This is a genomic window from Ensifer sp. GW101-20A05 (assembly GCF_059424735.1).
Window position 1 is genome coordinate 330,458 of sequence record NZ_JBWKZT010000003.1, and the last position, 57,421, is coordinate 387,878.

At 63.3% G+C, this 57,421-nt stretch carries 51 protein-coding genes (2 of these 51 cut by a window edge); 33 read left to right on the forward strand and 18 right to left on the reverse strand.

The genetic code is table 11. The features are described from left to right. Positions 1–28: the 3' portion of a hypothetical protein gene (locus AC070A_RS10850; protein ID WP_057247999.1), read on the forward strand. 317 nt of this gene lie to the left of the window's left edge; 28 of the gene's 345 nt are visible here — the last part of the coding sequence; its start codon lies beyond the left edge, outside the window; it ends in the stop codon at positions 26–28. Between the two features lie 33 nt (positions 29–61). On the opposite strand, the gene AC070A_RS10855 is transcribed toward AC070A_RS10850, so the two are convergent. Beyond that, positions 62–520, reverse strand: coding sequence for an SRPBCC family protein (locus AC070A_RS10855; RefSeq protein WP_057248000.1), 459 nt, complete (start codon positions 518–520; stop codon positions 62–64). Between the two features lie 307 nt (positions 521–827). Between AC070A_RS10855 and AC070A_RS10860 the strand changes: the two genes are divergently transcribed. From AC070A_RS10860 to olsB, 5 genes are all read left to right on the forward strand, one after another. Next, entirely contained in the window at positions 828–1,982 is a 1,155-nt protein-coding gene (locus tag AC070A_RS10860) for a class I SAM-dependent methyltransferase (protein WP_057248249.1), read from the forward strand. Continuing rightward, positions 1,979–2,839 carry a TrmH family RNA methyltransferase gene (locus tag AC070A_RS10865; protein ID WP_057248001.1) on the forward strand — a complete coding sequence of 287 codons (861 nt, stop codon included), beginning with the start codon at positions 1,979–1,981 and terminating at the stop codon, positions 2,837–2,839. Before AC070A_RS10860 ends, AC070A_RS10865 begins: the two co-directional genes overlap by 4 nt. Continuing rightward, positions 2,836–3,327 carry a signal peptidase II gene (gene lspA, locus AC070A_RS10870; RefSeq protein ID WP_057248002.1) on the forward strand — a complete coding sequence of 164 codons (492 nt, stop codon included), beginning with the start codon at positions 2,836–2,838 and terminating at the stop codon, positions 3,325–3,327. Before AC070A_RS10865 ends, lspA begins: the two co-directional genes overlap by 4 nt. Before the next feature lie 55 nt (positions 3,328–3,382). Continuing rightward, entirely contained in the window at positions 3,383–5,659 is a 2,277-nt protein-coding gene (locus AC070A_RS10875) for a hybrid sensor histidine kinase/response regulator (RefSeq protein ID WP_057248003.1), read from the forward strand. A gap of 120 nt (positions 5,660–5,779) precedes the next feature. Beyond that, on the forward strand, positions 5,780–6,670 hold the full coding sequence (gene olsB / locus AC070A_RS10880) for a l-ornithine N(alpha)-acyltransferase (protein WP_057248004.1): 891 nt from the start codon (positions 5,780–5,782) through the stop codon (positions 6,668–6,670). A gap of 340 nt (positions 6,671–7,010) precedes the next feature. Here the strand turns inward: olsB and AC070A_RS10885 are convergent, their stop codons facing one another. After that, positions 7,011–9,296, reverse strand: coding sequence for an NADP-dependent malic enzyme (locus AC070A_RS10885; protein WP_057248005.1), 2,286 nt, complete (start codon positions 9,294–9,296; stop codon positions 7,011–7,013). A 103-nt stretch (positions 9,297–9,399) separates the two neighbouring features. Here AC070A_RS10885 and mutS point away from each other — a divergent pair, with 103 nt between their 5' ends. The 18 genes from mutS to trmB all read left to right on the forward strand — a co-directional run bounded on the left by mutS (position 9,400) and on the right by trmB (position 31,015). Further along, complete coding sequence (gene mutS, locus AC070A_RS10890; protein WP_057248006.1) at positions 9,400–12,153, forward strand: DNA mismatch repair protein MutS; 2,754 nt, start codon at positions 9,400–9,402, stop codon at positions 12,151–12,153. Between the two features lie 235 nt (positions 12,154–12,388). Beyond that, positions 12,389–15,232: a [protein-PII] uridylyltransferase gene (locus tag AC070A_RS10895; protein WP_057248007.1), complete on the forward strand. Its 2,844-nt coding sequence runs from the start codon at positions 12,389–12,391 to the stop codon at positions 15,230–15,232. Beyond that, entirely contained in the window at positions 15,229–16,833 is a 1,605-nt protein-coding gene (murJ, locus tag AC070A_RS10900) for a murein biosynthesis integral membrane protein MurJ (RefSeq protein ID WP_492384465.1), read from the forward strand. The genes AC070A_RS10895 and murJ overlap by 4 nt, the downstream gene beginning before the upstream one ends. Next, positions 16,833–17,225, forward strand: a complete 393-nt coding sequence (locus tag AC070A_RS10905; protein ID WP_057248009.1) for a VOC family protein — start codon at positions 16,833–16,835, stop codon at positions 17,223–17,225. Before murJ ends, AC070A_RS10905 begins: the two co-directional genes overlap by 1 nt. Positions 17,226–17,336: 111 nt before the next feature. Then, positions 17,337–18,401, forward strand: coding sequence for a tryptophan--tRNA ligase (gene trpS / locus AC070A_RS10910; RefSeq protein ID WP_057248010.1), 1,065 nt, complete (start codon positions 17,337–17,339; stop codon positions 18,399–18,401). A gap of 153 nt (positions 18,402–18,554) precedes the next feature. Beyond that, on the forward strand, positions 18,555–19,046 hold the full coding sequence (locus AC070A_RS10915) for a universal stress protein (RefSeq protein ID WP_057248011.1): 492 nt from the start codon (positions 18,555–18,557) through the stop codon (positions 19,044–19,046). A gap of 166 nt (positions 19,047–19,212) precedes the next feature. Next, positions 19,213–19,779 carry a NifU family protein gene (locus tag AC070A_RS10920; RefSeq protein WP_057248012.1) on the forward strand — a complete coding sequence of 189 codons (567 nt, stop codon included), beginning with the start codon at positions 19,213–19,215 and terminating at the stop codon, positions 19,777–19,779. 156 nt (positions 19,780–19,935) lie between these two features. After that, a complete protein-coding gene (tsaB, locus tag AC070A_RS10925) occupies positions 19,936–20,595 on the forward strand; it encodes a tRNA (adenosine(37)-N6)-threonylcarbamoyltransferase complex dimerization subunit type 1 TsaB (RefSeq protein WP_057248013.1) in 660 nt (219 codons plus the stop codon). Positions 20,596–20,601: 6 nt separating this feature from the next. After that, positions 20,602–21,099, forward strand: a complete 498-nt coding sequence (locus AC070A_RS10930) for a GNAT family N-acetyltransferase (RefSeq protein ID WP_057248014.1) — start codon at positions 20,602–20,604, stop codon at positions 21,097–21,099. Positions 21,100–21,199: 100 nt separating this feature from the next. Then, positions 21,200–21,991 carry a lyso-ornithine lipid O-acyltransferase gene (gene olsA, locus AC070A_RS10935; protein WP_057248015.1) on the forward strand — a complete coding sequence of 264 codons (792 nt, stop codon included), beginning with the start codon at positions 21,200–21,202 and terminating at the stop codon, positions 21,989–21,991. 70 nt (positions 21,992–22,061) lie between these two features. Next, positions 22,062–23,462 (forward strand): tRNA (N6-isopentenyl adenosine(37)-C2)-methylthiotransferase MiaB, encoded by a 1,401-nt coding sequence (gene miaB / locus AC070A_RS10940; RefSeq protein ID WP_057248016.1) that lies wholly within the window; start codon positions 22,062–22,064, stop codon positions 23,460–23,462. Positions 23,463–23,489: 27 nt separating this feature from the next. After that, positions 23,490–24,545 (forward strand): PhoH family protein, encoded by a 1,056-nt coding sequence (locus AC070A_RS10945; protein WP_057248017.1) that lies wholly within the window; start codon positions 23,490–23,492, stop codon positions 24,543–24,545. Between the two features lie 18 nt (positions 24,546–24,563). Further along, the gene (gene ybeY / locus AC070A_RS10950) at positions 24,564–25,070 is read left to right on the forward strand and encodes an rRNA maturation RNase YbeY (RefSeq protein WP_058329094.1); all 507 of its coding nucleotides are present in this window, start codon (positions 24,564–24,566) and stop codon (positions 25,068–25,070) included. Between the two features lie 12 nt (positions 25,071–25,082). Beyond that, positions 25,083–26,252 carry a hemolysin family protein gene (locus AC070A_RS10955; protein WP_057248019.1) on the forward strand — a complete coding sequence of 390 codons (1,170 nt, stop codon included), beginning with the start codon at positions 25,083–25,085 and terminating at the stop codon, positions 26,250–26,252. A 265-nt stretch (positions 26,253–26,517) separates the two neighbouring features. Further along, on the forward strand, positions 26,518–28,113 hold the full coding sequence (gene lnt / locus AC070A_RS10960) for an apolipoprotein N-acyltransferase (RefSeq protein ID WP_057248020.1): 1,596 nt from the start codon (positions 26,518–26,520) through the stop codon (positions 28,111–28,113). A gap of 145 nt (positions 28,114–28,258) precedes the next feature. Beyond that, positions 28,259–28,678 (forward strand): helix-turn-helix domain-containing protein, encoded by a 420-nt coding sequence (locus AC070A_RS10965; RefSeq protein WP_057248021.1) that lies wholly within the window; start codon positions 28,259–28,261, stop codon positions 28,676–28,678. A 200-nt stretch (positions 28,679–28,878) separates the two neighbouring features. Next, positions 28,879–30,147 (forward strand): methionine adenosyltransferase, encoded by a 1,269-nt coding sequence (metK, locus tag AC070A_RS10970; protein ID WP_057248022.1) that lies wholly within the window; start codon positions 28,879–28,881, stop codon positions 30,145–30,147. A gap of 169 nt (positions 30,148–30,316) precedes the next feature. Continuing rightward, complete coding sequence (trmB, locus tag AC070A_RS10975) at positions 30,317–31,015, forward strand: tRNA (guanine(46)-N(7))-methyltransferase TrmB (RefSeq protein ID WP_057248023.1); 699 nt, start codon at positions 30,317–30,319, stop codon at positions 31,013–31,015. 222 nt (positions 31,016–31,237) lie between these two features. Here the strand turns inward: trmB and AC070A_RS10980 are convergent, their stop codons facing one another. Both AC070A_RS10980 and AC070A_RS10985 read right to left on the reverse strand, forming a co-directional pair. Then, the gene (locus tag AC070A_RS10980; protein WP_057248024.1) at positions 31,238–31,495 is read right to left on the reverse strand and encodes a BQ00720 family protein; all 258 of its coding nucleotides are present in this window, start codon (positions 31,493–31,495) and stop codon (positions 31,238–31,240) included. Between the two features lie 47 nt (positions 31,496–31,542). Beyond that, on the reverse strand, positions 31,543–31,974 hold the full coding sequence (locus AC070A_RS10985) for an Hsp20 family protein (RefSeq protein WP_057248025.1): 432 nt from the start codon (positions 31,972–31,974) through the stop codon (positions 31,543–31,545). A gap of 265 nt (positions 31,975–32,239) precedes the next feature. Here AC070A_RS10985 and AC070A_RS10990 point away from each other — a divergent pair, with 265 nt between their 5' ends. Next, on the forward strand, positions 32,240–33,184 hold the full coding sequence (locus AC070A_RS10990; protein ID WP_113479349.1) for a nucleoside hydrolase: 945 nt from the start codon (positions 32,240–32,242) through the stop codon (positions 33,182–33,184). Positions 33,185–33,258: 74 nt separating this feature from the next. Here the strand turns inward: AC070A_RS10990 and AC070A_RS10995 are convergent, their stop codons facing one another. The 3 genes from AC070A_RS10995 to AC070A_RS11005 all read right to left on the reverse strand — a co-directional run bounded on the left by AC070A_RS10995 (position 33,259) and on the right by AC070A_RS11005 (position 38,192). Beyond that, positions 33,259–35,658, reverse strand: a complete 2,400-nt coding sequence (locus tag AC070A_RS10995; protein WP_057248027.1) for a methyl-accepting chemotaxis protein — start codon at positions 35,656–35,658, stop codon at positions 33,259–33,261. 389 nt (positions 35,659–36,047) lie between these two features. Beyond that, positions 36,048–36,947 carry a ribokinase gene (locus tag AC070A_RS11000; RefSeq protein ID WP_057248028.1) on the reverse strand — a complete coding sequence of 300 codons (900 nt, stop codon included), beginning with the start codon at positions 36,945–36,947 and terminating at the stop codon, positions 36,048–36,050. Positions 36,948–36,998: 51 nt separating this feature from the next. Then, the gene (locus tag AC070A_RS11005; RefSeq protein WP_057248029.1) at positions 36,999–38,192 is read right to left on the reverse strand and encodes a DNA recombination protein RmuC; all 1,194 of its coding nucleotides are present in this window, start codon (positions 38,190–38,192) and stop codon (positions 36,999–37,001) included. A 150-nt stretch (positions 38,193–38,342) separates the two neighbouring features. Between AC070A_RS11005 and def the strand changes: the two genes are divergently transcribed. The 3 genes from def (at position 38,343) to truA (ending at position 40,727) form a co-directional block, all read left to right on the forward strand. Continuing rightward, entirely contained in the window at positions 38,343–38,867 is a 525-nt protein-coding gene (gene def, locus AC070A_RS11010; protein ID WP_057248030.1) for a peptide deformylase, read from the forward strand. Between the two features lie 181 nt (positions 38,868–39,048). After that, entirely contained in the window at positions 39,049–39,984 is a 936-nt protein-coding gene (gene fmt / locus AC070A_RS11015) for a methionyl-tRNA formyltransferase (RefSeq protein ID WP_113479353.1), read from the forward strand. Next, complete coding sequence (truA, locus tag AC070A_RS11020; protein WP_113479354.1) at positions 39,984–40,727, forward strand: tRNA pseudouridine(38-40) synthase TruA; 744 nt, start codon at positions 39,984–39,986, stop codon at positions 40,725–40,727. The genes fmt and truA overlap by 1 nt, the downstream gene beginning before the upstream one ends. 119 nt (positions 40,728–40,846) lie before the next feature. Here truA and AC070A_RS11025 read toward each other — a convergent pair whose 3' ends face one another. The 5 genes from AC070A_RS11025 to AC070A_RS11045 form a co-directional block, all read right to left on the reverse strand. Beyond that, a complete protein-coding gene (locus tag AC070A_RS11025) occupies positions 40,847–41,443 on the reverse strand; it encodes a hypothetical protein (protein WP_057248033.1) in 597 nt (198 codons plus the stop codon). Continuing rightward, entirely contained in the window at positions 41,430–42,623 is a 1,194-nt protein-coding gene (gene dapE / locus AC070A_RS11030; protein WP_492384467.1) for a succinyl-diaminopimelate desuccinylase, read from the reverse strand. The genes AC070A_RS11025 and dapE overlap by 14 nt, the downstream gene beginning before the upstream one ends. 207 nt (positions 42,624–42,830) lie before the next feature. Further along, on the reverse strand, positions 42,831–46,016 hold the full coding sequence (locus tag AC070A_RS11035) for an efflux RND transporter permease subunit (RefSeq protein ID WP_057248035.1): 3,186 nt from the start codon (positions 46,014–46,016) through the stop codon (positions 42,831–42,833). A 130-nt stretch (positions 46,017–46,146) separates the two neighbouring features. Then, positions 46,147–47,349: an efflux RND transporter periplasmic adaptor subunit gene (locus tag AC070A_RS11040; protein WP_057248036.1), complete on the reverse strand. Its 1,203-nt coding sequence runs from the start codon at positions 47,347–47,349 to the stop codon at positions 46,147–46,149. An 84-nt stretch (positions 47,350–47,433) separates the two neighbouring features. Continuing rightward, the gene (locus AC070A_RS11045) at positions 47,434–48,258 is read right to left on the reverse strand and encodes an alpha/beta hydrolase fold domain-containing protein (RefSeq protein ID WP_057248037.1); all 825 of its coding nucleotides are present in this window, start codon (positions 48,256–48,258) and stop codon (positions 47,434–47,436) included. Between the two features lie 140 nt (positions 48,259–48,398). Between AC070A_RS11045 and AC070A_RS11050 the strand changes: the two genes are divergently transcribed. Then, positions 48,399–49,310 carry a LysR family transcriptional regulator gene (locus AC070A_RS11050; protein WP_057248038.1) on the forward strand — a complete coding sequence of 304 codons (912 nt, stop codon included), beginning with the start codon at positions 48,399–48,401 and terminating at the stop codon, positions 49,308–49,310. Positions 49,311–49,313: 3 nt separating this feature from the next. Here AC070A_RS11050 and AC070A_RS11055 read toward each other — a convergent pair whose 3' ends face one another. Further along, the gene (locus AC070A_RS11055) at positions 49,314–49,715 is read right to left on the reverse strand and encodes a winged helix-turn-helix transcriptional regulator (protein ID WP_057248039.1); all 402 of its coding nucleotides are present in this window, start codon (positions 49,713–49,715) and stop codon (positions 49,314–49,316) included. Positions 49,716–49,797: 82 nt separating this feature from the next. On the opposite strand from AC070A_RS11055, the gene AC070A_RS11060 reads away from it, so the two are divergent. Further along, a complete protein-coding gene (locus AC070A_RS11060) occupies positions 49,798–50,115 on the forward strand; it encodes a DMT family transporter (protein WP_057248250.1) in 318 nt (105 codons plus the stop codon). A 91-nt stretch (positions 50,116–50,206) separates the two neighbouring features. Here AC070A_RS11060 and AC070A_RS11065 read toward each other — a convergent pair whose 3' ends face one another. The 3 genes from AC070A_RS11065 to dapD all read right to left on the reverse strand — a co-directional run bounded on the left by AC070A_RS11065 (position 50,207) and on the right by dapD (position 53,674). Then, positions 50,207–52,177, reverse strand: a complete 1,971-nt coding sequence (locus AC070A_RS11065; protein WP_057248040.1) for a DEAD/DEAH box helicase — start codon at positions 52,175–52,177, stop codon at positions 50,207–50,209. 251 nt (positions 52,178–52,428) lie between these two features. After that, a complete protein-coding gene (locus AC070A_RS11070; protein ID WP_057248041.1) occupies positions 52,429–52,812 on the reverse strand; it encodes a DUF805 domain-containing protein in 384 nt (127 codons plus the stop codon). Between the two features lie 4 nt (positions 52,813–52,816). Beyond that, entirely contained in the window at positions 52,817–53,674 is an 858-nt protein-coding gene (gene dapD / locus AC070A_RS11075; RefSeq protein WP_057248042.1) for a 2,3,4,5-tetrahydropyridine-2,6-dicarboxylate N-succinyltransferase, read from the reverse strand. A 367-nt stretch (positions 53,675–54,041) separates the two neighbouring features. On the opposite strand from dapD, the gene AC070A_RS11080 reads away from it, so the two are divergent. Continuing rightward, positions 54,042–54,941 (forward strand): LOG family protein, encoded by a 900-nt coding sequence (locus AC070A_RS11080; protein ID WP_057248043.1) that lies wholly within the window; start codon positions 54,042–54,044, stop codon positions 54,939–54,941. Positions 54,942–55,045: 104 nt separating this feature from the next. Here the strand turns inward: AC070A_RS11080 and AC070A_RS11085 are convergent, their stop codons facing one another. Continuing rightward, entirely contained in the window at positions 55,046–55,567 is a 522-nt protein-coding gene (locus AC070A_RS11085; protein ID WP_162261268.1) for an EF-hand domain-containing protein, read from the reverse strand. A 127-nt stretch (positions 55,568–55,694) separates the two neighbouring features. After that, positions 55,695–56,408, reverse strand: coding sequence for a pyrimidine 5'-nucleotidase (locus AC070A_RS11090; RefSeq protein WP_082615700.1), 714 nt, complete (start codon positions 56,406–56,408; stop codon positions 55,695–55,697). A 156-nt stretch (positions 56,409–56,564) separates the two neighbouring features. Between AC070A_RS11090 and AC070A_RS11095 the strand changes: the two genes are divergently transcribed. Both AC070A_RS11095 and AC070A_RS11100 read left to right on the forward strand, forming a co-directional pair. Beyond that, positions 56,565–57,356 carry a sterol desaturase family protein gene (locus AC070A_RS11095; RefSeq protein ID WP_057248045.1) on the forward strand — a complete coding sequence of 264 codons (792 nt, stop codon included), beginning with the start codon at positions 56,565–56,567 and terminating at the stop codon, positions 57,354–57,356. 57 nt (positions 57,357–57,413) lie between these two features. Further along, positions 57,414–57,421, forward strand: partial view of an EamA family transporter gene (locus AC070A_RS11100; protein ID WP_057248046.1) — the 5' portion only. The gene runs 907 nt beyond the window's last position; only the first 8 of its 915 coding nucleotides appear in the window; it begins with the start codon at positions 57,414–57,416; the stop codon falls past the right edge of the window.

Here is a 57,421-nt window from a genome sequence, read left to right on the forward strand (position 1 = left end):
GGCGACGTTGGCTGCCCCTCAGAACTGAACGTTTGACTTGACGCTGCGGAGTGGCGAGCCGTCAGCTCGCCGCTTCCGCGGTACCGCTGACGGCGGCGCCGAAGTCGGTAAAGAACTGCTGGGCCAACTTCTTTGCGGTCGAATCGATGAGGCGCGAGCCGAGTTGGGCGAGCTTGCCGCCGATCTCTGCCTTGACGTCGTAACGCAGCACTGTGTCTGCGCCATCCTCCGTCAACGTGACGTCGGCGCCCCCCTTGGCAAAACCGGCGATCCCGCCCTTTCCTTCGCCCGAGATCGTGTAGCCCTCTGGCGGATTGAGATTGGAGAGCACGACATTGCCGGTGAAGGAGGCAGAGACCGGTCCGATCTTGATCTTCACAACCGCTGCAAGTTCGGTCGGCGAAGTCATCTCCAGCGACTGACAGCCGGGGATGCACCGTTTGAGGATTTCCGGATCGTTGAGGCCGCGCCACACGGCGTCGCGCCCAGCCGAAATCCGTTCTTCGCCGGTCATGTCCATGCGCTTTCCTCCCATTGCAGTGCCGCGCATCGGCATCGACGCGCCAAAGTCGTTGTAACACTTTAGGTCTGCTGCAGAATTTTGTCCTCACGCCGTTTCCGACCCGAGGAAATTTGCAGCGGGTTCTCCCGCGCCGATCTTCGCAAAACGGAAACGACTTTGCCAAGTGCATCAGCGATGCTATTTGCAGCTTCAATAGATGCTGCGGCTGAAGGCTGCGGCGACAAACCTCATGGCGTCCGCCCGCGCGCACTCGATACTGCAGCGGGCAGGCGGCACATGCACTAACAAGCCCAGGGATCTCAGCGTGAAGGAAAAGGACCGGCGGTCGAAGAATGCCTCCGTGACGATGGCCAAAGGCCGCGGCGCCGAGGCGCGTGGCGGCGGTCGCCACGATCAGAAGCGTCCGGTACCGCCGAAGGGCGGCGGCTTCAAGGAACGGCCGGCGCGCCCGGTGGCAGCGCAGGCCGCGGAGACACGCGACAGGCCCGCCAAACAGGCAGCCGTGCAGGAAGCACCTGTACGGGCGATTGCTCGGCGAACCGGCGAAAAGCCGGCCGAGCGCGTGCCGCTCATTCTCGAGACCGTGGGCGCTTCCGGCTACCATCTGATCGACAGCGGCGCCGGCGAGAAGCTCGAACAATACGGTCCCTATCGCATCGTGCGTCCCGAGGCGCAGGCGCTCTGGCCGCGCAGCCTGGCGGACGGCGTCTGGGAAAAGGCCGACGCGATTTTCACCGGCGACACCGACGAGGACGGCATGGGCCGCTGGCGCTTTCCGGGCGCCGTGCTCGGCGAAACCTGGCCGATGCAGCTTCTCGGAACCGATTTCCACGGCCGCTTCACCTCGTTCCGCCATGTCGGCGTCTTCCCCGAACAGCTCGCGCACTGGAGCTGGGTCAAGGACCAGGTGGAAGCTGCAGGGCGACCGCTCAAGGTTCTGAACCTGTTCGGCTATACCGGGGTCGCCTCGCTGATCGCCGCCAAGGCCGGCGCCGAGGTCACCCATGTCGACGCCTCGAAGAAGGCGATCGGCTGGGCACGCGAGAACCAGCTGCTGGCGCGGGCCGACAAGCTGCCGATCCGCTGGATCTGCGACGACGCAATGAAGTTCATCCAGCGCGAAGAGCGCCGCGGCAGCCGCTACGACATCATTCTGACCGACCCGCCGAAGTTCGGCCGTGGTCCGAATGGCGAGGTCTGGCAGCTTTTTGATCACCTGGCGGCGATGCTCGACATCTGCCGCGAGATCCTCTCGCCGGAGGCGCGCGGCCTGGTGCTGACCGCCTATTCCATCCGGGCGAGCTTCTATTCGATCCATGAACTGATGCGCGAGACGATGCGCGGCCGCGGCGGCCGGGTGGAATCGGGCGAGCTCATCATCCGCGAGGGCGGGCTTGACGGACGCGAGCCGGGCAGGGCGCTTTCGACCTCTCTCTTCAGCCGCTGGGTACCGCAATGACGAACGACAGAAGCGAACACGGCGCCGGTCGTGTGGGTCAGGTAAAGGAGGTCACGAGCCTCACCAACCCGATCATCAAGGATATCCGCGCGCTGGCACAGAAGAAGCATCGCGACGAGACGCGGTCCTTCATGGCCGAAGGCCTGAAGCTGGTGATCGACGCGCTCGATCTCGGCTGGAAGATCAAGACGCTGATCTATGCCAAGGCGGCCAAGGGCAAGCCGCATGTGGAGCAGGTGGCGGCGAAGACCTTCGCCAAGGGTGGTCTGGTGCTCGAGGTCAGCGAGAAGGTGCTGACGACGATCACCCGGCGCGACAATCCTCAGATGGTCGTCGGTATCTTCGAGCAGCGCTACCAGGCGCTAAAGGATCTGAAGCCGCAACTGGGAGAAACCTATGTGGCGCTGGACCGGGTGCGCGATCCCGGCAACCTCGGCACGATCATCCGCACGGCCGATGCCGCCGGTGCCTCCGGCATCATTCTCGTCGGCGAGACCACCGACCCGTTTTCGCTTGAAACCGTGCGCGCCACCATGGGCTCGGTCTTCGCGATGCCGGTGGCACGCGCCAGCGTGGACGACTTCATCCGCTGGCAGAAATCCGCCGGCGTGAAGGTGGTTGCCACCCATCTCGCCGGCGCCGTCGATTACCGCACCATCGATTACAAGTCGAAGCCCGTGGTGATCCTTATGGGCAACGAACAGGCGGGTCTGCCGGAGGAGCTTGCCCGTGAGGCAGGTGCGCTCGCACGCATCCCGCAGGCCGGACGCGCCGATTCACTCAACCTTGCGATCGCTACCGGCATCATGCTGTTCGAGGCGCGCCGTCATCTGCTGACGCTGGACGCCCGCGCATGAGCGAGAGGCAGGTTCTGTTTTCGCGGCCGCTGCCGATCGCGGTCTTCATCCTTCTCGCGCTCATCGCCGATCAGTTGATCAAGTATCTGGTCGAGATCTACCTGCCCTTTAATCAGGCGGTCCACGTCGTGCCGATGCTGGCGCTTTACCGTACCTACAACTATGGCGTCGCCTTCTCGATGCTGTCGGGCATGGAAGGCTGGTTCATCGTCGGCATGCGGCTTGCCGTCGTCGCTTTCGTGCTCTGGCTCTGGAAGCGCACGCCGAAGGACCGGTTCTTTGCGCATTTCGGCTACGCGCTGATCATCGCCGGCGCACTCGGCAACCTCGTCGACCGGCTGATCTTCGGCTACGTGATCGACTACATCCTTTTCTATACCGAAACATGGTCCTTCGCCGTCTTCAATCTGGCCGATACCTTCATCACCATCGGCGCCGGAGCCATCATCCTTGACGAACTGCTGCACGCGAAAAAGGCCGATCGTTAAGATTTTACCGGTGCATTGAAGCCATTCGGAACGCTTGTCGTGTTAGCCGGATTGCATGAGCGAACCGTCACGATTGCTGGAGCGGATCGAATCCGGCTTCCGGACAGGAAGCCGGACGGGTGACGCGCCGCCGGTGGCTCCGCTCCCTGTCGAGGTATCGCCTCCGGCTCACGAGCAGGAAGCACCCGTCAAGGGCAAGCGCCATGCGGTCAATCAGGCGTCGCTGGCATTGCTCGGCCTTGTCGCCTCCGGTCTCATTCTCGTCATCGGCATGAGCGCCGGCTTTTACCTGTTTTCCGCAGCGATTGCGGCGGCAGGCTCTGTCGGCGTGTTCCTGCTCGTCGTCGAAGCCATACGGTCGTTCGATGGCAGGCAGGCAGGCGACGAAGCGGACCGGGATCGCGATTGGCATCGCTCCGAGACGTCGGCGTTGCTCTCGACCATTCACGATGCGCTGGGTGACCTCGCGATCATGCGCGGCATGGACGGAAAGATCGTTCATGCCAACGCGGTCTTCCATCAGGTCTGCGGCCACTCCGATGTCCACGGCCTCGATTGCGCGGCGCTTGGCCTGAGCTTCGAGCCAAAGGCTGCGCCCAATCACTATCTGGTCCGGATTGCCGCATCGGACGGCGTGCGCCTTTACGACTGGCACGACGTGATCGCCCGCGATCCGGCAAGTGGCAGGCTCATGCGCCACAGCATCGCGCGCGACGTCACCGAGGAGGCCGCGGCGGCGCGTGAGCGCGAAGCGGCGCGCCGGCGGGCAGAGGAGGCGAGCAAGGCGAAGTCGAGGCTTCTCGCCACAGTCAGCCATGAGATCCGTACGCCGCTTTCCGGCATCCTCGGCGTGAGCCACCTGCTCGGCCAGACCCGGCTGTCGAGCGAGCAGAAGAACTACCTCGCCGGCATGCAGCAGTCCGGCCATGCGCTGGTCCAGCTCGTCGAGGACCTGATCGATTTCTCGTCGCTGTCGGCCGGTCGCTTCCAGTTTCGCCCGACCCGACAGGATCCGCGTGGCGTCATCGAGAGCGTGGTGGAAATGCTCTCCAACCGGGCGCATGAGAAAGGCATCGAGATCGGTGCCACGGTCGCCGTCGATGTGCCCGCTGAGATGGCCTTCGATGCGGCGCGCCTGCGCCAGGTGCTCTTCAACGTGATCGGCAATGCGGTGAAGTTCACCGAGGTCGGCGGCGTCTTTGTCGGCGCCGATACGGTCGACGAATGCGTGCGGATCCGGATCGACGACACCGGTCCGGGCATGTCGCCTGACGACCTGAAGCGCATTTTCGAGGAGTTCGAGCAGGCCGGAAACGACGAACAGCGGGCGAAGGGCACCGGCCTTGGCCTCGCCATCTCCCGCAGGATCATGCAGGCCTGCGGTGGCAGCCTTACGGCCGCAAGCGCGCCGGGACGCGGCAGCCGTTTCGAAATTCGTCTGCCATTTGCCGAGATCGAGGCGGTCGCACCGGAGCGCCGGTCGTGCCTTGCGGGCTCGCATGTCCTGGTGATGGCGCCCGATGGTCCGGCCTCGGCGGCGCTCGCCGCGACGATCGCGACACTCGGCGGGCGGTGCCATCGTGCCACCACGCTTGCCGCGGCCCAGCATGTCCTTGCGGACGTGCTCGCCGGCGGCGCGCCGCTGACGGACGTGATCGTCGACCACCGCCATGCCCAGCAATACAAGCAGCTTCTTTCCCTGCAGCCGTCCGTTGCACGGCTGGAGGTGCGGCGCACCTATCTGATCAATCCGGAGGAGCGCAACAGCCACCCCGTCAACCAGATGGACGGCTACGAGGCATGGCTGATCCGGCCGCTGCGCGAAAAGTCCCTGGTCGAGGTGCTGCTCGGTCGCCTGAAGGGTATCGAGAAACGCGACGCGATCAACGACAACCGGCCCGTTCTGCGAGAGGAGCCTGCGACCACGCCTGTTTACAACAGGGCGAATGGGATCCTGCTGGCCGAAGACGATCCGGTCAACGCGCTGATCGTTCGCACCGTGCTCCAGCGCTCGGGGTATTCGGTCCGCCTTGTCAGCGACTTCGGCGCCGTTGCTGAGGCCCTGCATGCGCCCGGCCAGCGCTCGCTTCCGGAGCTGCTGGTGACCGATCTCAACATGCCGGGTGGCGACGGCCTTTCGCTGCTGCAGCACCTGCGCGCCGATGAGGCCGCGCGATCCGCGCCCCGGCTGCCCGTCATCGTCCTGACGTCGGATGTTCGTGCCGACATGCGCGAAAGGCTGATGGGCGCCGGCGCCGACTTCGTGTTGTCGAAGCCCGCCGATCCGCAGCTGCTGACATCGGAGATCGCCCGCCTGCTGCGCGAACGGTAACTTCGGCAGTGGTAACCGTAACCATCGGGGCGTGGGGGTTGTATGCCGCTTTCATGTCACTATGTTGTTGCAGAAACGTGGTCTAAGCCCGGCAGATAGAATTGATTCGGGATGACGCGGATGGCCATCGAGCTACTGGATTCAGCGAACGTGGTTGACACTTCTCAGGCTTGCATCGGCAAGAAGGCTGCCGCCCCGACGACTGACGTTCTTGGCAGGATCGCCAATCTCGAGACGCGCCTGGCACGGACGGCATCGGAGATCGATGCCGCCCAGGCCGTACGCTACAAGGTTTTCGTCGAAGAGATGAATGCGCAGGTTGGCGCCGAAGCCGACCGCCGCAAGCGCGACATCGACAGCTGGGACGCGATCTGCGATCACCTTCTGGTTCTCGATACCTCGATCGAGGGCGATGCCGAGGATCAGATCGTCGGCACCTATCGCTTGCTCCGCCAGGACGTGGCCGAGCGCTCGGGCGGTTTCTACTCGGCTTCCGAATTTGCCATCGACCAGCTTCTCGCTCGCCATCCGACCAAGCGCTTCATGGAGCTTGGCCGTTCCTGCGTGTTGCCGGACTACCGTACCAAGCGGACGGTGGAACTGCTTTGGCAGGGAAACTGGGCCTACGCCCTCAAATACGGCATGGACGCCATGTTCGGCTGCGGTTCGTTCCCCGGCGTGGTGCCGGCCGAGCATGCGCTGGCGCTTTCCTTCCTGCATCACAACATCCGCGCCCGTGACGAATGGGCCGTGAGCGCACGTCCGGAACTGCATCGGACCATGGATTTGATGCCGGCCGAGGCGATCAATGCGAAAAAGGCGCTCGGCGCCCTGCCGCCGCTGATCAAGGGCTATATGCGTCTGGGCGCAATGGTCGGCGACGGCGCGGTGGTCGATCATGCATTCCGCACGACGGATGTTTTGATCGTGCTGCCGATCAGCAATATCTCCGGCCGTTATCTCAATTATTACGGCGCAGACGCAGGGCGGTTCGCGACCTCCGTCTCCTGACGGGCGCGCGACTGGATTAACCAAGTCTTAATGACGAGTTTGACTTTCGAGACTGAAAGAGAGACTTGTATTGTCAAGTTATTCTCTAATTTCATCACGAGAGAATAGAGAAAATAACGGAGGAATGGCCGATCATTTCCGGAGGTTGGCCGGCATGAAATCCCAAATCCTCCGTCTTTCATTACCTGAAACGTAGTTCGGTTGCCTGATTATGAGCTCGCTTCTTCTCTCCAGGGGATGCGGGCTCTTCTTTTTATAACTTGTAGCGATTTGTTACTATTTCGGCAGACCTGGCGACTTTGAGTGCCAGGCCTGCGCCAAAATAGTACATCCGTCGGTGTCACATGCCGGCGTTGTAGGCGGCAATCGCCGCCATGTTGACGATGTCGGAATCCTTGGCCGACATCGAGACGATCTGGATCGACTTGTCGAAGCCGACGAGCAGGGGACCAATCACCGTCGAGCCGCCGAGTTCCTGCAGCATCTTGGTCGAGATCGACGCCGAGTGGAACGCCGGCATGACGAGCACGTTGGCGGTGCCGGAGAGGCGGCAGAACGGATATTGCTCCATGACGCGGGCGTTGAGCGCCACGTCCGCCGCCATTTCCCCGTCATATTCGAAGTCGACGCGGCGCTTGTCGAGGATGTTGACCGCCTCGCGCACCCGCTCGGAGCGTTCGCCCGAGGGGTGGCCGAAGGTGGAATAGGCGAGCATCGCCACGCGCGGCACGTAACCGAGCCGTTTGGCGAGGCCGGCTGCCTCCTCGGCGATATCGGCAAGCTCCTCCGAAGAGGGCATGTCGTGCACTGCCGTGTCGGCGACGAGCACGGTGCGGCCGCGGCAGAGCGCGATCGAGACGCCGATGACGCGATGGCCCGGCTTCGGATCGATGCAGCGGCGCACGTCCTCGAGGGCGGTCGAATAGTTGCGGGTGAGGCCCGTCACCATCCCGTCGGCGTCACCGAGTGCCACCATGCAGGCGGCGAAGTGGTTGCGGTCGTTGTTGATCAGGCGCTGGGCGTCGCGGAAGAGGAAGCCCTTCCGCTGCAGGCGGGCATAGAGATAGTCCGTATAGGCGCCGACGCGCTTGGAAAGGCGTGCATTGACGATCTGGATGCCGGGGCGGTCTAGGTCGATGCCCTCGCGCTCCGCCGTCTCGCGCATGCGCTCCTCGCGGCCGAGCAGGATGGCGGTGCCGAGCTGCTGGTTGGCATAGGCGATCGCCGAGCGCATGACCTGCACCTCTTCGCCTTCGGCAAAGACAATGCGCTTCGGCTGGCGCCGGACGCGTTCGTAGATACGCTGCAGCGTCGAGGCGATCGGGTCGCGGCGGGCGGAAAGCTGACGGCCATAGGCTTCGAGATCGGTGATCGGCTTCTGCGCGACGCCGCTTTCCATCGCAGCCTTGGCGACCGCCATCGGGATCGACGAGATCAGCCGCGGATCGAAGGGGACCGGGATGATGTATTGCGCGCCGAAGCGTGGACGGTTGCCCTGGTAGGCGGCCGCAACATCATCAGGCACATCTTCCTTGGCAAGGCTTGCCAGCGCTTCAGCCGCCGCGATCTTCATCGCGTCGTTGATCGTCGAGGCGCGCACGTCGAGCGCGCCGCGGAAGATATAGGGGAAACCAAGCACGTTGTTGACCTGGTTCGGATAGTCCGAACGGCCGGTCGCGACGATCGCGTCGTCACGGATGCGGGCGACTTCCTCCGGCGTGATTTCCGGATCCGGGTTGGCCATGGCGAAGATGATCGGCCGCGGTGCCATCGAGCGGACCATGTCTTCCGAAAGCGCACCCTTGGCCGAAAGGCCGAAGACCACGTCTGCGCCCTCGAGCGCTTCTGCGAGGGTGCGGCGGTCGGTCTTGACCGCGTGCGCCGACTTCCACTGGTTCATGCCTTCGGTGCGACCCTCGAAGATCACGCCCTTGGTGTCGCAAAGGATGATGTTTTCCGAATTGAAGCCCATCGACTTGATGAGCTCGATGCAGGCGATGGCAGCAGCACCCGCGCCGTTGCAGACGAGCTTCGTCGTCTTGAAGTCGCGGCCGGTCAAAGCCAGCGCATTGATCAGGCCGGCAGCGGCAATGATCGCGGTGCCGTGCTGGTCGTCGTGGAACACCGGGATGTCCATGACCTCGCGCAGCTTCTGCTCGATGATGAAACAGTCCGGGGCCTTGATGTCTTCGAGGTTGATGCCACCGAAGGACGGCCCCAGGAAGCGCACGCAGTTGATGAACTCGTCGACGTTCTCGGTATCGACTTCGAGGTCGATGGAATCGACGTCGGCGAAGCGCTTGAACAGCACCGCCTTGCCTTCCATGACCGGCTTGGAGGCAAGCGCCCCGAGGTTGCCGAGGCCGAGGATGGCGGTGCCGTTCGAGATGACGGCGACCATGTTGCCGCGCGTCGTGTAGTCATAGGCGGTGCTGGGGTCCTCGGCGATCGCCTTCACCGGCACCGCGACACCCGGCGAATAGGCAAGCGACAGGTCGCGCTGGGTCGCCATGGCCTTGGTGGGGGAAATCTCCAGCTTTCCGGGACGACCCTGCGAGTGAAAATCGAGCGCTTCTTGCGCGGTGACGCTCGTCATTGTGCGATCGGTCTTGTCGGTGGCCGGCATGTTTCCTCTATCCTCCTGTGGGCGAGCCTTGCGGCGCGCCTCTTTATGGTTGTCGTCTACAATTGCTTGGGGATAGTGTGCCATCTCTTTTTTCGGAACAATCATGAATTTCGTGACAGACCAATCGAACCGCGCCGGGGAGGTGTTGTCCGCAGCCGAACTGGCGAGCGAGGAAAGCCGTTCCACGGCCACGCCGATGATGGAACAGTTCATCGAGATCAAGGCGAACAACCCGGATTCGCTGCTGTTCTACCGCATGGGCGACTTCTACGAGCTGTTCTTCCAGGACGCGGTCGAAGCGTCGCGCGCGCTCGGCATCACGCTGACGAAGCGCGGCCAGCACATGGGACAGGAAATCCCGATGTGCGGCGTACCGGTGCATGCCGCCGACGATTATCTGCAGAAGCTGATCGGCCTCGGCTTCCGCGTCGCCGTCTGCGAGCAGGTCGAAGACCCGGCGGAGGCCAAGAAGCGCGGCGGCAAGTCGGTGGTGCGCCGCGACGTCGTGCGCCTGGTGACACCGGGCACGATCACCGAAGAGAAGCTGCTGTCGCCGTCGGAGACCAACTACCTGATGGCGCTGGCGCGCATCAAGAGCGGGTCCGAACCCGCTTACGCGCTTGCCTGGATCGATATCTCCACCGGCATCTTCCGGCTGGCCGAGACCGCCGAAAGCCGGCTGCTCGCCGATATCCTGCGCATCGAGCCGCGCGAACTGATCCTTGCCGATACGGTGTTTCACGATCCGGAATTGAGGCCCGTCTTCGACGTGCTCGGCCGCGTGGCCGTGCCGCAGCCGGCGGTGCTGTTCGACAGCGCGACGGCCGAGGGCCGCATTAGCCGCTATTTCGGCGTCAAGACGCTCGACGGCTTCGGCACATTCTCGCGCGCCGAATTGGCCGCCGCTTCGGCTGCGATCTCCTATGTCGAGAAGACCCAGCTTGCCGAACGTCCGGCGCTCGGCACCCCCGAGCGCGAAAGTGCCGCCTCGACGCTGTTCATCGATCCGGCGACCCGCGCCAACCTTGAACTGGTCAAGACACTCTCCGGCGCGCGCGAGGGCACGCTGCTGAAGGCGCTCGACCGCACGGTGACGAGCGGCGGCGCCCGGCTTCTCGCCGAGCGGCTGATGTCGCCGCTGACCGATCCGGACCGTATCAACCAGCGCCTCGACTCGATCGAGATCCTTGCGGATCAGCCTTCCTTCGCAGGCGACCTGCGCGACGCGCTGCGCCGTGCGCCGGATATGCCGCGCGCCCTGTCGCGACTGGCGCTCGGCCGCGGCGGTCCCCGTGATCTCGGCGCCATCCAGGCCGGCTTGCATGCGTCGGCGTCGATTTCGCGCCGGATGGCGGCCGGCACGCTATCGGATGAGCTGAAGGAAGCACGCGCCGCGATCGATGCGCTGCCTGCGGGTCTGCTCGGCCTGCTCGACGCCACCCTTGGCGAGGAACTGCCACTGCTGAAGCGCGACGGCGGCTTCCTGCGCTCAGGTGCCAATGCCGAGCTCGACGAAGTCCGGGCGCTGCGCGACCAGTCGCGGCGGGTGATCGCCGGGCTGCAGCTGCAATATTCCGAAGAAACCGGCATCAAGTCGCTGAAGATCAAGCACAACAACGTGCTTGGTTATTTCATCGAGGTGACCGCCGGCAATGCCGGCTCGATGACCGATACGGATGCCGGCCGCGCCCGCTTCATCCATCGCCAGACCATGGCCAATGCCATGCGCTTCACCACGACGGAGCTGGCGGAACTTGAAAGCAAGATCGCCAACGCCGCCGACCGCGCCCTGTCGATCGAGCTTGAAGCCTTCGAGGCGATGACGGCCGAGGTCGTTGCGGCTGCCGAGACGCTCAAGGCGGCGGCATTGGCGCTGGCGACCGTGGACGTCTCCGTCGGCCTTGCCGTGCTTGCTGAGGAGCAGGCCTATGCACGGCCTAACGTCGACCGCTCGCGCAAGTTCGCGATCGACGGCGGCCGCCATCCTGTCGTCGAGCAGGCGCTGAAGCGCCAGGCAAGCAATGCCTTCGTCGCCAATGGCTGCGATCTCTCACCTCCTGAGGGCGAAGAAGGCGGTGCGATCTGGCTGCTCACCGGTCCCAACATGGGCGGTAAATCGACCTTCCTGCGCCAGAATGCGCTGATCGCGATCATGGCGCAGATGGGCACTTTCGTTCCCGCCGCAAGCGCCCATATCGGCATCGTCGACCGGCTCTTCTCCCGCGTCGGCGCCTCCGACGATCTGGCGCGCGGCCGCTCGACCTTCATGGTCGAGATGGTCGAGACGGCGGCAATCCTCAACCAGGCGACCGACCGCTCGCTGGTGATCCTCGACGAGATCGGTCGTGGCACCGCCACCTTCGACGGCCTGTCGATCGCCTGGGCGGCGGTCGAGCACCTGCATGAGGCAAACCGCTGCCGCGGCCTGTTTGCCACCCACTTCCATGAGCTGACGGTGCTTTCGGAAAAGCTCGGCCGTCTCTCGAACGCGACGATGCGCGTCAAGGAATGGCACGGCGACGTGATCTTCCTGCACGAGGTAGGCCCGGGCGCTGCCGACCGGTCCTATGGCATCCAGGTCGCCCGCCTTGCCGGCCTGCCGGCCTCGGTGGTGGCGCGTGCCAAGGACGTGCTCGCCAAGCTCGAGGATGCCGACCGCAAGAACCCGGCGAGCCAGCTGATCGACGATCTGCCGCTCTTCCAGGTGGCGATCCGCCGCGAAGAGGTGAAGGCCGCAGGTCCGTCCAAGGTCGAGGAGGCGTTGAAGACGCTGAACCCAGACGACATGACGCCGCGCGAAGCGCTCGACGCGCTCTATGCGCTGAAGAAGGAACTGAGCGTCGCCAAGGCGGGATGAGGAAAAGTGTGTGCGGTTTTCCGCCCGCATCCCGCCAACCGCTGGCTAAAGCGGCGCGCGCCTTTTTCCTGTGCAGCCTTCCGTAAAAAGGCTATACAGCGCCGCGCGCCTTTGCCGGCGCGGCGATTGAAATGCTGTGTGGTCTTTGTTCGGCCTCGGTCGTAAGGATCATGCAGGAGCGCTCGATCGCGAGCGAACCACGCAACCAGTCGGACAGGACGCCCCTCGGCACTACATGGGCAGACACGAAACTTTCTTTCCCGAAATCCTCGATGTCGCAGCGCTCCGGGCAAAATGCGACTTCATCGCCTCGGCCCATGCCGAGCAGCGCGAGCCGATGCGCCAGGCGCTGCTGGCCGCCTTCAAGCAGGCAAACGTCGCCGGCCGGGCCAAGGCGCGCGAACTGTTTTATGCCGACGGAGCCGGCATTCTGTGCGCCGAGCGCATTTCCTGGCTGCAGGATCAGCTGATCACCGTACTGCATGATTTCGTGCTGAACGAGATCTTCGACGCTGCCAATGCGCCGCCGGCCTCGCGCATCGCGGTGGCTGCGGTCGGCGGTTATGGCCGCGGCACGCTGGCGCCGGGCTCGGACATCGACCTTCTGTTCCTGCTGCCGGTCAAGAAGGCCGTGTGGGCGGAACCGGCGATCGAGTTCATGCTCTATATCCTCTGGGATCTGGGCTTCAAGGTCGGCCACGCCACCCGCACCATTGACGAATGCATCCGCCTGTCGCGCGCCGACATGACCATTCGCACGGCCATTCTCGAGACGCGTTACATCTGCGGCTCCGAGACGCTGAGCGCCGAGCTCGAAACGCGCTTCGATCATGAAATCGTGCGCAACACAGGCCCGGATTTTATCGCCGCCAAGCTTGCCGAGCGTGATGAGCGCCACCGCAAGGCCGGTGATACGCGCTATCTCGTCGAGCCGAACGTCAAGGAAGGCAAGGGCGGTCTTCGCGACCTGCACACGCTGTTCTGGATCGCCAAATATTTCTACCGCCTCAAGGACACCGCCGACCTCGTGAAGGTCGGGGTATTGTCGCGGCAGGAGTACCAGCTTTTCCAGAAGGCCGAGGATTTCCTCTGGGCTGTGCGCTGCCATATGCATTTCCTGACCGGCAAGGCGGAAGAGCGGCTCTCCTTCGACATCCAACGGGAGATCGCCGAAGCGCTGGGCTACCACGACCATCCGGGCCTTTCCGCCGTCGAGCGCTTCATGAAGCACTTCTTCCTGGTGGCGAAGGACGTCGGCGACCTGACCCGCATTTTCTGCGCCGCACTCGAAGACCAGCAGGCCAAGGATGCCCCCGGCATCTCCGGCATCATCGGCCGCTTCACCCATCGCAGTCGCAAGATCCCCGGCACGCTCGATTTTGTCGACGACGGCGGCCGCATCGCGCTCGCGAGCCCCGACGTCTTCAAGCGCGATCCGGTCAACCTGCTGCGCTTCTTCCACATCGCCGACATCAACGGGCTTGAGTTCCATCCGGCGGCACTGCGCCAGGTGACGCGGTCGCTGAGTTTGATCAAGCCGGCGCTGCGCGAAAACGAGGAGGCGAACCGCCTCTTCCTGTCGATCCTCACCTCGCGCCGCAAGCCGGAACTCATCCTCAGGCGCATGAACGAAGCGGGCGTGCTCGGCCGCTTTATTCCGGATTTCGGCAAGATCGTCTCGATGATGCAGTTCAACATGTATCATCACTATACGGTCGACGAGCACCTGCTGCGCACCGTCGACGTGCTCTCGCGCATCGAAGGCGGCATCGAGGAGGAGGCGCATCCGCTGGTCGCCCAGCTGATGCCGGGGATCGAGGAGCGCGAGGCGCTCTACGTCGCCGTGCTGCTGCACGACATCGCCAAGGGCAGGCCCGAGAATCACTCGACCGCCGGCGCAAAGGTGGCGCGCAAGCTCTGCCCGCGCTTCGGGCTGTCGCCAAAGCAGACCGAACTCGTCGCCTGGCTGATCGAGGAGCATCTGTTGATGTCGATGGTCGCCCAGACGCGCGACCTCAACGACCGCAAGACGATCGTCGACTTCGCCGAGCGGGTGCAGTCGCTCGACCGGCTGAAGATGCTCTTGGTTCTGACCGTTTGCGATATCCGCGCCGTCGGTCCAGGCGTCTGGAACGGCTGGAAGGGGCAACTGTTGCGCACGCTCTATTACGAGACCGAACTGTTGCTGTCGGGCGGCTTCTCGGAACTGTCGCGCAAGGAGCGCGCCGCGCATGCCGCGATGATGCTCGGCGAGGCGTTGACGGACTGGTCCGAGAAGGAGCGCGACGACTATGTGCGCCTGCATTATCAGCCCTATCTGCTGACCGTCGCGCTCGAAGATCAGGTGCGCCATGCACGCTTCATCCGCGAAGCGGACGCCGCCGACAAGGCGCTGGCGACGATGGTGCGCACGCACCAGTTCCATGCGATCACCGAAATCACCGTGCTTTCGCCCGACCATCCGCGTCTCCTGACCGTGATCGCCGGCGCCTGCGCTGCCGCCGGCGCCAACATCGTCGATGCCCAGATCTTCACGACCTCTGACGGACGGGCACTGGACACGATCCTGGTGAACCGCGAGTTCGCCGTCGACGGGGATGAGATGCGGCGAGCGGGCAGCATCGGCAAGCTGATCGAGGACGTACTTGCCGGCCGCAAACGCCTGCCCGAAGTGATTGCCAGCCGGACGAAGGTGAAGAAGCGCACCAAGGCGTTTACCGTGACGCCCGAGGTGACGATCAGCAACACATTGTCGAACAAGTTTACGGTGATCGAGGTCGAGGGCCTCGACCGTCCGGGCCTCTTGTCCGAGATCACCGCAGTGCTTTCCGATCTCTCGCTCGATATCGCCTCGGCGCACATCACCACCTTCGGTGAGAAGGTGATCGACACCTTCTATGTCACCGACCTCGTCGGTCAGAAGGTGACGAGCGAGAACCGTCAGATGAACATTGCCGCCCGCCTCAAGGCCGTCATGGCCGGTGAGGGTGACGAAGCCCGCGACCGCATGCCCTCCGGCATCATCGCGCCGCCACCGGGTGTCTCCTCCGCTCAAAGAACGACAAAAGCCGAAACATGAGTCTGGTCAAGAAATTTGCAACCGTCGGCGGCGCGACGCTTGGAAGCCGCCTGTTCGGCTTCATCCGCGAAACCTTCATGGCGGCCGCCCTCGGCACCGGCCCGGTCGCCGATGCCTTCAACACGGCCTTCCGCCTGCCGAACACCTTCCGCCGGCTGTTTGCCGAAGGGGCCTTCAACTCCGCCTTCGTGCCGCTCTTTGCCAAGGAGATCGAGGCGAACAGCATGGAGGGCGCGCGGCGCTTTTCCGAGGAAGTCTTCGGCGTTCTCTTCACCGTGCTTCTGTTCCTGACGATCGCGATGGAACTGACGATGCCCTTCATCGTCAGCAAGCTGATCGCCCCCGGTTTTGCCGACGATCCGGAAAAGCTCGGCAACACCATCGTCTTTGCAGGCATCATGTTCCCCTATCTCGCCTGCATGTCGCTGGCGGCGATGATGGGCGGCATGCTGAACTCGCTGCATCGCTTCTTTGCGGCAGCGATTGCGCCGGTGTTCCTCAATGTCATCCTGATCGCGGTGCTGGCCTACGCCTGGTATGAGGGCCAAGATCCGGTGGCCGTCGGCTATGCGCTGTCCTGGGGGGTCATGGCGGCCGGTCTGGTGCAGCTTGCGATCGTCTGGATCGCCGTGCGCGACGCCGGCATCAAGATCGGCCTCCGCCGGCCGAAGATGACCGCCAGTGTCAGGCGCCTGCTGGTGCTAGCCCTGCCGGCGGCGATCACCGGCGGCATCACCCAGATCAACCTCTTGATCAATACCAATATCGCCTCGGCGAGCGAAGGCGCGGTCTCGTCGCTGGTCTATGCGGACCGGATCTACCAGCTTCCGCTTGGCGTCGTCGGCATCGCGGTGGCAACCGTGCTGCTGCCGGAACTTGCCCGGGCGCTGCGTTCCGGCAATGTCAACGAAGCGTCGAACCTGCAGAACCGCTCGGTCGAGTTCACGTTGTTCCTGACGCTGCCGGCGGCAGCTGCGTTGCTCGTGATGTCCGAGCCGATCGTCCGGCTGCTCTTCGAGCGCGGCAAGTTCTCGCCGGAATCGACCGTCATCGTCGGTCACATCCTGGCAATTTACGGTCTCGGCCTGCCGGCTTTCGTCTTGATCAAGGCCTTCATTCCCGGCTTCTTCGCGCGCGAGGATACGCGCACGCCGATGATCTTCGCCGCCATCTCCGTCGTCGTGAACGTCTCGCTGGCGCTGACCCTGTTTCCGCGGCTCGGCGCAAGCGGCATCGCTACAGCCGAGATCGTCGCCGGCTGGGTGAACGCCGTCCTGCTCTTCGCAACACTCGTCTGGCGCGGCCATTGGGGCAGGGACATCCCGTTGCTGACCCGCATTCCGCGCCTCGCCATCGCGGCGGCGGGCATGGCTGCGGCGCTGTATTTCGCGATCGACTGGTTCGCCTTCGAGCTCTCTTCCGCCGCGCCGCTCGTGACACGGGCAGTAACCCTGCTCGGTCTGGTCTCGGTGGCGATGGTGATCTACTTCGCGCTCGCCTTCGGTCTCGGCGGCGCCAGCCTCGGCATGATCCGCCGGAGCATCAAGCGCAAGGCCAAAGCACCGGCAGAACCCGCTGCAGCACCGGAGGCGAGCGACTGATGCGCCAGACGATCGCACGCATTGCCCTGGTCGTGCCGGACTACGATGCCGGCATCGCCTTCTATTGCGGCAAGCTCGGCTTCGACCTCGTGGAAGACACGAGGCTCGACGACAGCAAGCGCTGGGTCGTCGTTCGCCCCAAGGGCGCGGTTGAGACTTCGCTGCTGCTTGCCAAGGCCGACGGCGAACGCCAGGAGGCGGCGATCGGCAACCAGACCGGCGGCCGTGTCGGCTTCTTCCTCTTCACCGACGATTTCGCGCGCGACCATGCGGCGATGCTGGCCGACGGCGTCGCCTTTCTGGAAGCGCCGCGCCACGAGCCCTATGGCACGGTGGCGGTCTTCAGCGATCCGTTCGGCAACCATTGGGATCTGCTGCAACCGGCGGAATAGACGAGGCTGCGGCGACCTCTTGATTGCCTACCGCCACCCGTGCATAAGCCATGCCGTTAGCTACATGGGCGACAAAGCCCTGGGGCCCTCCACCAGCCTATTGAGGACGACATGAACGAATTCAAGCCGCTCGTATTCTCCGGCGTACAGCCGACGGGCAATCTCCATCTCGGCAATTATCTCGGTGCGATCCGCAAGTTCGTGGCACTGCAGGAAAACAACGACTGCATCTACTGCGTCGTCGACCTGCATTCGATCACGGCCCAGCTCGTGCACGAGGACCTGAAGGGGCAGATCCGCTCGATCGCCGCCGCCTTCATCGCTTCGGGCATCGATCCGAAGAAACATATCGTCTTCAATCAGTCGGCCGTGCCCCAGCATGCCGAACTCGCCTGGATCTTCAATTGCGTCGCCCGCATCGGCTGGATGAGCCGCATGACGCAGTTCAAGGACAAGGCCGGCAAGGACCGCGAGAACGCCTCGCTCGGTCTGCTAGCCTATCCGAGCCTGATGGCGGCCGACATTCTCGTCTATCGTGCCACCCACGTTCCTGTCGGTGACGACCAGAAGCAGCACCTGGAGCTGACGCGCGACATTGCCCAGAAGTTCAATATCGACTTCATGGAGCATATCCGCAGCGCCGGCTACGGTGTCGATATGGTTGTCGGCGAAGAGCCGATCCACGCCTATTTCCCGCCGGTCGAGCCGCTGATCGGCGGCGCGACGCCGCGCGTCATGTCGCTGCGTGATGGCACGAAGAAGATGTCGAAATCCGACCCGTCCGACCTTTCGCGCGTCAACCTGATGGACGACGCCGAGACGATCTCGAAGAAGATCCGCAAGGCCAAGACCGATCCGGATGCGCTACCAAGCGAGGTCGAAGGGCTCAAGGGTCGTCCGGAAGCGGAAAACCTCGTCGGCATCTATGCGGCGCTGTCGGACAAGACCAAGGAGCAGGTGCTGGCCGAGTTTGGCGGGCAGCAGTTCTCGGTCTTCAAGCCGGCGCTCGTCGACCTCGCGGTCGAGGTCCTGTCGCCGATCACCGCCGAAATGCGCCGCCTGATGGGCGACACCGCTCACATTGACGCCATTCTCCGCGATGGCGGCGAGCGAGCGCGGGCGCGGGCGGAAAAGACGATGAGCGAAGTGCGCGAGATCATCGGTTTTCTGCAGTAGTTGACTGAATCCGGGTCCTCGGACCCGGATTCACTTCGGTTCAGGAGTCGGAGCGGACCAAGAGCGGAAGGCCACGGGCACTTTTCCGTGTCCCGCTCCGAAACGCGAAAATCAGACCTTGCGGCGGCCAACCCGGGATGTATTGTTCACCCTATGGTCTCGACCCGACTCTCTCGACTTGAAGGTCACCGCCGCAAATTCATGGCGGTGATAGACGATACCCCGGAATGCGGGCGCGCCGTGCACTATGCGGGCATGCGCGCCAAGAACTCCAATGGCGGTCTCGTCCTGCTCTATGTGATCGCCGATGGCGACTTCCAGCAATGGCTGGGGGTCGAGGAAATCATGCGTGCGGAAGCGCGCGAGGAAGCCGAGGCGACGCTCGCCAAGGTGGCCCAGTCGGTCCGCGAACGGATCGGTATCGAGCCGGAGATCGTCATCCGCGAGGGAACTGCCACGGAGCAGATTCATGCGGCGATCGAGGAGGACCGCGACATCGCCATTCTGGTGCTCGCCGCCGGATCGGCAAAAGAGGGCCCAGGCCCGCTGGTGTCGTCGATCGCGGGCAAGGCAGCCGCCTTCCCGATCCCCGTCACGGTCATCCCCGATGCCCTGACGGACGAGGAGATCGACGCGCTCAGCTGACCTGCGTCGCTTTTCATGGGTCAAGCGGGATGCGGGCGGAAAACCGCTCACACTTTTCCTCATCCCGCTTTATGTACTCTTGCGACCAGAGGGCCATGCCCCTATATTCTTTTGAATAATTCTAAAGAGCTGGGCGACTGTCGCTCCCGGCGAAACGGAGACAGACATGTTCATTCAGACCGAAGCCACGCCGAATCCGGCAACGCTGAAGTTTTTGCCGGGCAAGGTTGTTATGGAAAACGGCACCGCCGAATTCCGCGACGAGGAAGAAGCCCGCGCCGGCTCGCCGCTGGCGGCACGGCTGTTTTCGATTCCGGGCGTCACCGGCGTCTATTTCGGCTACGATTTCATCACCGTCAGCAAGGAAAGCCAGGAGTGGCAGCACCTGAAGCCAGCGATCCTCGGTTCGATCATGGAGCATTTCATGTCGGGCCAGGCGATCATGGCTGGCAGCGGCCGCGCCGAGCAGTCGGATCAGGAAGACGAGTTCTTCGACGAAGGTGACGAGACGATCGTTGCCACGATCAAGGAGCTTCTGGAAACCCGCGTGCGCCCGGCCGTTGCACAGGACGGTGGCGACATCACCTTCCGAGGCTTCAAGGACGGCACCGTTTTCCTCAACATGAAGGGTGCCTGCTCGGGCTGCCCGTCGTCCACGGCGACGCTGAAGCATGGCGTGCAGAACCTGCTGCGCCATTTCGTTCCCGAGGTGCAAGCCGTCGAGGCCGTCTGACACCGGACGCCGTCCGGCGTCTCGCGAAAAAGGGCGGGATGAAGAAAAATGTGCGCGGTTTTCCGCCCGCATCCTGACCTGACCGAGTAGTATCGATTTTGCCGCAAAGCCTGGTCGGCCTTGCGGCTTGTGGCGTCTGAAAGATCCAGCGTTGAAATGATTGTACTTGCGATCGACACGTCCGGCTCCGGCTGCTCCGTTGCCGTCTACGACGGCGAAGCGGCTGTCGTGCTCGGGCGCTCGGGCGCCGATCTCGGCAAAGGTCATGCCGAGCGGCTGATGGAATTCGTTGACGAGGCGCTGGCCGCGGCTGGCCGATCGCTTGCCGATATCGACCGCATCGCGGTCACCGTCGGTCCGGGCTCGTTCACCGGCATTCGCGTCGGCGTGGCGGCCGCTCGTGGCCTGGCGCTGGCGCTCGGCAAGTCTGCGGTCGGCGTCTCGACGCTCGCAGTCCTGGCTGAAGGCATACGTGCTGCAGCGCCCGGCAGGGACATCCTCGTGGCCATAGATGCCAAGCGGGACGAAGTCTATGTCCAGGCTTTCGGCGCGACCGGTGATGCCATAAGTGAGCCCGAAGCGCTCGCTGTCGAGGTGGCGCGCGAACGCTTCTCCGGCTTTGATGGCGTCATCGGCGGCTCCGGCGCGGCTCTCGTTGCCCCGAACGCCCCTGCCAAACCCTCCGAACTCATCGATGTTGCCTTTGTCGCCGCGCTCGGCGCCGCTGCTGATCCAGCCTCGGCCAAGCCGCGACCGCTATATCTCCGAGGCCCCGACGCCAAGCCGCAGGTGGGCTTCGCGATTGCCCGAGCGTAGACCGAGATGAGCTTCACCGATTACTTCACTCGCCGTACCGAGTTCGACATTTTTCCGCTGGAGGAAGCCGACCTTCTTGCGGCGGCAGCGCTGCACCGCCAGCGTTTTGCAAGCCCCTGGACCGACGGCGAAATTCACGCGCTGCTGGTGCAGGACACGGTATTCGGTTTTGTCGCCCGCCAGACGAACGGCTCGTTCCGTCCGGCCTTTGGCGGTTTCGTCCTGTCGCGCGCCGTCGCCGGCGAGGCCGAAATCCTGACGATCGGCGTCGAGCCGCGTTATGCGCGCTCCGGTCTCGGCTGGCGGCTGATGCAGGCGGCGATGCGCGAGGCCCTGGTCAAGGGTTCCGAAGCGCTGTTCCTCGAAGTGGACGAGACCAATCAAGCGGCGATGGGGCTTTACCGTAAGCTCGGCTTCAACAAGGTCGGCGAACGCCGCGCCTATTACCAGGACAAGGCCGGCCAGCGGACTGCCGCGCTTGTCATGAGGCTTGATCTTCGCTAGTCCCAAGCGCGGATTAGCGTGGGATGAGGAAAAGTGTATGCGGTTTTCCGCCCGCATCCCGCTCTAACTTTTCAAGGATGCGCGCGGGAACTCTTTCCGGATGATCAATTGGCTACGGATTGCGATCTTCGCAGCGCTTCTGGCGCTGGTTTCGGTCGTTCTGATGCCGATCCAGATCGTCTGCCTCTGGCTCGACCTGAAACCCCGCCGTCGCTTACCGCGATACTGGCACCGGCTCGCCTGTTATCTTCTCGGCATTAAGGTGCGGGTTCACGGCGAGGTCGAGCGGCGGCGGCCGCTGCTCATCTGCGCCAATCACGCCTCCTGGAAGGACATTCTGGTACTGTCCTCGGTCACCGACGTCGTCTTCGTCGCAAAGTCCGAAGTGAAAAGCTGGCCGGTCTTCGGCCACCTCGCACGATTGCAGGCGTCGATCTTCGTCGAGCGCGAGCAGAAGCGCTCGACCGGCAAGCAGGTGAGCGAAATCGGTCAGCGCATGGCGTCGGGCGAAATCGTCGTGCTCTTTCCGGAGGGAACGACCTCGGATGGCAACCGCCTGTTGGAGATCAAGACCTCGCTCTTCGGCGCTGCTGCTTCCGCCGTGCCGCATTCGCCGACCGGGCTCGTGCATGTCCAGCCAGTCGCGATCTCCTATACCGGCATCCACGGCATGCCGATGGGTCGCTTCAATCGGCCGATTGCCGCATGGCCGGGCGACACCGAACTGGTGCCGCATCTGCTCGGCATCCTGCGCGAAGGGGCGATCGAGGTTGACGTCGATTTCGGTGAAGCCATCGACTACGATCGGCACACCAATCGCAAGGAAGTGAGCCGCAAAGTCGAACAGCGCATCCGTAGCATGCTGTCGGACCGGTTGCGCGGACGGACCTGACGCCTGCCGGCAAAGGCAGCCGTGCCGAAAATACTTCAACTTCGGGCCGCTTTGCACTAAGTAAGCCGCCATGACCCAGGATACAGCCCTTCTGTCGACAACGCCCGTAACGGGCGACGAGCGCGTGCCGGCCCGCAAGGTCTTCGTCAAGACCTATGGCTGCCAGATGAACGTCTATGATTCCGACCGCATGTCGGATGCCTTGTCGCGTGATGGTTATGTCTCGACCGACGTGCTGGAAGATGCCGACTTCGTGCTCCTCAACACCTGTCATATCCGTGAGAAGGCGGCGGAAAAGGTCTATTCCGAGCTTGGCCGCCTGCGTGACCTGAAGAAGGCGAAGGCCAAGGAAGGCCGCGAGATGGTGATCGGCGTTGCCGGCTGCGTCGCACAGGCCGAAGGCGACGAGATCCTCAGGCGCGCGCCGGCGGTCGATCTGGTGATCGGCCCGACGACCTATCACCGCCTGCCGGAAGCACTGAAACGTGCCCGCAGCGGCGAGCGCGTCGTCCAGACGGACTATGCCGTCGAGGACAAGTTCGAACACCTGCCGGCGCCCGACAGGGCGAAGACCCGCGCCCGCGGCGTCACCGCCTTCCTGACGGTGCAGGAGGGTTGCGACAAGTTCTGCACCTTCTGTGTCGTGCCCTATACGCGCGGCTCGGAAGTTTCCCGCCCGGTTGCGCAGATCGTCTTTGAAGCGGAAAAGCTGGTCGATGGCGGCGTCCGTGAAATCACCCTGCTCGGCCAGAACGTCAACGCCTGGCATGGCGTCGGACCCGATGGCCGCGAATGGGGGCTTGGCGACCTGCTCACGCGTCTCGGCGAGATCGAGGGGCTTGCGCGGCTCCGCTACACGACGAGCCACCCGCGCGACATGGACGACAGCCTGATCGAAGCGCATCGCTCGATGGGCAAGCTGATGCCTTACCTGCACCTGCCCGTGCAGTCCGGCTCCGACCGCATCCTGAAGGCGATGAACCGGAGGCACACCGCGGCCGAATATCTGGCGCTGATCGAGCGTATCCGCGCGGTCCAGCCGGACCTCGCACTGTCGGGCGATTTCATCGTCGGCTTCCCGGGCGAGACCGACGAGGACTTCGAAGACACCATGCGCCTGGTCGAGGCCGTGGGTTATGCACAGGCATTTTCATTCAAATATTCGACACGCCCCGGCACGCCCGGCGCCGAGCTCGGCGACCAGGTTCCCGAGGACGTAAAGGCCAAGCGCTTGGAAAAATTGCAGGCTTTGCTGTTTTCGCAGCAGCGCGCCTTCGCCGAATCCTGCGTCGGCCGCGAAATCGACCTGCTTTTGGAGAAGGCAGGACGCATGCCGGGCCAGCTCGTCGGGCGTTCCCCTTGGCTGCAGCCCGTGAATGTTGATGCAAAAGCATCGCAAATCGGTGACATTATCAAGGTGCGAATCATCAAGGCCGGGCCGAACAGCCTGTTTGCGGAGATGATCGGGTAAGGACCGAACACAAGGAGCCTGAACCGCTTGAACGGACACGAACTGATCTCTTCATCATCGCGCCAGTCGAAAACAACTGCGACAGACGCCAATCACTTCGTGCTCACGTTCGAGAACAACCGGTTCGCCAGCGAACTCTTCGGGCAGTTCGACCAGAATCTGAAGCTCCTCGAAGAGCGGCTCCGGATCGAAGCGCACCCGCGCGGTAATTCCGTTGCGATCTCAGGTGATGTCGTCGCCACCAATCAGGCGCGGCGCGCTCTCGATTTTCTCTATGGACGGTTGCAGAGCGGCGGATCGATCGATACGTCGGATGTGGAAGGCGCGATCCGGATGGCGGTCGCTGCCGACGATCAGCTACAATTGCCGACCATGGAGAAAAAAGCCAAATTGACGATGGCGCAGATTTCGACGCGCAAGAAGACGATCGTCGCCCGCACGCCGACGCAGGATGCCTATATCCGCGCGCTCGAGCGTTCCGAGCTCGTCTTCGGTGTCGGTCCGGCTGGTACCGGCAAGACCTATCTCGCGGTTGCCCATGCAGCACAGCTGCTGGAGCGCGGCGCCGTCGACCGTATCGTGCTTTCGCGTCCTGCCGTCGAGGCAGGCGAGCGCCTGGGCTTCCTGCCCGGCGACATGAAGGAGAAGGTCGACCCCTATCTCCGGCCCCTCTACGACGCGCTCTATGACATGATGCCGGGTGACAAGGTCGAACGGGCGATTACCGCCGGCGTCATCGAAATCGCGCCGCTCGCCTTCATGCGCGGCCGTACCCTCGCCAATGCCGCCGTCATCCTCGACGAGGCGCAGAACACGACATCGATGCAGATGAAGATGTTCCTGACCCGTCTCGGCGAAAACGGCCGCATGATCGTCACCGGCGATCCGAGCCAGGTCGACCTGCCGCGCGGCGTCAAGTCCGGCCTGGTCGAGGCCCTGCAGATCCTGAGGGGCGTCGAGGGCGTTTCGGTGGTGCGCTTCAAGGACGTCGACGTCGTCCGTCATCCGATGGTGGCGCGTATCGTCAGGGCTTACGAGTCCCACACGGCCGTTCACGACGAAAGCGAGCAGAGCGACCGCTGATCGGCGGTCGTTGCGATCATGACGGCATTGGACATCCAGATCAGCGTGGAAGAAGGCAATTGGCCCGAGGAAGAGGCCTTGCTTGCCTTCTCAACGCCCGTGCTCGAAGCGGCTGCAGCCTATCTCGCGGCCGAAGAGAAGCAGCCGCTGCCGCAGATGCCGCCGGAACTTTCCCTTGTCTTCACCGACGACGCTTCCATGCGGGCGATCAACGCCGAATGGCGCAACCAGGACAAGCCGACCAATGTGCTGTCCTTCCCCGCTTTCCCGGTGAAACCGGGTGCGATGCCGGGACCGATGCTGGGTGACATCATCGTCGCCCGCGAGACGCTCGAGCGCGAAGCCGTGGAACTCGAGAAATCCTTCGATGCGCATCTGACGCATCTTCTCGTGCATGGATTCCTGCATCTTTTCGGTTATGATCATATGGAAGATGACGAAGCCGAAAGAATGGAAAGCCTGGAGACTCGCATTTTGGCGCGTCTTGGCTTATCTGACCCCTACGGGGATCGTACCCCGGATTAACAGTTTGGACCGATGAGCGATTACAAAACACAGCCCGTCGCGCTGGCGACCGAGGAGGCAGACGCCTCCGGAGAGGCGGAGGCGGGCAGTAGTAGCACCGCCACTCGACACGAGGGCACGAAATCCACTTCTACCTTCTGGAGCCGGGCCGCGCGCCTGTTGCGCGGCGCAAGTCCATCGAGCCTGCGCGAGGATCTTGCCGACGCGCTTCAGACCGATGCCGACAGCAACACGGCCTTCTCGCCCGGCGAACGGGCGATGCTCAACAACATCCTGCGTTTCCGCGAGATCAGGGTCGAGGACGTCATGGTCCCGCGTGCCGACATCGAAGCAGTCGACCAGAGCATCACCATCGGCGAGCTGATGGTGATCTTCGAGGAGTCCGGCCGCTCGCGCATGCCGGTCTATAACGAAGGGCTCGATGATCCCCGCGGCATGGTGCATATTCGCGACCTGCTTTCCTATGTCACCAAGCAGGCCCGCAACCGGCGCCGCAACGGCAAGGCGCCGGCTGCCGTGACGGTCACGGGCGAAAAGACCGAGAAGACGCCCCGATCGCCGAAGGCGAGCTTCGACCTCTCCCGCGTCGATCTCGGCAAGTCGCTGGAAGAGGCGGGCATCGTCCGCCAGCTCCTGTTCGTGCCGCCTTCGATGCTGGCCTCGGACCTGATGCAGCGCATGCAGGCCGCCCGTATCCAGATGGCGCTCGTCATCGACGAATACGGCGGCACCGACGGTCTCGTTTCGCTCGAAGACATCGTCGAGATGGTCGTTGGCGATATCGAGGACGAGCACGACGATGACGAAGTGATGTTCGCCCGTACCTCGGACGATGTTTTCCTCGCCGACGCTCGCGTCGAGCTGGAAGAGATCGCCGCGGCGATCGGCCCCGATTTTGACGTGCGTGAGCAACTCGAAGACGTCGACACGCTCGGCGGCCTGATCTTCGCCTCGCTTGGCCGCATTCCGGTGCGCGGCGAGGTCGTTCAGGCCATTCCGGGCTTCGAGTTCCAGATCCTCGACGCCGACCCGCGTCGTGTGAAACGCGTTCGCATCATGCGCAAGCGTCCGCCGGCTCGCCGTCGCCCGTTGCGGCCGGAGGGTGAAACCGTTCCGGAGACGGTTATGGTCAATCGTGCCAACGGTGCAGCATCTTCCGAAGCAGCGGCCGACGAGCAATAATCGTTCGGCTCCCGCGCACGTTTCCATGTGCGCGGGGCAGGGTGCGCGGGGCAGATGCCTCTCACCCATCCACTTGACGTCTCCCGGCTTGAACGCGGTTCTCAAGGACCGGCGGCTCGACCCAAGCCGGAGCACATGCCTTCCATATCCAAATCCGCCCCTGAAGGGGACAAGCAGCCGGTTTTTTGGAACACTGGCGCCGATTGATTCGGTTGTTGTTTCGCTCCGGCGCCGCGGCTAGCGGCCGGGATCGACTGGAGGCTGCATGGTAAGACTGGCTGGCAGGGTGATGCTTCTCTCCGGTTTCCCGAGGGCATTGCTCGCGTTCCTTGCGGGGCTTCTCGCGGTTCTGGCGCAACCGCCCTTCGGCATCTTCGCCTTTGCTTTCGTCGCTTTCCCGATCCTCGTCTGGCTGCTCGACGGCGCGACCGGAAATCCGGATGGCGGCATCGTCAGGCGGCTCTGGCCGGCGGCGGCGATCGGCTGGTGGTTCGGCTTCGGCTACTTCCTCGGCGGTCTCTGGTGGCTCGGCAACGCGCTCCTGGTGGAGGCCGACGACTTCGCCTGGGCGTTGCCGCTCGCTGTGGTCGGTCTCCCGGCCTTCCTGGCGCTCTTTTATGCGCTCGCGACGCTGATCGCGCGCCTGTTCTGGTCCGATGGTGTCGGGCGGATCGCGGCGCTTGCTCTGGCCTTTGGCCTTTGCGAATGGCTGCGCAGCTTCCTCTTCAGCGGATTTCCCTGGAATGCCATCGGCTATGCGGCGATGCCGATGCCGCTGATGATGCAGTCTGCAAGCGTCGTCAATCTTGCGACCATCAACGTGCTGGCGGTCTTCGTCTTCGCGGCACCCGCACTCATTGCCACCGGCAGGGGAAGTCGGATTGGTCTCGCGGCCGCACTCGTCCTCCTCACGGCGCATATCGGCTTCGGCTTCTATCGCCTGGCACAGCCAGCCCCCGCTGCGGCCGAGCCGCCGTTGACGGTCCGTCTCGTCCAGCCGGTGATCGATCAGGCGAAAAAGCTCGACGACCGCGAGCGTGCGGCGGTCTTCGAGGAGCATCTTTCGCTCACCACCGCCGCGCCCGAAAACGGCGGCAAGCGCCCGGACATCGTCGTCTGGCCCGAGACCTCGATCCCCTTCATCCTCACCGACAACCCGGACGCCCTGGCGCGCATCGCCGAGGTGCTCGACGACGATCAGATCCTCATCGCCGGTGCGGTACGCGCCGAGGACGCGGGCGCCGGCCTGCCGCCGCGCTACTACAACTCGATCTATGTCATCGATGGCCGCGGTCAGATCATTGGTGCCGCCGACAAGGTGCATCTCGTCCCGTTTGGCGAGTATCTGCCGTTCGAGGAGGTGCTGTCGTCCTGGGGCTTGAGTTCCATCGCCGCCTCCATGCCGGGCGGGTTTTCGGCGGCAAAGAGCCGCTCGCTGCTGACCTTGCCCGGCGGCAGGAAGTTCTATCCGCTGGTCTGCTACGAGGCGATCTTCCCCGACGAGATCGACGGGGCCGCGCGCGGAACGGATGCGCTTCTCAACATCACCAATGATGCCTGGTTCGGCGACACGCCCGGTCCGCGCCAGCATTTCCATCAGGCACAACTGCGCGCCATCGAGACCGGAACCCCCCTGATCCGCGCAGCCAACAGCGGTATATCAGCAATTGTTGATGCACGTGGGGTTTTAATGGTAGGATTGTCCTACAATTATAGGGGAGTGGTCGACACACTTCTGCCGGGAAAGATGCCTACGCCTTTGGACGACGCTATGCGAAGCCGAATCTTCTGGCTGAGTGCACTCTTGCTCCTTCTGGTTGCAGTGTTTTCGCGTGTTGGTTTTAATATTAGGAAGAATTGACCTAAAACCCCTAAAATTGCATAGTGGTCCGCACCATCGTCCTTGTTGCGGCGGCTTTGTCGTATCACCGTGGCGGTCGCCTCGGTGAGCGGTGCTTCATGCCGGGCGGTGGATCAAACGAAACAGCGTGTTTGGGAACGCAGATATGATCGAAAACAAAAAGAAGCCGAACCCGATCGACATTCATGTCGGTAGTCGGATTCGTCTTCGCCGCACGATGCTTGGCATGAGCCAGGAGAAGCTCGGCGAAAGTCTGGGGATCACTTTTCAGCAGATCCAGAAGTATGAGAAGGGCACGAATCGCGTCGGCGCGAGCCGGTTGCAGAACATTTCGGGCATCCTGAATGTTCCGGTTTCCTTCTTCTTCGAAGATGCCCCGGGTGATAGCGGTACCGGTCAGCCCGGCATGGCAGAAGCGTCCAGTTCCAACTACGTTGTCGATTTCCTGTCGTCCTCCGAGGGGCTGCAACTCAACCGCGCTTTCGTCAAGATCACCGATCCGAAGGTTCGCCGCCGGCTTGTCGATCTGGTCAAGGCTCTCGCTGCGGAAGCAGAAAGCGAATAGTTCCAACGTTCCCCGTCGGGACTTGAAAACAAAGCGGCCTTTGTGCCGCTTTTTTCATGCGCGCTTTTCTCCGGGCGCGCCAAAGTGATTGGCCCTGACGGTGATATAAAGATATATTTATGTCGTTGTGCGCTTGTTTTTCGGGCGCAAAACCACTAACACCATGCCAGCGCTTTTTCTTCATTGAGGGGACTTCCCGCATGCGTGCAAACTACCTGTTCACGAGTGAATCTGTAGCCGAAGGTCATCCGGACAAGGTGTGTGACCGTATCTCCGACGAGATCGTGGATCTGGTCTACCGCGAAGCGGCCAAGACCGGTGTCGACCCGTGGGGCGTTCGCATCGCCTGCGAAACCCTGGCGACCACCAACCGCGTCGTCATCGCCGGCGAAGTGCGCCTGCCGCCGAGCCTTCTGAAGAAGGACAAGGACGGCAACGACGTCATCAACCCCTCGAAGTTCAAGTCCGCCGCCCGCAAGGCGATCCGCGAGATCGGCTATGAGCAGGACGGCTTCCACTGGAAGACGGCCAAGATCGACGTGCTTCTGCACTTCCAGTCCGCCCACATCGCTCAGGGCGTCGACAGCGCTGCCGACATGCAGGGCGAAGAGGGTGCCGGCGACCAGGGCATCATGTTCGGCTACGCCTGCCGCGAGACCGCCGAACTTATGCCGGCGCCGATCTACTACTCGCACCGCATCCTCAATCTGCTCGCCGCCGCCCGCAAGAAGGGCGAAGGCGAAGTCGCCAAGCTCGGTCCGGACGCCAAGAGCCAGGTCACCGTGCGCTACGTCGATGGCAAGCCGGCGGAAGTCACCTCGATCGTTCTGTCGACGCAGCATCTCGATGACACCTGGGATTCGGCCAAGGTTCGCTCGGTTGTCGAGCCCTATATCCGCGAAGCGCTCGATGATCTGAAGATCGCCGACGATTGCACCTGGTACATCAACCCGACTGGCAAGTTCGTCATCGGTGGCCCGGACGGCGACGCCGGCCTCACCGGCCGCAAGATCATCGTCGACACCTATGGTGGTGCTGCGCCCCATGGCGGCGGCGCCTTCTCGGGCAAGGACACGACCAAGGTCGACCGTTCGGCTGCCTATGCCGCGCGCTACCTGGCAAAGAACGTCGTAGCCGCCGGTCTTGCCGATCGTTGCACGATCCAGCTCTCCTACGCCATCGGCGTTGCCCAGCCGCTGTCGATCTATGTCGACCTGCACGGTACCGGCAAGGTCTCGGAAGACCAGGTCGAGCAGGCCATCCGCAAGACGATGGACCTGTCGCCGTCTGGCATTCGCCGTCACCTCGACCTCAACAAGCCGATCTACGCCAAGACGTCTGCCTACGGCCACTTCGGCCGCAAGGCTGGCCGCGACGGTTCCTTCTCCTGGGAGAAGCTCGATCTGGTGAAGCCGCTGAAGGCGGCGATCGAGCAGAGCGGTGCCGTCAACGGCCGGGCAGCCGCGTAATCCTGCGATTGGCGTGGCGTGTAACGCCGCGCATTGAAGATAGCGCAGCGGCCTGCTATCAGGCGCTTGCGAAATTCAGGGCGGGCGCTCCGGCAAGGAGCGCCCGCTTCGTTCATTTTGATTTTGGGTCGGCTTGATCGGGGATCAGCGTGACCAAGGGACAAACGACATGACCGAACCGCGCCGTGCCAGAGCAACCGAGGCCTTTTTCGGCCGCCGCAAGGGCAAGCCGCTGCGCGAGCGGCAGGCGGCGCATCTGGAAACCGTGCTGCCGACGCTGAAGCTCGATCTGTCGAGCCCGGCTCCGGCGGAACTGAAGACGTTGTTTCCTCAGGGCGTCGATCGCATCCGGCTGGAAATCGGCTTCGGCGGCGGCGAACATCTGATCCACCGCGCCGCCGAGACGCCTTCGACAGGCTTTATCGGCGTCGAACCCTTCGTCAATTCCATGGCCAAGCTCGTCGGCCACATCGAGGCTCGCGGTGTCAGCAACATCCGCCTTTATGACGACGACGCCACCCAGGTTCTCGACTGGCTGCCGGCCGCTTCCGTCGACCAGATCGACCTGCTCTATCCGGACCCGTGGCCGAAGCGCAAACACTGGAAGCGCCGCTTCGTCTCCAAGGTCAATCTCGACCGCTTTGCGCGCGTGCTGAAGCCGGGCGGGCTTTTCTGCTTCGCCTCGGATATCGACACCTATGTCAATTGGACGCTGTTGCATTGCCGCGATCACGCGGCCTTCGAATGGACGGCGGAGAAGGCAGCCGACTGGCTGACGCCGTACGAGGGGTGGCCGAGCACACGCTACGAGGCCAAGGCACGCCGGGAAGGCCGGAGCTCCGCCTATCTCACTTTCCGCCGAGCCTAGCAATTCCAGAAAAAGTGCGAAGCGGTTTTCCGCCCGGAATTGCGGCACTCCAAAATCAATTCCAGGAAAAGTGCGAAGCGGTTTTCCGTCCGGAATTGTGTCGCTTCACAGTCAATTCCAGGAAAAGTGCGAAGCGGTTTTCCGTCTGGAATTGCGTCGTTCAATGCAGAGCGGCGGCTTCAATTCAGCCCCATAGATCTACCGTCAGCGACGGCAGCCTGATCAATGCAGGGTGACCGTCTTCAGGTCATCCTCGGCGGCCTTGAAGAAGGTGCTGGAACGATTGTCGGTCAGGAGGATCGGCGTGCCGTCGGCGCCGAACAGGGCCCAGAGATCGATGCCCGGTCCCATCTCGGGTGCTTCCGGGAAGCAGCGCGAGACTTCTTCCGAACGCATTTTCCGGATGTAGCCGATTTCGCCTTCGCCGAGATGTGCGAGGTCGTTCTTCGACAGTGACGAGCTGACAGCTTTCAGTCCCATGGTGATACTCCGTGGTCGCCGGCCAGGGGAAAATCCCGCCGGTTATCCTACTCTGGGACTGAAATGTTAATTTTCTTTACCATACGCACCGGTTCGGGACGGACGAGGTCGACGGAGAGCAAGCCGTTGCGCAGCTCGGCGCCGAGAACTTTCATGCCATCGGCGAGAACGAAGGTGCGTTGAAACTGGCGCGCTGCGATACCGCGGTGCAGGTACTCGCGATCGCCGTTGTCGACCTGGCGGCCACGGATGACGAGCTGATTCTCTTCGGTGGTCACTTCGAGGTCTTCTTCGGAAAACCCGGCCACGGCAAGCGTGATTCTGAGCCGCTCGGGTGCGTCAACGGCGGCATCGCCGCGGATCCGCTCGATGTTGTAGGGCGGGTATCCGTCATTGCCCTTGGCGATGCGCTCAAGGGTCTTTTCCATTGTGTCGAAACCCAGCAGAAGCGGGCTCGTAAAGGGCGTAATTCGGCTCATTCTTCAAGTCCTTGCGAGATCAAGCGACCGATGTTCGGACCTGCCCAGCAGCATCCTTGCCGCAATATGGTAGCTGTGCGCAATGAGTGCAAGCCGCTTGCCTCGGACGTGCACGCAAATCATAGTCCGCTCTCGCAGAATCCAAGAGTGGGACGAGGAGGGCGCATGCGACGCTACCCGTATCCGCTCCGGTGCATTGAAATCGATCGCGCCTGGCTTTGGGTCGGGTCGACCCAGCCAAACGTGATCCAGGGAGGACGAGAGAGTGCCCGTGCCCAGAAAGATAATCATAGACACCGATCCCGGGCAGGACGATGCCGCCGCCATCATGCTCGCTTTCGGCAGTCCGGAAGAGATCGACTTGCTCGGCATCACCACGGTCGCCGGCAACGTGCCGCTGACCTTGACGGCCCGCAATGCGCGCATTCTCTGCGAGCTCTGCGACCGGCCGAAGGTTCGGGTTTTTTCCGGCGCCGACAAGCCGATCGCCCGTCCGCTGGTCACCGCCGAGCACGTGCACGGCAAGACCGGCCTCGACGGCCCGACGCTCGATGAGCCCAGGATGAAACTCGAGGAGCAGCACGCGGTCGACTTCATCGTCGAAACGCTGCGCAACGAGGCAGAGGGCTCGGTGACGCTCTGCACGCTGGGACCGCTCACCAACATCGCGCTCGCGCTCCAGAAGGCGCCTGAGATTGCGCCGCGGGTGAAGGAACTGGTGATGATGGGCGGCGGCTTCTTCGAAGGCGGCAACATCACGCCGGCGGCCGAGTTCAACATCTATGTCGATCCGGAAGCCGCCGATTTCGTCTTCCGCTCGGGCATTCCGATCGTGATGATGCCGCTCGACGTCACCCATCGCGTGCTCACCCACAAGGCGCGGGTGCAGAAGATCCGCGACATCGGCAGCCGCCCGGCGATCGCCATGGCCGAGATGCTCGAATTCTTCGAACGCTTCGACATCGAGAAATACGGCACCGATGGCGGCCCGCTGCACGACCCGACGGTCATCGCCTATCTGCTGCGCCCCGAGCTTTTCACCGGTCGGGATTGCAACGTCGAGATCGAAACCAAGTCGCCGCTGACGGCGGGCATGACGGTTGTCGACTGGTGGCAGGTCACCGGCCGGCCGCACAATGCCAAGGTCATGCGCTTCGTCGACGACCAGGGCTTTTTCGATTTGTTGACCGAGCGCCTGTCGCGCATCTGAGCCTACGCTCGATCATCATGCTTCAAACAAAAACGGCGCCCCGAGAGGCGCCGTTTCTTTTCTCGATCTGTTGATCAGAACTCTTCCCAATTGTCCTGGGCAAGCGCGTTGGCGCCCGAGGTCTGGGTGAGCACCCGCTGCGTTGAAGCCGAGTAGCTGCTTCGTGCCGGGCTTGCTGCCGGAGCCGGCCGCGCCTCGCGGGCAGGTGCCGGTGCCGGGCGTTCGGCCGCACGCATGCGTTCGGCGGTGCCACGCAGCATCTCCGACGAGGTAGGCTGGGCCGACGTCGAGGACTGGGCGACGCGGAAGCGGGCAACCAGGGCGTTGAGCGTGCGGGCCTCTTCGTTGAGCGCCATGCCGGCGGCCGTCGTCTCCTCGACCATGGCGGCGTTCTGCTGGGTCACCTGGTCCATCTGGTTGACGGCCGAGTTGATCTCCTTGAGGCCGACGGCCTGCTCGGAGGCCGAGCTCGAGATCTGGCGGATGAGGCCGTTGATCTGCACCACCTGCTCGGCGATCTTTTCGAGCGCGCCGCCCGCCTTGCCGACGAGGTCGACACCTTCGCGCACCTGGCCGGCCGAAGTGTTGATCAGCGTCTTGATCTCCTTGGCGGCATTGGCGGAGCGCTGGGCAAGCTCGCGTACTTCCTGGGCGACGACGGCAAAACCCTTGCCGGCTTCGCCCGCGCGGGCCGCTTCGACGCCGGCGTTGAGCGCCAGAAGGTTGGTCTGGAAGGCGATTTCGTCGATGACGCCGATGATGCGGCTGACCTCGTGCGACGACTGCTCGATGCCCTTCATCGCGGCGATGGCCTTCTGTACCACTTCGCCCGACTGTCCGGCATCGCTGCTGGCCACTTCCACCGACTTCGCGGCGACCTTGGCGTTTTCGGCGCTGGCGTTGACCTGCGAGGTCAGCTCGTCGAGGGCTGCTGCCGTTTCTTCGAGGCTCGCCGCCTGCTGTTCGGTGCGGTGCGACAGGTCGTTGGCGGCGCTGCTGATTTCGCTCGTGCCGTTGCCGATGTTGACGACCGAATGGTTGACGGTGCGGATCGTCGCTTCGAGGCTTTCCATCGTCGCGTTGAAGTCGCGCTTGAGCTGGGCATATTCGCCCGGGAACTCGTCGGTGATGCGGAACGCGAGATCGCCGGACGAGAGATGGGACAGGCCCTTGCCGAGGCGGGCGACGATGTCGCGCTGCAAGGCGCTGCTCTCGGCACGCTCGGTTTCCGACCGGCCGCGTTCGCGCTCGGCCTGTTCGCGCTCATGGCGGGCTTCGCCTTCCAGGCGCTTGGTGTCGGCAAGCTGGTGGCGGAAGCCCTCGAGTGCCTTGGCGACTTCGCCGGTTTCGTCGGAGCGATCCTGGCCGGCGATCGCCTTGGTATAGTCGCCGTGGCTGAGTCCTTTGACGTCGTTCACGAGGGCGGCGAGAGGCTTCTGCACGAAGCCGCGGACGGCGAGATAGAGACCGAGCAGAACGGCGCCGAGCACGACCAGGCCGCCGACGATCATCATGTAGGTCTGGTCCTTGACCGGGGCATTGATCGCGGCGCGCGGCACGTCGACGAGCACGACCCAGCTGGTGTTCACGCCTGAAAGCGCGAAGGGATAGACGAGGCGGTCGAAGGGTTCGTTGCCGTCATAGGAAAGGTTGGAAATGACGCCAGGCTTGCCGGAATCAAGCGCATTCTTGACGATGTCGTTGCCTTCGCCGTCATAGGCTTTGAGCAGCAGTTCCGGGATCGGCGCGACGAGCCACTTGCCGCTCTGCGACAGCAGGTAGACGCGGCCGGTTTCGAACGGCTTCAACTTCGCCAGACCCTCGGCCAGCGAGGCGAGTGAAATGTCGACGCCGGAGACGCCGATCAGCTTGCCGCCTGACATAACGGGATAGGCGATCGAGCTCATCGCGGTCGGAATGTCGGTACCCTCGGCAGTATAGGGCTGGGTGATCGCGCCCTTGCCGCTCTTTGCCGCGAGCGCATACCACTCCGCCGGATAATCGGCCTTGAAGGTGGAGTACTGGATTTCGTTGTTCCGGGTCTTCGACCAGTAGGGCGTGAAGATGCCGAGCTCGTTGCCGCCCAGTTCCTTATTGTTGACGACATCTTCCTGGCGGCCGTCGAAGGCCTTGGGCTCTTCCGCGAACCAGCTGCCGAAGGCGAAGGGGTTCTGCTCGAGGTTCGCCCTCAGGATATTGATCACCCCGGTGCGCTCCATCGACTTTTCCGCATGTGCCCGGCCGAGAACGCCGGCCATCGAGCGGGCAGCGCTCGCAAGCTCGCCGACGTCGCCGGCGATGTCGGAGGCGATCGCGCGGGCTTCACCGTTTGCCTGTTCAAGGACCAGCGTTTCGACGCGATCCTGGGTCTGGGAGATGAGAACGAAATTCGAGGCGAGCAGGACAAGTGCAATCGTGCCGCCTGTCACCGCGATCAGTTTGGTCGCCAGCGATTTGGCTTGGAACTTGAACATGAAATCCTCACGTGCTGGGAGGTCCGCCGGCTCTCGCCTGCGGTGGACGCATTTCGCAATGGGGGTGAACTCCATCATGGAGCGTCAGATGCCGACCGGCATGTTGGAGGCAACCAGATCGCTTCGACCGGCCTTCTCAGGCTCCTGAATAGACTGGAGATTCTTAAAATAGGCCCAACGCGGACGCTGTTTTACCTGTTGCTTTGATAAAATTGCGCGCGGAGTTTTATCTCCGCGACATCGGCTGTCCGGATTGCGCAAGCGGAGATTTTGAGACGGTTGGAAACGCGCGGCGGCAGAGAGCCGGCAAGAAAAATGCGGGCGATCTCCGCCCGCACCAGATGCCCTTTGGCCTATCACGGGTCGGTCCGACCCAAGGTTGTCGCGATCTAGATACGCGACGCCACTTCCGAGGAAAGCGGGATCGAGGGCTGGGCGCCGCTCTTCAGGCAGGCGAGCGAGCCGGCGACGGCTGCACGGCGCAGCGCATCGGGAAAGGCAATGCCGGCGTCGAGGCTGGCGGCAAGATAGCCGCAGAAGGTGTCGCCGGCGCCGACGGTATCGACCGGTTCGATCTTCAGGCCCTTGGCACGCTGGATCTCGCCTTCGTGCACGGCGACGACGCCTTCGGCGCCGAGCGTGACGATGACCGTCTGGCCGGTCTCGGCGTGAAGCGCCTTCATCGCGTCTTCGCGTTCCGCGCTGCTGATGCCGCTCCTGCCGGCAAGCAGCTCGAATTCGGTCTCATTGGCAATGACGATATCGGCCATGCGCCCGAGGCGAGCCGCATCCGCGGTCAACGGCGCGATGTTGATGACAGACCGGACGCCCTTCTGCTTGGCTACATTGAGCGCCTTCTCGACGGAGGCTGCCGGAATTTCGAGCTGCAGCATCAGCGTGTCGCCGGGCTTCATGCCGTCGACGGCTTTCACCGCATCGGCCTCATTGACAGTCGCATTGGCACTGGCGACGACGACGATGACGTTTTCGCCGTCACCGCCGACCAAGATATGCGCGGTGCCGGTTGGCTCTTCCACCGTCTTGGTCAGGGAGAGGTCGGTGCCAGCACCCTTCAGCAGTTCCAGCGCGCCATCGGCAAAACTGTCCTTGCCCACAGCACCAGCCATCTTAACTGTCGCTCCCGCACGTCGCGCGGCAAGCGCCTGGTTTGCGCCCTTGCCGCCGGCGGCGGTCGAAAAACCAGTTCCGGCAACGGTCTCGCCCGGCTTCGGAAGGCGTGCGGTCGTGGCGATCAGGTCCATGTTGATGGACCCAAAAACAGTGATCATGTGAAAATTTCCCGTCGGATTGCAAAGTGGGCCGGAGAGTGCCCGACAGCCTCAGTCCTCGTCAACCACCCGCAGGCGCAATTGCCCGACGCGGTTGTCGACGGCGGCACGCGGATCGCTTGCTTCTTGCGTCCCGCCTTCGGCTTGAAGTTCGAGCGCCTCGATCTTGGCGCCGCGCCGCGTGAGCTTGCTGGACGAAATCAGAATATCCTCGACGTCCTTCTGGCTCATGGCGAAATGGCCCTGAAGCTTGCGCACGCGCTCGTCGAGACGGCTGAGGTCCTCCATCAGCCTGGCTACTTCACCCTGGATCAGATGCGCCTGCTCGCGCATGCGCGCATCCTTGAGGATCGCCTGGATCACCTGGATCGACAAGAGCAGCAGCGACGGCGAGACGATGACGATCCGCTGGCGATGCGCCTTCTGCACGATCGCTTCGAAATGCTCGTGGATTTCGGCGAAGATCGATTCCGATGGCACGAAGAGGAAGGCGGTGTCCTGTGTCTCTCCGGGGATCAGGTATTTGCTGGCGATATCGCGCACATGGGTTTCCATGTCGCGGCGGAAGAGTTGCGCGATCTGTTGGCGGCGTTCCGCATTCGGGGCATCCCGCATCGCGTTCCAGGCTTCCAGCGGAAATTTCGCGTCGATGACGAGCGCCGGCTGGCCGTTCGGCATGCGGATGGTGCAGTCGGGTCGTGCGCCGTTCGACAGCGTCGTCTGAAATTCAAAGGCGCCCATCGGCAGCCCATCGGCGATGATCGCCTCCATGCGTGACTGGCCGAAGGCGCCGCGCGTCTGCTTGTTTGAAAGGATCGCCTGCAACCCGGCCATGTCCTTGGCCAGCGACTGGATGTTGTTCTGGGCATTGTCGATGACCGCCAGGCGCTCCTGCAGCCGCCTGAGGTTTTCGTGCGTCGCCTTGGTCTGTTCGGTGATCGAAGTGCCGATCCGATGGGTCATGCCGTCGATGCGCTGGCTGAGGGACTGGTTGAGTTCGGCCTGCCGGGCGCCGAACACCTCGGCCATGGCGGCAACCCGCCCCTGCATCTCCGTCTGGGCGGCAAGCAGCATCGCCATCTGTTCCTGCCGCTCCTCGTCGCGGGTATCCCGCCGCCGCGAGAGCGCCATCAGCAGCGCGACTACCACTATCAGGCCGCCGGCGATGGCGAGATGGCCCAGCGTGACCGGCAGAGTGCCGATGAAAAACAATGGCTGGGAAAGGTCGATGGGCGCTGGTTCCATGGTGTAAGCCTAACAGATTCGCGGATGTTTTATAGATCAAAACATGAACATCTGTACCGTGCGGTTAACGCGAGGCCATGGGAAACGGCCGCTGAGGGTGGCAAGGCAATTTTCTTGCACGCCGGTGGAAAGATCGGCTATGGGAGCAGCATGACGATCAAGCCGCTTATCATCCTTCCCGATCCTGTGCTTCGCCAGGTTTCCACGCCGATCGAAACCATCGACGCGGACATCCGCCGTCTGGCCGACGATATGCTCGAAACCATGTATGACGCGCCCGGCATCGGCCTTGCCGCGATCCAGATCGGCGTTGCCAAACGCATGCTGGTGCTCGACGTTTCGAAAGAAGGCGACGACAAGACCCCGCTCGTCTTCATCAATCCCGAGATCGTTGCTTCGTCCGATGAGCGTTCGATCTACGAGGAAGGCTGCCTGTCGATCCCGGACTATTACGCCGAGGTCGAGCGCCCCGCGGCGATCACCGTCAAGCATCTCGACCGTGACGGCAAGGAACAGATGATCGAGGCCGATGGCCTGCTCGCCACCTGCCTGCAGCATGAGATCGATCACCTGAACGGCGTGCTGTTCATCGATCACATCTCCAAGCTCAAGCGCGACATGGTGATCCGCAAGTTCACCAAGGCCGCCAAGACGCGCGGTGCGAAGGCGATCTGACGCCGACCACGCAAGCGGTCGCGAACAGATCGCGCGATGGCACGATTTGAGGGCGGGGATCCACTGAGCAATCCCAGGAAAGCGTGAAACGGTTTTCCGCCCGGGGTTGTCCTGTTTCAGAGAATGAGATCATTTCGCTGTTTCCCCGCATGAAGTGATCTGAAAGGACGGAGTTACCGCCTTGTCACTTCGCATCATCTTCATGGGTACGCCGGAGTTTTCGGTGCCGACGCTGGCGGCGCTTGCCGAGGCTGGCCACCAGATTGTTGCCGCCTATACGCAGCCGCCGCGGCCGGGCGGCCGACGCGGGCTCGATCTGCAGAAGTCGCCGGTGCACCAGGCGGCCGAGCTGCTCGGCATCCCCGTGCTGACGCCGGTCAACTTCAAGGACGAGCCGGATCGCCAGACCTTCCGCGACTTCGACGCCGATGTCGCCGTCGTCGTCGCCTATGGCCTGCTTCTGCCCGAGGCGATCCTCACCGGCACCAAATACGGCTGCTACAACGGCCATGCTTCGCTGCTGCCGCGCTGGCGGGGTGCTGCCCCCATCCAGCGCGCCATCATGGCCGGCGATCATGAGACCGGCATGATGGTGATGAAGATGGACAAGGGGCTCGATACCGGCCCCGTCGCCCTCACCAAGGCCGTCCAGATCGGCGAGACGATGACGGCGGGCGAATTGCACGACCGGCTGATGCAGGTCGGTGCGACGCTGATGAAAGAGGCGATGGCCAAGCTTGCGGCCGGCGATCTGCCGCTGACCGCGCAGCCCGACGAGGGCGTCGTCTATGCGGCGAAGATCAGCAAGGCGGAAACCCGCATCGACTTTGCCCGCAGCGCTCGCGAGGTGCATGATCATATTCGCGGCCTGTCGCCATTCCCGGGTGCGTGGTTCGAGCTCGAAATCGCCGGCAAGCCGGAACGTATCAAGGTTCTGAATTCCGAGCCGGCATCGGGTGCCGGCGAGCCCGGCACGGCGCTTGACGACAATCTCACGATTGCCTGCGCCGAGGGTGCGGTTCGGCTCACGCGCCTGCAGCGCGCCGGCGGCAAGGCGCTCGGCGCCGCCGACTTCCTGCGCGGAACGCCGGTCGCGTCCGGCACGAGGGTCGGCTGATGCCGCGGTTCAAGCTGACCGTCGAATATGACGGCTCCGACTATGTCGGCTGGCAGCGGCAGGACAACGGCCAATCCGTGCAAGGGGCGATCGAAAAGGCGGTGCTGTCCTTGACCGGCGAGACCGTTTCGATCCGCGGCGCCGGCCGCACCGATTCCGGCGTGCATGCCAGTGGCCAGGTCATGCATGTCGATCTGACGCGCCCGTGGAAGCCCTATACGCTGCGCAACGCGCTGAACGCGCATCTGGGGCTTGCGGGTGAGCGTGTGGCGATCCTCGAAGCCGAGGAAACGTCGCCGGAGTTCGACGCGCGTTTCTCGGCGCTGCGCCGGCACTATCTCTACCGCATCATTTCCCGGCCGGCGCCGCTGGCGCTAGAAGCCAGGCGCGCCTGGTGGGTGCCAAAGCCGCTCGACCACGCGGCGATGCACGAAGGCGCGCAACGTCTAGTCGGCCACCATGACTTCACCACGTTCCGCTCCGCCCATTGCCAGGCAACGAGCCCGGTGCGCACCCTCGATCGGCTGGATGTCGCGCTCGTCGCCGGTGTCATCGAAATCCGCGCCACGGCGCAGAGCTTCCTGCACAACCAGATCCGCTCCTTTGCCGGTTCGTTGAAGCTGGTGGGCGAGGGGAAGTGGACGCCGGACGACCTGCAGGCCGCACTCGAAGCGCACGATCGCAAGGCCTGTGGCCCCGTGGCCCCGCCCGACGGGCTCTATTTCCTGCAAGTGGATTATTGATCGCCGGCTGATCCCGGGCTCCAAGCGTGTCTCGATCTTCAGATTCGCTCGCGCTTTGAGTCCTTGAAATTCCGCATGTCGTTATCGCAAAACCGCTGCGCACTTTTGCGCGACATGCGCTAGCCCGGGATCAGGCCGAAGAAGCGCTGCAGGAGATCACCGATCATCATCGACGGCAGCAGGAAGAGCGCCGTCAGCGCCGAGGCAAGCAGGGTCTGGCTGCCGGTAATCATGCGCAGGAGCCGGAAAAGCACCGCGACGCTGACGACGAGCAGCGCCAGCCAGATCAGGCTCGTCAGGCCCTGGCTTCCCGGAATGATCAGGCGGATGGCGGCGGGAATGGCCATCGCATAGGAAAGCGGGACGGAGAGCCAGTTGGTGGTGACGACGATGGGCACCACGGCCCCGGCAAAGCCGAGCGGGCGCGACAGAGTGGCGATCAGCACCAGCGGCAGCAGCCAACTGACGAGATCGACGACCAGAAGCTTGAAGATGAAACCGATGCCGATGGTCGTTCCGGCAGGCATCGCCGAGAGATAATAGAACCGCCAGGACGCCCATGTGACGGCGATCGCCGGCAGGCACCAGAGCATGGAGGTGAAGGAGCGCCAGAGGCCGCTCTCACTGAAATCCAGCCAGCGGAATCCCTCCTCTTTGCCCTGCGCCAAGAGCCAGAGGCCCTTGATATAGGCAAGCACCTCATCAAGCAGCGGCATGGCCGAACCAGCTGAAAATGAAGGTTTCATAGATATTCGTCAGCGTCTCGAGGTCGGCGACGGCGACGCGCTCGTCGACCATATGCATGGTCTGGCCGACCAGACCGAATTCGACCACCGGGCAATAGTCCTTGATGAAGCGCGCATCCGAAGTGCCACCCGTGGTCGACAGCTTCGGCTGCCGGCCGGTGACAGCCTCGACCGCGCCCGAAAGAGAATCGATCAGCGCATTGTTGCGCGTCAGGAACACGTGGCTCGGGCGCTCGGCCCAGGTGATCTCGTAGCGGACGGGCGCGCGGTCCGGGCGCAGGCTGCCGGCGGCTGCGGCACGGTCGAGCCGCGCGACGATCTCCGCCATCAGGCTTTCCGCCGTCCAGGTGTCGTTGAAGCGGATGTTGAAGGCGGCACTCGCCTTGGCCGGAATGACGTTGACGGCGCCATTGCCGACATCGATCGTCGTCACCTCAAGGTTCGATGCCTGGAAACTCTCGGTGCCGTTGTCGAAGGGCGGATCCATCAGCGCCTGGGTCAGTTGCAGGATGCCGCGCACCGGATTGTCGGCAAGGTGCGGATAGGCGGCATGGCCCTGCACGCCATTGACGGTGATGCGGCCGGAGAGCGAGCCGCGCCGGCCGATCTTGATCATGTCGCCGAGATGGTCCGGATTGGTCGGTTCGCCGACGAGGCAGGCGTCCCAGCGCTCGCCCTTGTCGGCCGCCCATTGCAAGAGCTTGGTGGTGCCATTGATTGCCAGCCCCTCTTCGTCACCGGTGATGAGGAAGGAAACCGAGCCTTTCGGGAGCCCATGTTTTTCGATGTGGCGGGCGATCGCCGCCACGAAGCAGGCGATGCCGCCCTTCATGTCGACGGCGCCGCGGCCGTACATCTCATCACCGGCGATGTCGGCCGAGAACGGGCCGTGGCTCCATGCGGCTTCGTCGCCGACGGGCACGACGTCGGTGTGGCCGGCGAACATCAGGTGCGGGCCTTCCGTTCCGAGCCGGGCATAGAGGTTCTCGATATCGGGCGTGCCGACGTCCTTCGCCACCACGCGATCGACCGCAAAGCCGAGCGGCTTCAGCATCGCCTCAAGGGCGGAAAGCGCTCCGCCTTCGGCTGGGGTGACAGAGGGGCAGCGAATGAGGGTGGCGAGATTGGCGATCGGATCGGTGGGGGTCATCTAACGCTATGCCGTCTGCTTGGCCGCTGGGGCCAATGGAATGGAGGCTGCTGGTTTATCCGATCGCCAGCGAACTGTCACGCGGGATGGGGAACTGTCACGCGGGGATGCAATGCGGCGCCGCGCCTGGGCGGAGGCGCGACGCCGCAGCGTCAGCGGGCCGGGATGGATCCGGCCCGCGTGAAGAGTGTAACGGGTAGAAGGGCCCTATTCTCCGGGTGCGAGATGCGGCGCTTCGATATGGGCTCCGGCGTGCTTCAGAGGCCGCTCGCCGGTAAGCTTGCGGATCAGCACGTAGAAGACCGGCGTCATGAAGATGCCGAAGGCGGTGACGCCGATCATGCCGGCAAAGACCGCGACACCCATGGCCGAGCGCATTTCCGCACCGGCCCCCGTGGACGTGACCAGCGGCACGACGCCCATGATGAAGGCCATCGAGGTCATCAGGATCGGACGAAGACGCAGCCGGCTCGCCTCGATCGCGGCCTTGACCGGGGTGCTGCCCGACAGTTCGAGTTCGCGGGCGAACTCGACGATCAGGATGGCGTTCTTCGCCGAAAGGCCGACCAGCACGATCAGGCCGATCTGGGTGAAGACGTTGTTGTCGCCTCCCGTCAGCCAGACGCCCACCAGCGCCGCCATGATGCCCATTGGTACGATCAGGATGATCGAGATCGGTAGCGTCAAGCTTTCATACTGGGCCGCAAGCACGAGATAGACCAGCAGCAGTGCCAGCGGGAAGACCAGGATACCGGAATTGCCGGCCAGGATCTGCTGGTAGGTGAGATCGGTCCACTCGTAGCCGATGCCGGGCGGCAGGGTTTCGGCGGCGATCTTCTCGATGGCTGCCTGCGCCTGGCCGGACGAGAACCCCGGAGCCGGGCCGCCGTTGATGTCGGCCGACAGGAAGCCGTTATAGCGGATCGCCCGTTCGGCGCCGACGGTCTGCTCGACCTTCAACAGTGCCGACAGCGGGATCATCTCGCCGGTCTGCGAACGCACCTTCAGCTTGCCGATGTCGTCGGCATGGCTGCGGTAGTTGGCATCCGCCTGGATGCGCACGCTGTAGGTGCGGCCGAAGGCGTTGAAGTCGTTGACATAGAGCGAGCCCAGGTAGATCTGCAGCGTCTCGAAGACGTCGGTGACCGCCACGCCGAGCTGGCGCGCCTTGACACGGTCGAGGTCGGCATAGAGCTGCGGCACGTTGATCTGGAAGCTCGAATAGAGCCCGGCCAGCTCAGGCGTCTGATAGGCCTTAGCAAGGAACGCCTTGGTCGCCTCGTCGAGCGCCTGGTAGCCGAGGCCATTCTTGTCCTCGAGCTGCAGCTTGAAACCGCCTGTTGTGCCGAGGCCCTGCACGGGCGGCGGCGGGAACATGGCGATGAAGGCATCCTGGATCGCGCCGAATTCCTGGTTGAGCTGCATGGCGATCGCACCGCCGGACAGTTCGGGCGTCTTGCGTTCCTCGAAGGGTTTCAGGGCGACGAAGACGATGCCGGAGTTCGACGAGTTGGTGAAGCCGTTGATCGACAGGCCCGGGAAGGCGATGGCGTTCTTGACGCCCGGATGCTTGAGCGCAATCTCGCTCATGCGCTTGATCACGTCTTCCGAGCGGTCGAGCGTTGCCCCATCCGGAAGCTGGGCGAAGCCGATCAGATACTGCTTGTCCTGGGCCGGCACGAAGCCGCCGGGGATGGCGCGGAACAGCGTGAAGGTGACGCCGAGCAACAGGACATAGACGACCATGATCAGCGACTTGCGCGTCAGGATCCGGCCGACGCCGCGGCCATAGGCCCCCGAGCTTGCCCCGAAGAAGCGGTTGAAGCCGCGGAAGAACCACCCGAAGGCCTTGTCCATCGCCCGCGTCAGCCAATCCTTCGGCGCGTGATGGTCCTTCAAGAGAAGGGCGGCCAGCGCCGGAGACAGCGTCAGCGAGTTGAGAGCAGAGATGACAGTCGAGATCGCGATCGTCAGCGCGAACTGGCGATAGAACTGGCCGGTGAGGCCGGTGATGAAGGCAAGCGGCACGAAGACGGCGACGAGCACCAGCGCAATCGCGATGATCGGGCCGGAGACCTCCTGCATGGCGCGATAGGTCGCCTGAACCGGCGACAGGCCCTGCTCGATGTTGCGTTCGACGTTTTCCACCACCACGATCGCGTCGTCGACGACGATGCCGATTGCAAGCACCAGGCCGAAGAGGCTGAGCGCGTTGATCGAGAAGCCGAAGACATACATCACCGCGAAGGTGCCGACGATCGAGACCGGCACGGCGACGAGCGGGATGATCGAGGCGCGCCAGGTCTGCAGGAAGATGATGACGACAAGTACCACGAGCGCGATCGCTTCGAGCAGGGTATGGATAACCGACTCGATCGAGGCGCGCACGAATTGGGTCGTATCGTAGACGATCTCGTAGTCGACGCCTTCGGGCATGGTGAGCTTCAGCTCGGCCATGGCCTTGTGCACGTTTTCGGAGATCTGGATCGCGTTCGAGCCCGGGGCCTGGAAAATGCCCATGCCGACCGCTGGCTTGTTGTCGAGCAGCGAGCGCAGCGAGTAGTCGGCAGCGCCCATCTCGACGCGGGCGACGTCGCCAAGGCGGGTCACTTCGCCCTCGGCGCCGGATTTGACGACGATGTTGGCGAAATCCTCAGGCGTCTGCAGACGGCCTTGAGCGTTGACGGAAAGCTGCAGGTCGAGGCCGGGCACGGAGGGCGAGGCGCCGATGACGCCGGCGGCCGCCTGGACGTTCTGACCGCGCACCGCATTGGCGATGTCGCTTGCGGCAAGACCGCGCTCGGCGGCCTTCTGCGGGTCGATCCAGACGCGCATCGAATAGTCGCCGCCGCCGAAGATCTGCACCTGGCCGACGCCGTCGATGCGGGCCAGCCGATCCTTGACGTTCAGCACACCGTAGTTGCGCAGATAGTTGATGTCATATTGCCCGTTCGGCGAGATCAGGTGCACGACCAGCGTCAGGTCTGGCGAGCTCTTGACGGTGGTGACGCCGAGGCGGCGCACTTCCTCAGGCAACCGCGGCTCGGCCTGCGAGACGCGGTTCTGCACGAGCTGCTGGGCCTGATCGGGATCGGTGCCGAGTTCGAAGGTGACCGTCAGAGTCATCAGGCCGTCGGCGGTCGCCTGGCTCTGCATGTAGAGCATGCCTTCGACGCCGTTGATCTGTTCTTCGAGCGGTGTCGCCACCGTCTCGGCGATAACGGCTGGGTTGGCGCCCGGATACTGCGCGCGCACGACGATCTGCGGCGGCACGACTTCGGGATATTCGGAGATCGGCAGACCGGTCATGCCGATCAGGCCGGCCACGAAGATCAGGACCGAAAGAACGCCCGCGAAGACCGGGCGGTCGACGAAGAAGCGTGAGAAATTCATGGTATCCCCCTTGGGACGAGTTCGCGCAGACGGCGGGTGTCCCGCGGCGAAAGGTGTCGCCGCGCGGCGCTGTCTGCTGAGTGATGCCTAGGCCGGCCGCCTCTTCACACCAGGCGAAGAGGCACCTGGATTACTTGGCGATCGAGGCAGTCGTTTCCTCGACCTGCTGCGGCGCCACGACAACGCCGGGGCGAACCCGCTGCAGGCCGTTGACGACGATGTTCTCGCCAGACTTCAGGCCGCTTTCGACGATCCGCAGACCATCGGAATTCGGCCCGAGTTTCACCTGGCGATACTCGACCTTGTTGTCGGTGCCGACGACGAAGACGAACTTCTTGTCCTGGTCGGAGCCGATGGCGCGGTCGCTGATAACGAGCTTTTCCTCGGGATCCGGCTCGCCGATGCGGATGCGGACGAACTGGCCAGAGATCAGCTTGCCGTCGGCGTTTTCGAGCGCTGCACGCACCCGGATCGTGCCGGTTGCCGCATCCACCTCGTTGTTGATGAGCTGGATATGGCCCGTGATCGGCGTGCCCTCGTCCGCGGCGGTGCCGACCTGGACCGGAAGGCGCTCGATCGCGTCGCCGCCTGCCGAGGAGGCAAGTTTGGCGAGTGCGGTCGTGACCACCTCTTCGCTGGCGTTGAAGCTCGCATAGATCGGATCGACCGAGACGAGTGTCGTCAGCACCGGCGAGGCAGAGCCTGCGGCGACCAGGTTGCCGGCGGTGACGTCGAGCCGGCCGACGCGGCCGGAAATCGGCGCCCGCACCTCCGTATATTGCAGGTCGAGTTCGGCGGTGCGCAGCGCCGCCTTGGCCGAGCGCACTTCGGCTTGAGCTTCGTCATAGGCGCTGGAGCGCTGGTCGACGCTGCTCTGCGGCACGGCGCTGGTGGTCACCAGCTTGCGGCCGCGCTCGAGTTCGATCTTGGCAAGCGCGACGCGCGCTTCGGCTGCCTCGACCTGGGCCTTCGCCCGTTCGACGGCCGCGGCATAGGGCTCGGGATCGATCGTTACCAAGAGATCGCCCTGCTTGACGAGCGCGCCTTCGCGGAAATGCCCCTTGAGAATGGCGCCGCCGACGCGCGGGCGAACCTCGACGCGCTCGATCGCTTCGAGCCGGCCGGAGAATTCCTCCCAGGTGGTGATACGCTTGGACTGCGCCCGCGACACCGAGACCGGCACGGCCGGAGGTGGCGCCGCGGCGGTCTCGGTTGCAGCGTCGGCCTCGAAATGCTGCGGCAGGCCGAGCATGACGGCACCACCGCCGGCGACAGACAAAAGGATACTCAGGCCGGCGCCCCAGAGGGCCCGACGGGTCACTATCGATGTCATCTTTTCTCTCCTTGCCGGTTGGGAGCCGGCGCGTTGCTTTCGATGTCAGACAAGGTGAAGGGGCTGGGTGACCGCCGCTCTCGTCTAACGCACCGTCATTTCCGCCGGCTTCGCCCCCGTCTTCTGGAAGAATCGGGAGAAGATGCCGGTAATTTCTTCCTGCTGTGCCGCCCAGTTTTCCTTGGCGACCGTATTCTGCGGCAGCCATCCGGCTCGTCCCGGCAGGACGTGAGATTCAACCGACACGCCGGCCTGACGCAGGCGTTTGGCGTAGGCTTCGGTTTCGTCGCGCATCGGACACTCCTCGCTGGTCAGGATCAGCGAAGGCACGAGGCCGGCGAGCCGCGTGCAGTGGGCCGGCGCGGCGTAAGGATGCGTGAAGCCGCCGCTTTGCCCGAGGTAGCGCTGCCAGCCGTCGGCGATCGATTGCGCCGAGGACTGCGGACAGTATTGCCGGAACGATTCCGTCGCCAGGCAAGGGTCGAGCATCGGCGACAAAAGAATCTGACCCTTGAGGTCGGTCAGATACTGGTCACGCGCCATCAGCGCGGCGCCGGCGGCAACATTGCCGCCCGCCTCTTCGCCGGCCACGAACAGCGACGATTTCTTGTGCGCGAACTGTGGGCAGCGCGAGCGCATCGACGACAGCATGGCGTAGGCGACATCGAGCGCCGCGGGAAACGGATTGAGGCAAGCTGTGGAATATTCCGGCGAGATCACCACCGCTCCAGCCGCCGCAAGCGCCTCGGCGACGCGCTCACCGGCGGCGATCGTTCCGCCCATGAAGGAGCCGCCATGCAGGTGCAGCACGATCGGCGGCGGATTGAGCAAAGCTTCGCCGCGGTAGACGCGTGCCGCGCAGCAGCCTTGGCCGGTCTGCATCGTCTCCACCTTGAACAGTTCGCCCATCTCTCTTGCCTTCGGCCCGAGCTCAACCCACATGTGGCGACAACACGCCACGGTAGGAGAATAACATTGTCTTCTGTCTGGAATAGTCTTTTCAAACTGACTACACTATTCGTATTCTCGAACAATTATGGCTCTTGAAAATGGACCAGCTCACGGCCATGCGTGCGTTCCTCCGGGTCGTCGAAACCGGAAACTTTACCCGCGCCTCCGCTTCGCTGAATATGCCCAAGGCGACCCTCACCAATCTCATTCAGGGGTTGGAAGCGCATCTGCGCACAAAACTTTTGAACCGCACCACCCGCCGGGTGCTGGTGACGCCGGATGGCGCGCTCTACTACGAGCGGGCCGCTCGGTTGCTGACCGATCTCGATGAACTCGACGGCAGCCTGTCGAGCGCCCAGAGTTTGCCGAAGGGGCGATTGCGTGTCGAGACGGCGGGCGCCTTTGCCAATCTGATCATCGTTCCAGCGCTTCCTGAGTTCAATCGGAAGTATCCGGACATCCAGATCGACCTCGGCGTTTCCGATCGCACCGTCGACTATCTCGCGGAGAACGTCGATTGCGCCATCCGTGGCGGCGCACTGACGGATCAGTCGCTGATCGCCCGACGCATTACAGAGATGAAATTCGTCACCTGCGCCTCGCCGGAATATCTCAAGCGGCACGCAATGCCGCAGCATCCTTCCGATCTCGCGAAGAATTGCTCCGTTGTCGGCTATTTCATGCCGAAGACCGGCCAGCCGATGCCCTACCAGTTCCGCCGCGGCAACGAAGAGATGGAGGTCCAGGGTCGTTACAGCGTCGCGGCAAACGAGGCGACGACCTATCTTGCTGCCGCGCGCGCCGGATTGGGTGTCATCCAGGTGCCGCTCTTCATGGTCCGCGACGATCTGCGGGCCGGCACCATGGTTCCGGTGCTCAGCGACTGGCAGATCGATCCGGAGCCGGTCTATCTTGTCTATCCGCCGAACCGCCACTTGAGCAGTCGCCTGCGCGTCTTTGCCGACTGGGTGGTGAAGGTGGTCGCCCAGTCGCAACTCGACGCGGAGTGAGCCTCACTTGTCTCGTTCGGCGTCGTAGCGCTCGCGGGCCACATCCAGCGCGCCGAAATGCGTCTCGGCCCAACGATCGAGCACCAGCAAGGTTTCGCTGAGTGAGCGGCCGATCGGGCTCAAGCTGTATTCCACATGCGGCGGCACGGTCTTCTTGTCCTCGCGGACAACCAGGCCGTTGCGCTCCAGCTCCTTCAGCGTCTGCGTCAGCATCTTCTGCGAGATGTCGCCGAGCCGGCGCATCAGCGCGGCATTGCGCATCGGCCCACCTTCGAGCGCCGAGATAATGAGCATCGGCCATTTGCCGGCGATCAGCTCCAGCGCGTGGCGTGACGAGCAGGTTGGATCGAACACGTCAGGGATCGAGGCTGCGGGCGCTTTCGCCGGGCTTTCCGGATTTTCCATAGTTACCAAAAGGTGCGTAATTGTTATTTGGTGCCTACTCTACCAGATTGTGAACCATGTGAGAATTCCGATGGAGACGAACATGGCATGGATCATTCTGATAGCGGCGAGCCTCGTCGAGATCGTCATGGGGCTGGCGCTGAAATACGCCGAGGGCTGGACGAAACTGGTGCCTAGCGCGATCGGCATCGCGGCAGCGCTCGGCAGCGTCTATCTCCTGACGATCGCCATGCGAGACCTGCCGGCAGGCACAGCCTACGCCGCCTGGACCGGCATCGGCTCGGTCGGCATCACTGTGCTCGGCATCGTGCTCTTCGGCGACCCGATCTCCTGGATGCGCATCACCTGCATCGCGATGATCATCGTCGCCGTCGCCGGCCTTCGCTTCCTGGAAGCCTGAGACCACATCGTTCGCAACCCTGCTCACGAAAAAAGCGCCGCGATCCGATCGCGGCGCTTTTTAATTGACTGAGAACTCTGCCGGTGTCGGCTTAGCCCTGGCGGTTCTTGGCGTTGCCCTTGGGCTTGGTTTTGGGCTTGAAGCCGCCGTCCTTGCTGGCGTCCGGCTTGCCCTTCTTCTTGTTGTTCCAGGGCTTGTCGGCACCCTTGGCCGGCGGCCGGTCCTCGGTATGGGCCGGTCCATCGGAATAGGCGGCCTTCTTTTCGAACTTCCGCTTCGGCTTGAAGTCGCCGCGATCATCGCTCCGCACAGCATCGTCGGAATAGGGGCGCTTCTTGGCAAAGCCCGGCTTGTCCTTGGAGAAGTTTGGTTTGTCCTTGGAGTAACTCGGCTTTTCCTGACGCTGCTGCGAAAGGTCAGGCGCGCCAGCGAGCGGCTTCACCCGAATGCCTTTCTCCAGCATCTTGTCCTTGCCGATGGCCGACAGGAACCGTTCGGCACCCTCGGAGGTCATCTCGACGAAGGTTTCCTCCTGCTGCATGCGGATCGCGCCGATGTCGCGCTTCGTCAGCTTGCCGTGGCGGCAGAGCATCGGGATCAGCCAGCGCGGCTCGGCGCTCTGCTTGCGGCCGACCGAAAGCGAGAACCAGCTGCCGTCGCTGAAGTCCGCCCGTTCGGCGCCGAAGTCCTCGCGCGGTGCACGGTCATCGCGCGGTGCGCGTTCGTCGCGGCGCGGCTTGGCGCCGACAGTAACTTCGATCAGGTCTTCCGGGGCTGAGCGTCCCGAGCGGAACTGGCGCACAAAGGCAGCGGCCATCTGTTCAGCACCGTGGCGTTCGATGAGCGCTGCGACGATCGCCTCCTCGTCCTCGCGGATCGGCTCGGCAAAGCTGGTGTCGGCAAGCAGGCGCTCGTCGTCACGCTGGCTGACCTCGTCGGCCGACGGTGGCCGCGCCCATGTCGCGGTGATCCGTCCGCCGTCGAGCAAGCGCTCGGCCTTGCGGCGCTGGTTGACCGGCACGATCAGCGCGCTCACCCCCTTCTGGCCGGCGCGTCCGGTTCGGCCGCTGCGGTGCAGCAGCGTTTCCGAGTTGGTCGGCAGGTCGGCGTGGATGACCAGTTCGAGGCCCGGCAGGTCGATGCCGCGGGCGGCGACGTCGGTGGCGATGCAGACACGGGCGCGGCCGTCGCGCATGGCCTGCAGCGCGTGGGTGCGTTCGTTCTGGCTGAGTTCGCCCGAGAGCGCCACCACCGAGAAGCCGCGGTTGTTGAAGCGGGCGGTCAGGTGGTTGACCGCGGCGCGGGTCGAACAGAAGACGATCGCGTTTCTGGCCTCATAGTAGCGCAGCACGTTGATGATCGCGTTCTCGCGATCGTTCGGCGCCACCGTCAGGGCGCGATATTCGATGTCGACATGCTGCTTCTGTTCGGAAGCGGTGCTGATGCGCACGGCGTCGCGCTGGTAGTTCTTGGCAAGCGTCGCGATCGATTTCGGCACGGTTGCCGAGAACATCAGCGTGCGGCGGTCATCGGGGGATTCCTCGAGAATGAATTCGAGGTCCTCGCGGAAGCCGAGGTCGAGCATCTCGTCGGCCTCGTCGAGCACGATGGCGCGCAGCGAGGAAATGTCGAGCGAGTTGCGGCGGATATGGTCGCAAAGACGTCCGGGCGTGCCGACGACGATGTGCGCGCCGCGTTCCAGCGCCCGCTTCTCGGTACGCATGTCCATACCGCCAACACAGGAAGCGATGGTCGCGCCGGTTTGTTCGTAGAGCCATTCGAGCTCGCGCTTCACCTGCAGCGCCAATTCGCGCGTCGGGGCGATCGCCAGCGCCAGCGGTGCGCCGGCCGGGCCGAAGCGGCGCTCGTCACCCAGCAGGGTCGGCGCGAGCGCAAGGCCGAAGGCGACCGTCTTGCCGGAACCGGTCTGCGCCGAGACCAGCGCGTCCCTGTCGGCGAGCTCCGGGTCGCGCATCGCCTTTTGAACCGGCGTCAATTCGTTGTAACCGCGTTTTGCCAACGCCTCGGCGATCGCAGGCGCGATCCCTTCGAATTCAGTCATATCGTGTCTTTCGGATTTCGGTCGTCATGCCCAGGACGATCGGATCGTCATTGGCGCGAATTGCCGTGGCCAGCACGTCGCGGGCCTGTCATGGCGCGCTACATACGCGCTCGCACGGTTCTTGTACAGGGGCGAAGGGTCCAGAGCGGGATGAGGAAAGGTGTGCACGGTTTTCCGCCCGTATCCCGCTCCAACTTACAGGAAACGATCCGTTTGTGATTTTGGGTCGATCCGATCCAAAATCATCGTGTCTAGATTCCCGGTTGGTCGCTGCGCGCGCCGAATTCGTTGGGTCCCGGCTCACCCGGCCACAGGCAAAGCGCGATGAAAACCACCGGGCTGAGGACGGGAATGAACAGACAGAGCGAGAGCGGTCCGGGATAGCCGATATCGTGCAGGCGCTTGATCGCCAGCATGGCGATCGAGGGCAGGGAGACGATCGCCGAGATGGCGAACGCCAGTGTCCAGAGGGCCAGCGCCGTCTCGTGTTCTTCGTTGGCAACCATCCTGGCGACGATGAAGCCGCCGATGAGGAACCAGAACAGCCAGGACAGGAAGAAGGGCAGGCGGCCGATGCGACCAGAGGGGCTGAAGAACAGCCAGGTCATGCTCGGCTGCGGCCCCTCCGGTGTCATCGCATCAGTCCCGCAGCAGTTCGTTGATGCCGGTCTTCGAGCGGGTCTTCTCGTCGACGCGCTTGACGATGACGGCGCAATAGAGGTTCGGTGCCGGCTGGCCGTTGCCCATGGTCGAGCCTGATGGCATCGAGCCTGCGACGACGACGGAATAGGGCGGCACTTCGCCATAGGTGATTTCGCCGGTGGCGCGGTCGACGATCTTGGTCGACTTGCCGATGAAGACGCCCATGCCGAGGACCGAGCCCTCGCGCACGATGCAGCCTTCGACGACTTCCGAGCGGGCGCCGATGAAGCAATTGTCCTCGATGATCGTCGGGCCGGCCTGCATCGGCTCCAGTACGCCGCCGATGCCGACGCCGCCAGAGAGATGCACGTGCTTGCCGATCTGGGCGCAGGAGCCCACGGTTGCCCAGGTATCGACCATCGTGCCTTCGCCGACATAGGCGCCGAGGTTGACGAAAGATGGCATCAGGATCGCGTTGGGGGCGATATAGGCCGAGCGGCGCACGACGCAGTTCGGTACGGCGCGGAAACCAGCCTTCTCGAATTCGTTGACGCTCCAGCCGTCGAACTTCGACGGTACCTTGTCCCACCAGACGGACTGGCCCGGTCCACCCTTGACGATTTCCATCGGGTTGAGGCGGAAGGAGAGCAGCACCGCCTTCTTCAGCCATTGATTGACCGTCCATACGCCATCCTCGCCGCGCTGGGCAACGCGGACCTTGCCGCCGTCGAGCAGGTTCAGCGCCGTCTCCACGGCATCGCGCACTGCGCCGCGCGTTCCGGTGCTGACGGAATCGCGGTCTTCAAAGGCGGTCTCGATCGTCTGCGACAGGGAGGTGAGGTCGTGGTTCGTCATCGGAATTCCTTAAAGTTCGGCGGTTATCCTGCGAAAGCTCTACTGCATAATTTCTCAAATCGGAATCGATTTAAGGACAAAAATACGCAGCAGATCTAGGTGCTGCAGCGATCTTGACACGTCTTGGCGGACGTGTGGCGCTGTAGAAGCCGGTCCTGAAAAGTTGAAGGGCTTTTCAGGCCGATGCGCTTGCCCGGGGTTGGCAAATCCGGGCGATTCCTGCACTACAGCGCCGCGCACCCGTTCGGGACGCGCAAGGGGCGCGCAGCGCAGTGGTGCGCTTGCAACCTTCATGACCGAGGATTGAGGATAGGACGCGTCTGGCCGAGATGCCGATTGTCCGGAACGCGACGAGAAAGACGACACGATGGCACGCATGAAGAAGCGCGCACTGCGCCGCAAGGACGGGGTCTGGGATCCACTGGCCGACAGCTCGCAGAGCCGGCAGCGAGCGCAGACGGTCCCGATCACGCCGCAATCGGCATCGCCCTCCTATCGCCTCGCCTATATCGACGACGATTTCCTTTGCCGCGAGGAACTGCGCCCGGTCCGTCTGCAGCTCGAACTCATGAAGACCGAGATGATGCTGGAAGAACGCGGCATCAATTCCACCATAGTGATGTTCGGCGGTGCCCGCATTCCCGAGCCCGGCGGTGATGCCTGGGCGGCAAAGAACGAGACCCAGCGCAAGAACCTCGAGGCGGCCTCGGTCTATTACGAGGAAGCGCGCAAGTTCGCGCGGCTCTGCTCCGAGCATTCGGCCAAGCTGCACCACAAGGAATATGTGGTCGTCACCGGCGGCGGACCTGGCGTGATGGAGGCGGGCAACCGCGGCGCCCACGATGTCGGTGCACCGTCGATCGGCCTCAACATCGTGCTGCCGCATGAGCAGGCGCCGAACCGCTTCGTGACGCCGGAACTGTCGTTCAACTTCCACTACTTCGCCATCCGCAAGATGCACTTCCTCTTGCGTGCCAAGGCCGTCACCGTCTTCCCCGGTGGCTTCGGCACGCTCGACGAGCTCTTTGAAACGATGACGCTGATGCAGACCGGACGTCTGGCGCTGGTGCCGCTCATTCTCTTCGGCGAAAAGTTCTGGCGTTCGATCGTCAACTTCGAGGCGCTTGCCGAGTTTGGCACGATCGCACCCAATGACATCGATCTGGTACACTTTGTCGAAACGGCGGACGAAGCCTGGGAGATCATTGCCCGCTTCTACGAAACCGTCGATCCGAAGTCGGTGCCGATGGCGAACGGGCGGCGCTAGGCGCGGCGTTCAATAATGCACATAGCCCCTTGCGCGGGTTGCAAGGGGCTATGGGTCAGGCAGGAGCCTCTCCACCGGGCGGTGGAAAGAGGGGGATGCTCCCGTCAGATCTTCTTGGTGAAGTCGGCTGCGTCGATGACACCGTCACCGTTCTTGTCTCGCCGCTTGAACATGGTCTCGGCGGCGCTCGAAACTTCGCTCGCGCTGAGCGAGCCATTGCCATCGGTGTCGATGCGTTTGAAGGCCTTCGGCCTGAGACCCGGCAGCATCGTTGGGCGAACTTCCTTGACCTTGGCAAGGGCCGCTTCGCGCTCGGTGCCAGTCTTGTCCTTGGCCTCTTTCCAGGCCTTGCGTGCCTCGCGGAAGGCTTCGCGTTTGGCCTTCATCTCATCGGCGCTGATCTGGCCATCGCCATTGGTGTCGAAGGTTTTGAAGTTGTCGGAGATCCGCGCCTGGAACTCGGCGAGCGAAACCTTCTGGTCCTTGTCGGTGTCGAGCCGCTGGATCATGCGCTCGCCCCGTTGCTCGGGCGTCATCTTTTCGCGCGCGGCAAAAGAGGGGCCGGCCATGCCGGTGACGGCGACTGAGAGCGCGGTCACGGTAAGGATCAGGATCTTGTTCGGCATCATGCTTCCTTTCGATCGGGTTGTCCCTGATCGAAAGGATAGCCGGTGAAGCGCGCCGTTCCAGTTAAACTTTCGTAATTTAAGTCATTGGCCAGAAAGAGGTTTTTTGCCGGCCAAATTGTGTCGGTCAGAGATCGGACAGGACGTGGCGCAGGAAGCCGGTGAGGTCCTCCGTCACGTAGTCGATCTGCTCGTCGGTATCGTTCGACTTCTCCCAGGATTCGGCGAACGTATATTCGAGGTTGTGCGGCACCAGCAGCACCGTCTTCATGCCGAGCGCCTTCGGCACCAGGAGGTTGCGCGGCAGGTCCTCGAACATCACGGCGTTCCGGGTGTCGACCCGGTGCAGGCTCATGAACTTGTCATAGGTCTCACCAGCCGGCTTCGGCACGAAATCGGCGGCAACGATGTCGAAGATGTCGTCGAAATGGTCGAGGATCCCGAGCGCTCGCGCCGTCATCTGCGCATGCGCGACACTGCCGTTGGTGAAGATGAACTTGCGGCCTGGAAGCGACTTGATGGCTTCGCCGAGTGCCGGATCCGGCGGCACGATCGAGTAGTCGATCGCATGCGCCTGCTCGAGGAACTCGTTCGGGTCGATGCCGTGGTGGATCATCAAACCTTTGAGCGTCGTGCCGTGGTCGCGGTAGTAGTCTTTCTGCAGCTTCTTCGCATCGGCCGGGTCCAGCGACAAAAGCTTCGCCACATAGGCCGTCATGTTGCGGTCGATTTGCGCAAACAGGTTGACGTGGTGCGGATAGAGCGTGTTGTCGAGGTCGAAGACCCAGTCGGTGACATGGGCGAAGTCGGATTGGTTCGGCAGGCGGTTGAGCTTTTTCATGACCGCCTTATGACATGGGGAAAGGTGGCGGCAAATGAGAAAAATGCAAATCGCTGCTCGGGCCGCAATGCTGGCGCATAGAATTCCACTTTGAATTGTCAAACCGGCGTGGCATCTTCCGGCGCGCGGTTTTGGCTCGGGGGAATGTAGGTGCCAATGTCGGACGAACTGTTCTATCTGCTGTTTCTGTTCGGATTCTATTCGTTCACTGTCGGGACCTATTTCGCGCTCGGTTACGGCATCACTTGGCTCAACGAGCGCAATCCCGAGCGAAAGATCCAGAAGGGACGCGGCTCCGACAAGCGGCGCAAAGCCGAGATCCGCCAGAGCCTGGCATCGATGTTCAGCGCCTGCCTGCCGCTGACGATCGGCCTCTATGCGCAGCAGAAAGGCTGGGCGCCGGCACCCTGGGATTTCAGCTGGTGGTGGGCGGTGCCGTTCTTCGTGCTCAGCATGATCCTCTACGATGCCTGGTTCTATTTCATGCACCGGCTGCTGCACACCAAGTGGCTCTATCCGCTGCATGCCCTGCATCATAAAAGCGTCGCGCCGACGATCTGGAGCACCTATTCGGAAGATGTCTTTGACAACTTCCTGCTTCAGAGCTTTTCCGCCGTCGTCGTTTTCGTCGTGCCGTTTCCGCCAGTGATCCTCATCGGGCATAGGCTGTTCGAGCATTTCAATGGCATGATCGGGCATTGCGGCTTCGAGTATTTCGCCACGTCGACGGCCCGTTATCCGTCTCCCCTGTTGTGCACGACGTTCCATGACCAGCACCATTCAGGCTTCAAATACAATTACGCCAACTATTTCTCGTTCTGGGATCGTGTGCTCGGCACGCTCGCACCCAACTACGATCAGCGCGTGAAGACGTTTGAGGACGAGGCGCCGCGGATCGCGATCAATCCGTCCGTTGTGCTCGCCGAGGCTCAGGAAAAGGCGGACTGAAACGCTGGAGCGCGCGGGGCCTTGGCAATGCCGGGAGCCGCGTGCTAGCTCGCAGCCATGGAAAC

Bases quoted from the DNA above. Each gene is read 5' to 3' on its own strand.
- AC070A_RS10855 (WP_057248000.1), bottom strand. From the start codon at position 520: ATGGACATGACCGGCGAAGAACGGATTTCGGCTGGGCGCGACGCCGTG.
- AC070A_RS10865 (WP_057248001.1), top strand. From the start codon at position 1,979: ATGACGAACGACAGAAGCGAACACGGCGCCGGTCGTGTGGGTCAGGTA.
- lspA (WP_057248002.1), top strand. From the start codon at position 2,836: ATGAGCGAGAGGCAGGTTCTGTTTTCGCGGCCGCTGCCGATCGCGGTC.
- AC070A_RS10875 (WP_057248003.1), top strand. From the start codon at position 3,383: ATGAGCGAACCGTCACGATTGCTGGAGCGGATCGAATCCGGCTTCCGG.
- olsB (WP_057248004.1), top strand. From the start codon at position 5,780: ATGGCCATCGAGCTACTGGATTCAGCGAACGTGGTTGACACTTCTCAG.
- AC070A_RS10885 (WP_057248005.1), bottom strand. From the start codon at position 9,296: ATGCCGGCCACCGACAAGACCGATCGCACAATGACGAGCGTCACCGCG.
- mutS (WP_057248006.1), top strand. From the start codon at position 9,400: ATGAATTTCGTGACAGACCAATCGAACCGCGCCGGGGAGGTGTTGTCC.
- AC070A_RS10895 (WP_057248007.1), top strand. From the start codon at position 12,389: ATGGGCAGACACGAAACTTTCTTTCCCGAAATCCTCGATGTCGCAGCG.
- murJ (WP_492384465.1), top strand. From the start codon at position 15,229: ATGAGTCTGGTCAAGAAATTTGCAACCGTCGGCGGCGCGACGCTTGGA.
- AC070A_RS10905 (WP_057248009.1), top strand. From the start codon at position 16,833: ATGCGCCAGACGATCGCACGCATTGCCCTGGTCGTGCCGGACTACGAT.
- trpS (WP_057248010.1), top strand. From the start codon at position 17,337: ATGAACGAATTCAAGCCGCTCGTATTCTCCGGCGTACAGCCGACGGGC.
- AC070A_RS10915 (WP_057248011.1), top strand. From the start codon at position 18,555: ATGGTCTCGACCCGACTCTCTCGACTTGAAGGTCACCGCCGCAAATTC.
- AC070A_RS10920 (WP_057248012.1), top strand. From the start codon at position 19,213: ATGTTCATTCAGACCGAAGCCACGCCGAATCCGGCAACGCTGAAGTTT.
- tsaB (WP_057248013.1), top strand. From the start codon at position 19,936: ATGATTGTACTTGCGATCGACACGTCCGGCTCCGGCTGCTCCGTTGCC.
- AC070A_RS10930 (WP_057248014.1), top strand. From the start codon at position 20,602: ATGAGCTTCACCGATTACTTCACTCGCCGTACCGAGTTCGACATTTTT.
- olsA (WP_057248015.1), top strand. From the start codon at position 21,200: ATGATCAATTGGCTACGGATTGCGATCTTCGCAGCGCTTCTGGCGCTG.
- miaB (WP_057248016.1), top strand. From the start codon at position 22,062: ATGACCCAGGATACAGCCCTTCTGTCGACAACGCCCGTAACGGGCGAC.
- ybeY (WP_058329094.1), top strand. From the start codon at position 24,564: ATGACGGCATTGGACATCCAGATCAGCGTGGAAGAAGGCAATTGGCCC.
- AC070A_RS10955 (WP_057248019.1), top strand. From the start codon at position 25,083: ATGAGCGATTACAAAACACAGCCCGTCGCGCTGGCGACCGAGGAGGCA.
- lnt (WP_057248020.1), top strand. From the start codon at position 26,518: ATGGTAAGACTGGCTGGCAGGGTGATGCTTCTCTCCGGTTTCCCGAGG.
- AC070A_RS10965 (WP_057248021.1), top strand. From the start codon at position 28,259: ATGATCGAAAACAAAAAGAAGCCGAACCCGATCGACATTCATGTCGGT.
- metK (WP_057248022.1), top strand. From the start codon at position 28,879: ATGCGTGCAAACTACCTGTTCACGAGTGAATCTGTAGCCGAAGGTCAT.
- trmB (WP_057248023.1), top strand. From the start codon at position 30,317: ATGACCGAACCGCGCCGTGCCAGAGCAACCGAGGCCTTTTTCGGCCGC.
- AC070A_RS10980 (WP_057248024.1), bottom strand. From the start codon at position 31,495: ATGGGACTGAAAGCTGTCAGCTCGTCACTGTCGAAGAACGACCTCGCA.
- AC070A_RS10985 (WP_057248025.1), bottom strand. From the start codon at position 31,974: ATGAGCCGAATTACGCCCTTTACGAGCCCGCTTCTGCTGGGTTTCGAC.
- AC070A_RS10995 (WP_057248027.1), bottom strand. From the start codon at position 35,658: ATGTTCAAGTTCCAAGCCAAATCGCTGGCGACCAAACTGATCGCGGTG.
- AC070A_RS11000 (WP_057248028.1), bottom strand. From the start codon at position 36,947: ATGATCACTGTTTTTGGGTCCATCAACATGGACCTGATCGCCACGACC.
- AC070A_RS11005 (WP_057248029.1), bottom strand. From the start codon at position 38,192: ATGGAACCAGCGCCCATCGACCTTTCCCAGCCATTGTTTTTCATCGGC.
- def (WP_057248030.1), top strand. From the start codon at position 38,343: ATGACGATCAAGCCGCTTATCATCCTTCCCGATCCTGTGCTTCGCCAG.
- truA (WP_113479354.1), top strand. From the start codon at position 39,984: ATGCCGCGGTTCAAGCTGACCGTCGAATATGACGGCTCCGACTATGTC.
- AC070A_RS11025 (WP_057248033.1), bottom strand. From the start codon at position 41,443: ATGCCGCTGCTTGATGAGGTGCTTGCCTATATCAAGGGCCTCTGGCTC.
- dapE (WP_492384467.1), bottom strand. From the start codon at position 42,623: ATGACCCCCACCGATCCGATCGCCAATCTCGCCACCCTCATTCGCTGC.
- AC070A_RS11035 (WP_057248035.1), bottom strand. From the start codon at position 46,016: ATGAATTTCTCACGCTTCTTCGTCGACCGCCCGGTCTTCGCGGGCGTT.
- AC070A_RS11040 (WP_057248036.1), bottom strand. From the start codon at position 47,349: ATGACATCGATAGTGACCCGTCGGGCCCTCTGGGGCGCCGGCCTGAGT.
- AC070A_RS11045 (WP_057248037.1), bottom strand. From the start codon at position 48,258: ATGGGCGAACTGTTCAAGGTGGAGACGATGCAGACCGGCCAAGGCTGC.
- AC070A_RS11050 (WP_057248038.1), top strand. From the start codon at position 48,399: ATGGACCAGCTCACGGCCATGCGTGCGTTCCTCCGGGTCGTCGAAACC.
- AC070A_RS11055 (WP_057248039.1), bottom strand. From the start codon at position 49,715: ATGGAAAATCCGGAAAGCCCGGCGAAAGCGCCCGCAGCCTCGATCCCT.
- AC070A_RS11060 (WP_057248250.1), top strand. From the start codon at position 49,798: ATGGCATGGATCATTCTGATAGCGGCGAGCCTCGTCGAGATCGTCATG.
- AC070A_RS11065 (WP_057248040.1), bottom strand. From the start codon at position 52,177: ATGACTGAATTCGAAGGGATCGCGCCTGCGATCGCCGAGGCGTTGGCA.
- AC070A_RS11070 (WP_057248041.1), bottom strand. From the start codon at position 52,812: ATGACACCGGAGGGGCCGCAGCCGAGCATGACCTGGCTGTTCTTCAGC.
- dapD (WP_057248042.1), bottom strand. From the start codon at position 53,674: ATGACGAACCACGACCTCACCTCCCTGTCGCAGACGATCGAGACCGCC.
- AC070A_RS11080 (WP_057248043.1), top strand. From the start codon at position 54,042: ATGGCACGCATGAAGAAGCGCGCACTGCGCCGCAAGGACGGGGTCTGG.
- AC070A_RS11085 (WP_162261268.1), bottom strand. From the start codon at position 55,567: ATGCCGAACAAGATCCTGATCCTTACCGTGACCGCGCTCTCAGTCGCC.
- AC070A_RS11090 (WP_082615700.1), bottom strand. From the start codon at position 56,408: ATGAAAAAGCTCAACCGCCTGCCGAACCAATCCGACTTCGCCCATGTC.
- AC070A_RS11095 (WP_057248045.1), top strand. From the start codon at position 56,565: ATGTCGGACGAACTGTTCTATCTGCTGTTTCTGTTCGGATTCTATTCG.